Source organism: Microcoleus sp. T2B6, assembly GCF_036700475.1.
Taxonomy (GTDB): domain Bacteria; phylum Cyanobacteriota; class Cyanobacteriia; order Cyanobacteriales; family Microcoleaceae; genus Microcoleus.
In genome coordinates this window covers 1-57,671 of record NZ_JAUBOZ010000047.1, presented here as the reverse complement: position 1 = coordinate 57,671, position 57,671 = coordinate 1, and the positions used below count along the sequence as shown (strand labels likewise).

39 protein-coding genes (2 of these 39 only partly in view) are annotated in these 57,671 nt (G+C 45.8%); 20 read left to right on the top strand and 19 right to left on the bottom strand.

What is annotated here, in order from left to right:
* On the bottom strand, positions 1–3 hold the 5' end (the start) of the coding sequence (locus QUA00_RS20370; protein WP_333410940.1) for an ATP-binding protein. 1,158 nt of this gene lie to the left of the window's left edge; the window shows 3 of its 1,161 coding nt (coding positions 1–3); its start codon is at positions 1–3; the stop codon falls past the left edge of the window.
* Positions 1–371, bottom strand: partial view of a response regulator gene (locus QUA00_RS20365; RefSeq protein WP_333410939.1) — the 5' portion only. It extends 1 nt beyond the left edge of the window; 371 of the gene's 372 nt are visible here — the first part of the coding sequence; it begins with the start codon at positions 369–371; its stop codon straddles the left edge of the window (only 2 of its three bases are visible, at positions 1–2). Before QUA00_RS20365 ends, QUA00_RS20370 begins: the two co-directional genes overlap by 4 nt.
* 638 nt (positions 372–1,009) lie before the next feature.
* The gene (locus QUA00_RS20360; protein WP_333140279.1) at positions 1,010–2,473 is read right to left on the bottom strand and encodes an ATPase domain-containing protein; all 1,464 of its coding nucleotides are present in this window, start codon (positions 2,471–2,473) and stop codon (positions 1,010–1,012) included.
* Between the two features lie 97 nt (positions 2,474–2,570).
* On the opposite strand from QUA00_RS20360, the gene QUA00_RS20355 reads away from it, so the two are divergent.
* The 3 genes from QUA00_RS20355 to QUA00_RS20345 all read left to right on the top strand — a co-directional run bounded on the left by QUA00_RS20355 (position 2,571) and on the right by QUA00_RS20345 (position 6,014).
* On the top strand, positions 2,571–4,007 hold the full coding sequence (locus QUA00_RS20355) for an FAD-binding oxidoreductase (RefSeq protein ID WP_333410938.1): 1,437 nt from the start codon (positions 2,571–2,573) through the stop codon (positions 4,005–4,007).
* A gap of 312 nt (positions 4,008–4,319) precedes the next feature.
* Entirely contained in the window at positions 4,320–5,729 is a 1,410-nt protein-coding gene (locus QUA00_RS20350; protein ID WP_333410937.1) for a heterodisulfide reductase-related iron-sulfur binding cluster, read from the top strand.
* Positions 5,730–5,819: 90 nt separating this feature from the next.
* Positions 5,820–6,014, top strand: a complete 195-nt coding sequence (locus QUA00_RS20345; protein WP_333140285.1) for a hypothetical protein — start codon at positions 5,820–5,822, stop codon at positions 6,012–6,014.
* A gap of 113 nt (positions 6,015–6,127) precedes the next feature.
* On the opposite strand, the gene QUA00_RS20340 is transcribed toward QUA00_RS20345, so the two are convergent.
* The gene (locus QUA00_RS20340) at positions 6,128–8,371 is read right to left on the bottom strand and encodes a beta-propeller domain-containing protein (protein WP_333410941.1); all 2,244 of its coding nucleotides are present in this window, start codon (positions 8,369–8,371) and stop codon (positions 6,128–6,130) included.
* 151 nt (positions 8,372–8,522) lie between these two features.
* Positions 8,523–8,657 carry a hypothetical protein gene (locus tag QUA00_RS20335; RefSeq protein WP_333107793.1) on the bottom strand — a complete coding sequence of 45 codons (135 nt, stop codon included), beginning with the start codon at positions 8,655–8,657 and terminating at the stop codon, positions 8,523–8,525.
* Between the two features lie 396 nt (positions 8,658–9,053).
* Between QUA00_RS20335 and QUA00_RS20330 the strand changes: the two genes are divergently transcribed.
* Positions 9,054–9,578, top strand: coding sequence for a phycobiliprotein lyase (locus QUA00_RS20330; RefSeq protein ID WP_333305235.1), 525 nt, complete (start codon positions 9,054–9,056; stop codon positions 9,576–9,578).
* A 239-nt stretch (positions 9,579–9,817) separates the two neighbouring features.
* Positions 9,818–11,092 (top strand): RNA-guided endonuclease IscB, encoded by a 1,275-nt coding sequence (gene iscB / locus QUA00_RS20325; RefSeq protein WP_333107803.1) that lies wholly within the window; start codon positions 9,818–9,820, stop codon positions 11,090–11,092.
* Between the two features lie 233 nt (positions 11,093–11,325).
* Here iscB and QUA00_RS20320 read toward each other — a convergent pair whose 3' ends face one another.
* The 5 genes from QUA00_RS20320 to QUA00_RS20300 all read right to left on the bottom strand — a co-directional run bounded on the left by QUA00_RS20320 (position 11,326) and on the right by QUA00_RS20300 (position 17,479).
* Entirely contained in the window at positions 11,326–11,997 is a 672-nt protein-coding gene (locus QUA00_RS20320) for a hypothetical protein (RefSeq protein WP_333410936.1), read from the bottom strand.
* Positions 11,994–12,278 (bottom strand): hypothetical protein, encoded by a 285-nt coding sequence (locus tag QUA00_RS20315; RefSeq protein ID WP_333410935.1) that lies wholly within the window; start codon positions 12,276–12,278, stop codon positions 11,994–11,996. Before QUA00_RS20315 ends, QUA00_RS20320 begins: the two co-directional genes overlap by 4 nt.
* 32 nt (positions 12,279–12,310) lie before the next feature.
* Entirely contained in the window at positions 12,311–14,839 is a 2,529-nt protein-coding gene (locus QUA00_RS20310; protein ID WP_333410934.1) for a DUF3769 domain-containing protein, read from the bottom strand.
* A gap of 444 nt (positions 14,840–15,283) precedes the next feature.
* Positions 15,284–15,400 (bottom strand): photosystem II reaction center protein I, encoded by a 117-nt coding sequence (locus QUA00_RS20305; RefSeq protein ID WP_039887172.1) that lies wholly within the window; start codon positions 15,398–15,400, stop codon positions 15,284–15,286.
* A gap of 78 nt (positions 15,401–15,478) precedes the next feature.
* Positions 15,479–17,479: a hypothetical protein gene (locus tag QUA00_RS20300; protein ID WP_333410933.1), complete on the bottom strand. Its 2,001-nt coding sequence runs from the start codon at positions 17,477–17,479 to the stop codon at positions 15,479–15,481.
* A gap of 182 nt (positions 17,480–17,661) precedes the next feature.
* Between QUA00_RS20300 and QUA00_RS20295 the strand changes: the two genes are divergently transcribed.
* Positions 17,662–21,456: an alpha-mannosidase gene (locus QUA00_RS20295; RefSeq protein ID WP_333410932.1), complete on the top strand. Its 3,795-nt coding sequence runs from the start codon at positions 17,662–17,664 to the stop codon at positions 21,454–21,456.
* 134 nt (positions 21,457–21,590) lie between these two features.
* On the opposite strand, the gene QUA00_RS20290 is transcribed toward QUA00_RS20295, so the two are convergent.
* The gene (locus tag QUA00_RS20290; protein WP_333140295.1) at positions 21,591–22,178 is read right to left on the bottom strand and encodes a cytochrome b; all 588 of its coding nucleotides are present in this window, start codon (positions 22,176–22,178) and stop codon (positions 21,591–21,593) included.
* Between the two features lie 289 nt (positions 22,179–22,467).
* Positions 22,468–22,638, bottom strand: coding sequence for a hypothetical protein (locus QUA00_RS20285; RefSeq protein ID WP_333105595.1), 171 nt, complete (start codon positions 22,636–22,638; stop codon positions 22,468–22,470).
* 319 nt (positions 22,639–22,957) lie between these two features.
* Here QUA00_RS20285 and QUA00_RS20280 point away from each other — a divergent pair, with 319 nt between their 5' ends.
* Positions 22,958–26,911, top strand: coding sequence for a PAS domain S-box protein (locus tag QUA00_RS20280; protein WP_333410931.1), 3,954 nt, complete (start codon positions 22,958–22,960; stop codon positions 26,909–26,911).
* Positions 26,912–27,346: 435 nt separating this feature from the next.
* Here the strand turns inward: QUA00_RS20280 and QUA00_RS20275 are convergent, their stop codons facing one another.
* Positions 27,347–31,798, bottom strand: a complete 4,452-nt coding sequence (locus tag QUA00_RS20275; RefSeq protein ID WP_333410930.1) for a tetratricopeptide repeat protein — start codon at positions 31,796–31,798, stop codon at positions 27,347–27,349.
* A gap of 214 nt (positions 31,799–32,012) precedes the next feature.
* On the opposite strand from QUA00_RS20275, the gene rpiA reads away from it, so the two are divergent.
* From rpiA to QUA00_RS20260, 3 genes are all read left to right on the top strand, one after another.
* Positions 32,013–32,729: a ribose-5-phosphate isomerase RpiA gene (rpiA, locus tag QUA00_RS20270; protein ID WP_333140306.1), complete on the top strand. Its 717-nt coding sequence runs from the start codon at positions 32,013–32,015 to the stop codon at positions 32,727–32,729.
* A 353-nt stretch (positions 32,730–33,082) separates the two neighbouring features.
* A complete protein-coding gene (locus QUA00_RS20265) occupies positions 33,083–34,288 on the top strand; it encodes an aldo/keto reductase (RefSeq protein WP_333410929.1) in 1,206 nt (401 codons plus the stop codon).
* A 216-nt stretch (positions 34,289–34,504) separates the two neighbouring features.
* Complete coding sequence (locus QUA00_RS20260) at positions 34,505–35,260, top strand: Fe-Mn family superoxide dismutase (protein WP_333140310.1); 756 nt, start codon at positions 34,505–34,507, stop codon at positions 35,258–35,260.
* 266 nt (positions 35,261–35,526) lie between these two features.
* Here QUA00_RS20260 and rsmG read toward each other — a convergent pair whose 3' ends face one another.
* Together rsmG and QUA00_RS20250 are read right to left on the bottom strand one after the other, a co-directional pair.
* The gene (rsmG, locus tag QUA00_RS20255; RefSeq protein WP_333410928.1) at positions 35,527–36,270 is read right to left on the bottom strand and encodes a 16S rRNA (guanine(527)-N(7))-methyltransferase RsmG; all 744 of its coding nucleotides are present in this window, start codon (positions 36,268–36,270) and stop codon (positions 35,527–35,529) included.
* A 194-nt stretch (positions 36,271–36,464) separates the two neighbouring features.
* A complete protein-coding gene (locus QUA00_RS20250) occupies positions 36,465–37,130 on the bottom strand; it encodes an energy-coupling factor ABC transporter ATP-binding protein (protein ID WP_333245338.1) in 666 nt (221 codons plus the stop codon).
* 444 nt (positions 37,131–37,574) lie between these two features.
* On the opposite strand from QUA00_RS20250, the gene QUA00_RS20245 reads away from it, so the two are divergent.
* The 3 genes from QUA00_RS20245 (at position 37,575) to QUA00_RS20235 (ending at position 39,798) form a co-directional block, all read left to right on the top strand.
* Positions 37,575–38,591 carry a Sll0314/Alr1548 family TPR repeat-containing protein gene (locus QUA00_RS20245; protein ID WP_333410927.1) on the top strand — a complete coding sequence of 339 codons (1,017 nt, stop codon included), beginning with the start codon at positions 37,575–37,577 and terminating at the stop codon, positions 38,589–38,591.
* A gap of 128 nt (positions 38,592–38,719) precedes the next feature.
* Positions 38,720–39,172, top strand: a complete 453-nt coding sequence (locus tag QUA00_RS20240) for a DUF3531 family protein (protein ID WP_190659407.1) — start codon at positions 38,720–38,722, stop codon at positions 39,170–39,172.
* A gap of 179 nt (positions 39,173–39,351) precedes the next feature.
* A complete protein-coding gene (locus QUA00_RS20235; protein ID WP_333410926.1) occupies positions 39,352–39,798 on the top strand; it encodes an NUDIX hydrolase in 447 nt (148 codons plus the stop codon).
* 150 nt (positions 39,799–39,948) lie between these two features.
* On the opposite strand, the gene QUA00_RS20230 is transcribed toward QUA00_RS20235, so the two are convergent.
* Both QUA00_RS20230 and ychF read right to left on the bottom strand, forming a co-directional pair.
* Positions 39,949–40,314, bottom strand: a complete 366-nt coding sequence (locus tag QUA00_RS20230) for a phage holin family protein (protein WP_333288002.1) — start codon at positions 40,312–40,314, stop codon at positions 39,949–39,951.
* A gap of 27 nt (positions 40,315–40,341) precedes the next feature.
* Complete coding sequence (gene ychF, locus QUA00_RS20225) at positions 40,342–41,433, bottom strand: redox-regulated ATPase YchF (protein WP_333410925.1); 1,092 nt, start codon at positions 41,431–41,433, stop codon at positions 40,342–40,344.
* Between the two features lie 121 nt (positions 41,434–41,554).
* Between ychF and QUA00_RS20220 the strand changes: the two genes are divergently transcribed.
* Positions 41,555–41,911, top strand: coding sequence for a hypothetical protein (locus tag QUA00_RS20220; protein WP_333410924.1), 357 nt, complete (start codon positions 41,555–41,557; stop codon positions 41,909–41,911).
* Positions 41,912–42,044: 133 nt separating this feature from the next.
* On the opposite strand, the gene QUA00_RS20215 is transcribed toward QUA00_RS20220, so the two are convergent.
* Positions 42,045–42,293: a gamma-aminobutyric acid A receptor, epsilon-like protein gene (locus QUA00_RS20215; RefSeq protein WP_332979482.1), complete on the bottom strand. Its 249-nt coding sequence runs from the start codon at positions 42,291–42,293 to the stop codon at positions 42,045–42,047.
* A 579-nt stretch (positions 42,294–42,872) separates the two neighbouring features.
* Between QUA00_RS20215 and QUA00_RS20210 the strand changes: the two genes are divergently transcribed.
* The 5 genes from QUA00_RS20210 to QUA00_RS20190 all read left to right on the top strand — a co-directional run bounded on the left by QUA00_RS20210 (position 42,873) and on the right by QUA00_RS20190 (position 55,936).
* Positions 42,873–43,931, top strand: a complete 1,059-nt coding sequence (locus QUA00_RS20210) for a C39 family peptidase (RefSeq protein ID WP_333410923.1) — start codon at positions 42,873–42,875, stop codon at positions 43,929–43,931.
* A 103-nt stretch (positions 43,932–44,034) separates the two neighbouring features.
* Positions 44,035–47,976 (top strand): caspase family protein, encoded by a 3,942-nt coding sequence (locus QUA00_RS20205; protein WP_333410922.1) that lies wholly within the window; start codon positions 44,035–44,037, stop codon positions 47,974–47,976.
* Positions 47,977–48,230: 254 nt separating this feature from the next.
* Positions 48,231–52,724 carry an nSTAND1 domain-containing NTPase gene (locus tag QUA00_RS20200; protein ID WP_333410921.1) on the top strand — a complete coding sequence of 1,498 codons (4,494 nt, stop codon included), beginning with the start codon at positions 48,231–48,233 and terminating at the stop codon, positions 52,722–52,724.
* Positions 52,725–52,779: 55 nt separating this feature from the next.
* Entirely contained in the window at positions 52,780–53,970 is a 1,191-nt protein-coding gene (locus QUA00_RS20195; protein ID WP_333410920.1) for a WD40 repeat domain-containing protein, read from the top strand.
* 352 nt (positions 53,971–54,322) lie between these two features.
* Positions 54,323–55,936 (top strand): penicillin-insensitive murein endopeptidase, encoded by a 1,614-nt coding sequence (locus QUA00_RS20190; protein ID WP_333410919.1) that lies wholly within the window; start codon positions 54,323–54,325, stop codon positions 55,934–55,936.
* Between the two features lie 73 nt (positions 55,937–56,009).
* Here the strand turns inward: QUA00_RS20190 and QUA00_RS20185 are convergent, their stop codons facing one another.
* Positions 56,010–56,144, bottom strand: coding sequence for a hypothetical protein (locus tag QUA00_RS20185; RefSeq protein WP_333410918.1), 135 nt, complete (start codon positions 56,142–56,144; stop codon positions 56,010–56,012).
* Positions 56,145–56,377: 233 nt separating this feature from the next.
* On the opposite strand from QUA00_RS20185, the gene QUA00_RS20180 reads away from it, so the two are divergent.
* A partial coding sequence (locus QUA00_RS20180) for an aminotransferase class I/II-fold pyridoxal phosphate-dependent enzyme (protein ID WP_333410917.1) occupies positions 56,378–57,671 on the top strand: 1,294 nt, incomplete at its 3' end.

Here is a 57,671-nt window from a genome sequence, read left to right as displayed (position 1 = left end):
CACGCACGTTCTCCTAGCAAGCTGTGAACAATGGATAGCAAATCTCTAACGATCAAAGGTTTTACCAACATATTCCGAGCCCCGTGGCAGAGGCTTTCGTGCTGAATAGCAGCGCTTTGTTTGGGCGAGAGTATCAGAAAAGGGATTTGGTTATTTCGCAGTTGTTCGCAGCAGTCCCAAATCCGGCGATCGAAACCAGAAATATCTACTAAAGCCATCCCGATCCTAGCAGGCTGACTGATAGCTTGTGCAACATCTTCAAAGTTATAAGCCGCGATCATCTGGTATCCTTCTTTATTGAGAAATTGTGCTAATAGTTCCAAGTTTCGCTGATTGCGGTCTACGGCTAAAATTATTGAGTTGCCAGTCATTTATCAGCTTCCTGTGAATACGGGTTATACCATTTTAGATTTTAGATTTTAGATTTTAGATTTTACAATGGCGAGTGATACCAATTTAATGTGAAGTTACACATATCTCGATCCCCCTAAATCCCCCTGGTTGTTGGGGAGTAGGGGTTGACTTTGAGAAGAATCTTGTCCCCCCTTAGTAGGGGCGGTGCGACCCCTACTCCCCGTGCCCGCCCTCTTGGCTAGGGGGGATCGGATTCTATGCAACCTCATAAAAAATTGGGAGTGAGTGATTATATATGGGTTGGGAGGTGGTCTAAAGTTGGATTCTTTTTTTATCTGGTATTAGCTTACTTTTCGGGGAACTATTACATAGGTTTTCAGTTGAGTGAAGTACAGATGATCTGACACAGGACACGGCCGCGTGCCCTGTGCCCCTACTGTATTTCATAGAATTGAAAACTACATTACGATAAAAGTCGAAAAATACACAAATTTACCAATATATTTAAGTTTTCCAGGACTTAGGCTAGTGGTAAGGTGCGCGGTGCGCGCACTACTGCTAGTGGTGAGGTGCGCGACGCGCCCCCTACTCATTAGTAGATTCACGACTGCAAAATTAGCTGCACTTGCCCAGCAACAGCACGACAAGCGCCGATTCAATCTTCATCCGCTTCCCCATCAATCCACACCGGCGCCGAACTCAAAATACCGCGCAGCCCCCGTATCGGTTTGCTGACTTTGATGCCGTAGCGAGTAATCTCGAGTTCTCGCAGAGTTCTCTCGAAATTGCTGACTCGTTTTTTAATTACTCCGATCGCCTTGCGGATTTCTGTCCTATTATGCAGTTGGCGTTCCAGATAGCGTATAAACAGAAGATTATCCGCCAAATAGCTAATTCCGATCTCGGTCAGCCGAAAATCTCCGCTAATGGCTTCTACCTCATTAATCAAGATAACGGTGACTCCCATATTCTTCAGATACTTGCACAAAGCGTGCAAATTGTTCACCAAATCTTGTCCCTGCATCGAAAGCTGATAGCCAGAAATACTGTCAATCATCACAATCCGCGTCTTTTCCTGCTCAACCTCCTGCCGTACCATACAGGCAAACTGATCCGGCGAGTACAGCAAAGGTTCCACAGGTATCACCGAAAGACTTCCTTGCCCCATCATCGCCCCAACCGGGATGTTAATTGATTCGCAGCGCTGCAGCAGAGTAGAACTTGACTCCTCAAAAATGTAAACTACAGATCGCTCCCCCCTTCCTGCAGCTTCCTTCATAAACTGAATCCCCACCGTCGTTTTACCAACGCCGCTAGGCCCGCTAATCACCGTCACAGTCCCCCGTTCCAGTCCCCCGTGCAGCAGTTCGTCAATTTCTGGAACCCCAGAAGAAATTGCTTCAGCAACAAAATCCTGTTGAAAGTTGTCCGGCAGCAGTCGCGGGAATACCTCCATACCAGCCTGAGTCAGGCGCAGCGAATGGCGGCCGCTGCGGAAATTGGAGCCTCGCAGCTTGGTGACAGTCAGGGCGCGTCCTTCAGGGCGCAGTTCTAAATAAATTACCCCGTCGCTGATGAATTGCAAATCGTCATCGGGAGCACTTGAAGTGCCTTCGGAGGTAAACACCACCGTCGCCCCCCCTTCCACCAAAAACCGAAGAAAAGACAAAACTTGCTTGCGAAACTGAAACTCATCCGCAGCTAAGTAGCGAAATTGAGTGATTGCGTCCAAAAACACCCGTTGTGGCTTGACAGCTTCGACTCGCTCGATAATCTTTTGTGTAGTCGGTTCTCGCTCCACCTCGGAGGGGGAGAAAATGTCATAAGTTTGAACTTGGGTAAAAAATTCTGAGGATGGGCTCAAATCGAGGAAGGCCATCGCTTCCATATCAAAACCGAGACTTGTGGCATTGGCCCGCAATTGTGCTTCCGGTTCTCCTAAAGTAATAAACAGGGGCGTTTCTCCCAGAGCCACACCTGCTGCCAAAAAGTGAAAGCCCAGTGTAGTCTTGCCAGTACCGGGGCCGCCGCGCACCAGATAAGAGCGTTGAGAAATTAGGCCACCGCCAATCACTTCGTTGAGACCGGTAATTCCCAGAGAAATTCGGTTTTGAGACATTTGTTTCTTCATGTTTTGAATATCGGGCCCGTATTAATATTTAATGGTTTTAGGCAGTGTTTTGATAATTTTTTTTACCGGGCGTCTGATAACCTTCATGAAATCTTTTTCTACCGAAAATTACGTAAGCATACAAGAATTAGAAAGTATTGTCGGGACTGCTGGCATCTGTCGCTGGCAAGATACAGAGCCATTTTGGCAAGAACGGGTAGAAAAAGCAGTTGCCCCCGACACGAAAATAGATTGTACTGTTTACCCCAATACTCAGGAAGAACTGGCGGCTGTCATTGCTTGGGCACAGCAACATGGCTGTGCAGTCTTGCCTTGTGGCAGCGGCAGCAAACTTGATTGGGGCGGTTTAGTTAAATTAGACTCCGATCCCCCCCGGCCCAGGGCGGGCACGGGGGCACCGCCCCTACAAAGGGGGGAGCAAGATGTTGTCAAAGTGGGTCTTTTTAAGGGGGATTTAAGGGTATCTCCTGATGCAGCGGGGCTTGTGGCTGTCAGCACTTCGCGCCTCAATCGGCTTGTACAACACGCTGTGGGCGATTTAACCGTGACTGCAGAAGCGGGGATGAAGTTTGCGGATTTGCAACAAATTTTAGCTGCGGCAGGTCAATTTTTGCCGATCGATCCAGCATATCCGCAAGAGGCAACTTTGGGCGGCATTGTCGCTACTGCTGATGCGGGTTCCTTGCGGCATCGCTATCGGGGGGTGAGAGATTTGCTATTGGGAATTACCTTTGTGCGATCGGACGGTAAAATTGCCGTAGCCGGAGGTCGAGTTGTTAAAAATGTCGCCGGTTACGACTTGATGAAACTGTTTACTGGTGCTTACGGCACATTGGGCGTCATAAGTCAAGTAACTTTCCGAGTTTATCCGCTGCCTGAATCATCGGGAACCGTAGTGCTGACAGGGGAAATTAATGCTTTGTCCCAAACGGCTCAAATCTTATTATCCTCTGCTTTGACACCAACAGCCGTTGATTTGCTGTCACCTGAATTAGTGGCAAAATTAGGCTTAGGAAAGGGCACGGGATTAATCGTCAGATTTCAAAGTATCGCCCCAAGTGTTAAACAACAATCAGCCCGCTTGCTGGAAGTTGGCGAAAAATTGGGTTTGCAAGGCACTAGCTGCTGCGAAAATGATGAGAATCAGTTATGGCAAAGATTGCCAGAAACAATGTGGGATTCTGGCACAAAGTCGGCAATTATTTGCAAAATAGGAATTAGACCGTCGGAAGCTGTAACGGCAATTAACACATTGCCGATACAGAACGCTTGGATTCATGCAGGCAGCGGTTTGGGGGTTTTGCGCTTTGAGACTGCGACTGCAGACACGTTGTTGCAGGTACGCAGAGGGTGCGAAGCTAAAGGCGGTTTTCTGACTGTTTTAGCAGCGCCGACCGACCTCAAGCAACAGTTAGATGTTTGGGGCTATACTGGAAGTGCGATCGATTTAATGCGCCGGATTAAACAGCAGTTTGACCCGGAAAATCTTTTGAGTCCCGATCGTTTTATAAGCGGTATTTAGTTTAAAGTTTGTAGTCAGGAGTTCGGTCTTTCTTGAATCTAGGTCTAATTCATTTGTGAACCAGATTTGTTTTTTAATGAACCGCGAAGGCGCGAAGACCGCGAAGGAAGAGAAAAGAAGAGAAGTTTTGGTTGGGACGTTTAGGACATTCTTAATTGCACTTTATCCATGCGGTCGATTGCTTCTGACTTCTCTCCTAGATAACTAAACTTTTTTTCTTATTCCTTCTTTCTTCTTCCGACTTCCATCGGACTGACATCCGTTACATCCGTTACATCCGTTACATAATCCGTTGCCGAACTTCTTCTATATATGCAAACTTCCGAAAAATCTCAATTTCCCAGCGACGATTTAAGACCTGCCAAAGAAAGCAATTTTCTAGCACAAAATCCCCACTTAGAAACCCTCGACATCCCAGGTTTCGACGCCAACAATCCGCCAGACCCGAAATTAATCGATACTTGCGTACACTGCGGCTTTTGTTTGTCAACTTGTCCGAGTTATCGCGTACTCGGCAAAGAAATGGATTCCCCCAGAGGCCGCATTTATTTAATGGATGCAATTAACGAAGGCGACGCACCTTTAAACGAAGCAACCTCACAGCATTTCGATACTTGTTTGGGCTGTTTGGCCTGCGTTACAACTTGCCCGTCTGGAGTTCAATACGACAAGTTAATTTCCGCAACTCGCCACCAAGTTACTAGAAATCAGGAACGCACTTTTTCCGACAATGTAATTCGCACTCTGATTTTTAATCTCTTCCCTTATCCTCACAGATTGCGACCTTTGCTTGTACCCCTGTTTATTTATCAAAAATTAGGACTGCCAAAACTTGTCCGCAAAACAGGTTTGCTGAAAAAAGTATTTCCCCGCTTGGCGGCGATGGAATCAATTTTGCCGAAAGTTACTGTTGATTCTTTCCGGGATAATTTACCAGAGGTAATTCCCGCACAAGGGGAGAAACGCTATCGAGTCGGCGTGATTTTAGGCTGCGTGCAGCGGCTGTTATTTTCGCCAGTTAATGAAGCTACGGTGCGAGTTTTGACGGCTAACGGTTGCGAGGTTGTGGTTCCTAAAAGTCAGGGATGCTGTGCTGCTTTGCCGGAACACCAAGGGCAAGCCCAACAGGCGAAAGCTTTGGCGAGACAAATGATTGATAGCTTTGAAAATACTGGCGTTGATTTTGTGATTATCAACGCTGCTGGGTGCGGCCACACTTTGAAAGAATACGGTCACATTTTAGCAGATGACCCTGAGTATCGGGAGAAAGCTGAGAATTTTGCTGCTAATGTTAAGGACGTGCAAGAGTTTTTGGCAAGTGCGGGAATTACGGCGAAACTTAATCCTTTGATTGACGGAGATTTGACAATTGTTTATCAAGATGCTTGTCATTTGTTGCACGGGCAAAAGATTAGTTTGCAGCCGCGTCAGTTGCTACAACAAATTCCGGGGGTGAAGTTAAAAGAACCTGTGGATGCGGCTTTGTGCTGCGGGAGTGCGGGGGTTTACAATATGCTTCAGCCGGAGATTGCTGATGAATTGGGAGTGCAAAAGGTGGAGAATTTGCTGAATACTGGGGCGGAGTTGATTGCTTCTTCTAATCCGGGTTGTTCTTTGCAAATTAAGAAGCATTTGGAGTTGCAGGGAAAAACAGTTACTTTAATGCACCCTATTGAGCTTTTGGATTATTCGATTCGCGGGGTGAATTTGCAGAGAAAGTAGTTTTCTAGGGCGGGCGGTGTCTGCCCTATTTTCGATGCGCTCTTTGGTGAATGAGATTTTTTTTAATGAATTGCAGGAATTCGCTTTGATTTGTCGGGTGAAGAGTTGCAAATTTATCGCCCTGACGGGGAACCTTTTACAAGTTATGAGGAGGTTTCTCGCAGCTTGGAACAAGCCGAACAGCGGGCAGAACAAGCCGAACAGCGGGCAGAACAAGCCGAACAGCGGGCTGCTGTACTGGCAGAAAGACTGCGAGCGATGGGAATTGACCCCGAACAATTGTAAACTAGATTGGGGAAAAGACCGATCGCACTTTTAAATTTTAGCAAAAGTGCGATCGGCATAATGACTAATGAATCATGACTAATAACTCATGACTAATGACTGATCACTAATGACTATTTCCCCTCTTCTAACCTCAAAAAGTGGACCTGTCCCGAAGCTTCCGCCACTACGATTGTCACCCCATCAGGTGCAATAGCGCAAGCTTTCAAAGCACTATCTCCCGTGAAACTAGCAACAACTTTTCGACTCAACAAATCCCAAACTTTCAGAGTATTGTCATCCGAAACAGAAATCGCTTTATTACCCCTAGTCGCCACGGATGTTATCGTATCGGCATGACCAGCTAGAGTAAAAATTTCCTTTCTACTTGGCAAATTCCACACTTTCAAAGTTGTTTCTCGCCCCCCAGAAATTGCACATTTTCCATCTTCTGTAACTGCCACAGCATTCACCCAACTCTCATGACCTTTGAGAGTGAAAAGTTGATTTTTAACTCCTACATTCCACAAATGAGCAAAAATATTCTTTTCTTTCCCCAAACTCCAAACTTTGAGAGTGTTGTCGCTGGAAGCAGAAATTACCCGATTGTCGTCAGGAGTAACTGCAACAGATTTTATCCCGTCTTCATGACCTGTAAAAGTAAAAAGTTCCTCTCCTGTTTCCAAACTCCAAACTTTTATAGTTTTGTCTGTCGAACCCGAAATCGCCATCGTTCCGTCCGCAGTCACTGCCACAGAATTCACCCAGTCTGTATGACCCGTGAAAGTAAAGATTTCCTTTCCGGTTTCTAGATTCCAAACTTTCACAGTTTTGTCGCCAGAACCCGAAACTACTCGCTTGCTATCCGCTGTTATTGCGATCGCTTTTACCCAATCTTGATGTCCCCGAATTGTAAAAATTTCCTGTCCGTTTTTGAGATTCCATACTTTAAGGCTGTTGTCTCCAGAACCGGAAATCGCTTTAGTACCGTCCGCCGTTACTGCTACAGCATTTACCCAGTCATCGTGACGTGCAAATGATAAATTTTCTTTGCCTATTTCTAAGTGCCAAACTTTGAGAGTTTTGTCAGAGGAACCAGAAACTATCCGCTTGCCGTCGGGGGTAACAGCCACAGCATTAACTGGGGCAATGTGATTGGTAAAAGTGGAAAGTTCTTCTTTTGTTTCGAGATTCCAAACTTTTAGCGTTTTGTCGCCGGAAGCCGAAATTACCCGTTTGCCGTCAGGACTGACTGCTACAGCTTGAACAAAACTACCGTGTTTTCCTAAAGTGAAAAGTTGCTTTTGTTCGGGCAAACTCCAGACTTGAACAGTTCCGTCGTAACTGCCAGAAATTATTTTTTCGCCGTCGGGAGTAACTGCTACACTTTTTACCCAGTCTTCATGACCCGTAAGAGTAAAAAGTTCTTTTCCGGTTTCTAGGTTCCAGACTTTAATGCTGTTGTCTCCCGACCCAGAAATTAACCGTTTGCTATCAGGAGTTACTGCTACCGACTGGACAAAACTGCTGTGACCTTTGAAGTTGAAAATTACTTCCCTGCTTGTCAAATCCCAAACTTTAATACTGCCATCCCAAGAACCTGAAATTACTCGCTTGCCGTCGAGAGTTACTGCTACTGCTTCTACGGCAAAAGTATCGCCGGCAAAAGTAAATATTTCTTGTCCAGTTTCTAAATCCCAAATTTTAATAGTATTGTCCCAAGAACCGGAAATTACTTTAGTGCCATCGGGCGTGACAGCTACAGCATTGACGTAGGTAAGATGACCTTTGAGGGTGGAAAGTTCTTCTCCTGTTTCTAAGTGCCAAATTTTGAGAGTGTGGTCGGAGGACGCAGAAATTGCCCGCTTGCCGTCGGGGGTGATTGCTACACCTTGTACCCAGTCTGTATGTCCGGTGAGGGTACGCAACAATCTCCCGCCGGGAGGGGTAAAGCTGGGCGTTAGCGGTCGCAGCCAGGGGGTTGTTTGGTGTTTGGCCTGTGCTAGCAGGGCTTGAATGTCTGGACTTTCAAAGCACATCAAGCGGGCTATTAGTTGGGTGGCTAGTTGGGTTTTATCTGTGGCTAGAATGTGGGCAGACAGCCGAATTGCTTCTTGGATTAATTTGAGTTGGTGGGCTTTTTGGTCTGAGGTAATAATATCGGGACTTGTTGCTAAATCGTAATCTTCTATTAGCGCCTGTACTCCCGATGCTGACAGCTTGGATTCAATAAAATTGTAATCTGTTAGTAAGCTGTATAATTTTTCGCAGTCTGAAGTCGCTGCTAGCTGACTTGGCAGGATTCCCAGGTAGTGCGTCTGTTCTGCGGGCTGCATTTTATCCAGCCCTTGTGTAAACTCGGTCATAAATTTACGGATGTGTTTTTTAAATGTATGCGATCGCTAGCTGTACCCTACCGAAAAGCCGATCGAGAATCTTTTCTCTTGACTTAGCATGACATATTTGAATGCTATGTGCTACGGGCTTGCTATCCTCGGTTTGGTGATGGTTCGATGAATTGCTTGTTTTTTAGTCGGAGTCTGCTTGGAGAATTTTCAAGCAGTGCCATGATAATAAATCGCCGCCAATATAATTAAACTCAGCAACGCCCAATTTACCGCTCGATCGACAAAAGCTCACATATATCGTTGCTTTTCTTAACATAGCTGGTATTTGGGCCAGGATGGTCGATCGATAAACACTCTCAAAGCTAAAAATTTTCAGGTATTTAAAGTGCGAAAAAAACTTTTTCTAACGAAATATAATGGCGGATGCTCTAATTTTCTGTCAAGTCGGCCGCATCAGCGAGGCAGATGTCCCCCTGGTTGGGTTTCGTACCTCAACGGCATCTGCAATCTGTTTCACCTAAAGCTCTCAGAAAGCTTTGCAGGTGCGCCCCCTTCCTCTAAAATATAGAAAAGGACTTGCACTCTTAAACCGGGTTTCTAGACAAAATCATGGGTTTGGTCGCTAGTACGCAGGAAGAAACCGGGTTTCTGACTCCATAGCGCGCAAGTCACGATCGCAAATAAAGCAGTATTGACTTTAGAGACAAATTTCATGGATGTTATCGAGTTTTTCGAGTTAAGTGCAGGTAAATGGTTTTCTCAGCGTACCGTACACAATCTCAATTCTGGGGAATTGCAGGCGGGTAAATCCGACCTCAAAATAGAAATACTGACAGCTAGCGATGCAGCAGTCGTCAAACTTTGCCAACAACACTCGATTAACCCGGCTTCAACTAAGCTAACTAGCGTTCGGATTAGTTGGGACGGTATTCCCGATCGCGACCAAGCTAAACAAATCGGTTCTACAATACTAGCGATCGTACCAAATCCCGACAATCCAAGCGTTGGCAAAGTGTTGCAAGACAAGGGTAACAGCCGCTACGTGATGGGCGACGACGTGCTGACATTGATTACAGAATCAGACACCCTCCATGCCGAAGAAAGGCTGTGGTATCTCATGCCCAATTTGCGGCTGCGGACTAGCGTTGTTAAGCAAGCTAACGGTACGGAACAAGCATCTTTTTGTTCGGAAATTCGGATGGGAGTAAGTGCCCCAAGTCATGAACCCCATGCCTAAAGGCAGGGGCTTGTAGACTGCCCGACTAACGCAAGCGGGATGCGAGCCACAACATGACCAGCCCAAGACTTTCGAGGTCTACGTTTTCGAGGTCATGATACCTACAAATGCGTCGCTAGTTTGTAGCACTATCGTTGGTTGTTAAACATCTGTAATGGGTTAAGGAAGTGCAGCCAGCAGAACAAGCCTTGAAAACATTGGCGAAGCGAACATTACGAGAAATCAGAGGAGACGCAAAAATGTCTAACTTTGCCTTTGTAATTGATAACAATCTCAAACCTTTATCACCCTGCAAACCAGGAATGGCAAGGTCATTACTGAAAGCAGGCAAGGCAGCGGTATTTCGCCGCTATCCCTTTACAATTGTTTTGAAAAAAGCAGTTGAGACGAATCCTGAACTCTTAGAACTGAAATTAGATCCGGGATCTAAAATTACGGGAATCGCAGTCAAACAGGGCAACAAGATTATCTTCGGAGCCGAACTGCAACACAGGGGGCAGCAAATTAAAGATGCACTTCTCTCTCGCCACCAACTCAGGCGAGGAAGGCGAAATCGCAAAACTCGATATCGTCAAGCGCGGTTTCTCAATCGCACTCGTCCGGATGGTTGGCTAGCTCCATCGGGGCAGCATCGAGTTGAAACAACACTTACATGGGTACGCAAGTTAATTCGATTTGCGCCCATTGCTAGCATTGCTCAAGAGTTAGTGCGGTTCGATACCCAACTAATGCAAAACCCTGAAATCTCAGGCGTATTGTATCAGCAGGGAGAATTGCAGGGTTACGAAGTCCGGCAGTATCTCTTGGACAAATGGAATCGGCAGTGCGCTTATTGCTCGGCTGAAAATGTACCTTTTGAGGTTGAGCACATTCAACCCAAATCAAAAGGTGGCTCGGACAGGGTTTCTAATTTAACGATTGCCTGCCACGATTGCAATCAAAAGAAAGGCAATCAAGATGTTCGGGTATTCCTGGCAGCTAAGCCCGACCTGCTAAATCGTATTCTCAAACAGGCAAAACAGCCTCTTAAAGATGCAGCAGCGGTCAACTCAACCAGGTGGGCATTGTTTAATGCACTTAAAAAGACGGGATTGCCCGTCACTACTGGCACGGGCGGGCAAACTAAGTTCAATCGCCATCGGTTAGGATTAGCTAAATCGCACTGGCTTGATGCTGCGTGTGTGGGCAGCGTTGACACGCTTGAAGTCTTAACATCAAAGCCACTGTTGATCGCAGCAAAAGGTCACGGAACACGACAGATGTGCGGCACAAATCAGTACGGGTTTCCCATGCGGCACAAGTCCAGAGTGCAAATCCATAAAGGGTTTCAGACTGGCGATCTTGTCAGTGCAAACGTTACCGCAGGCAAGAAAATCGGCTCTTACACCGGGCGTGTTTTGTGCCGTGCTTCAGGTAGTTTTGATATCGTAACGAAGGCTGGGAGGGTAGCAGGTGTTAGCCATAAATATTGCAAAGCAATTCACAAAAAAGATGGCTATAGCTATGGATTTTGAAGGAAGAAAGCTTCAGGCGACGGTCGTCGCTGCCACTTTCCTCCCCATGTCTAAAGCCAGGGGCTTCTGGCTCGTTTTCTGGTGAAAAGTGAAAAATAACTATCTATAGCGGTTCTCAAGCGTTGTGAGGTATGGGGGCGAGTCTTATGCCCACGGACGCCACGGAGGCCACGGAGGCCACGGAGGCCGCGAGAGCACCTCATGTTACTGAGAAAGGCTATAGTTCCCAAAGTTTACAGTCTATTTCTGCTTTCTCCCTTCTTTCTTCTGCCTTCTCTGGCAATGGCTTTTAACTTGGTATGAAAATCAGTGTGTTTGACAACTGGGAAGGATTTTGCCACAGGTTTGTCAGCTAATTTTTGCTCGGCTTCGGCTCGATCGGCGAGGGCGGTAATAGCCACATCTTCATATACTACAAATTCTGTATTTTCTTTTGTGCGATCGTCGGCTGCGGGCAATTTTCCTATTCCCGGGGCGTCTGTGTTGGGGACTTCTGCATGAAGCGCCACATCAAGTTGCGCCTCTGACGGCAATCGCAAATCTAACTCGGCGACACCAACTTGCGATTCCTGGTTGGAGAAAAGTATATCCTCCTGCGACATTTGAACACCAATTTCCCCGGTTAAATTTTGAGGAAAATTGTTGCATACCAAGCGTTCAAACTCGCGATTGAAATGATAGAGAGGTTCACCTATCCGGTGCCACATACTCAATAGCTGTCCCACAGAAACAGCCTTGTAGCGGCCTTGATAAAGCGCTTCAACCACTGCTAAACGCAGCCAATAGCCGGGATACTTGGTTAGCCATTCACCCGCCAATTTCTCGGCTTTTTTGCCACCTAGGTCAAAACCGTAGTGAACCAGCAGAGCCGCTGCTTGTGCAGATATTGCGGTCACTTCTGTCATGTGTTGACTGTTTTCTGTTGACTGTTGACTGTTGACTGTTGACTGTTGAGTGTTTTCTGTTGACTGTTGACTGTTTTCTGTTGTCTGTTGACTGTTGACTGTTGACTGTTGACTGTTGAGTGTTTTCTGTTGACTGTTGAGTGTTTTCTGTTGTCTGTTGACTGTTGACTGTTGTCTGTTTTCTGTTGTCTGTTTTCTGTTGTCTGTGGACTGTTTTCTGTTGGCGGTTGACTGTTTTCTGTTGGTTCCAAATTCCCAATGACCAATGCCCAATGCCCCATGCCCAATGCCCCATGCCCAATTCCCAATTGAATTAATCGGATAAACGAACGCCTCCTTCTACAGTTCGCGCGTCCCCGGAAAAAGGTTGGGGAGTCCCATTCCAGTTGAAGTCGCTAATTCTAAAAGTCAGGCTGCCGACTTGACGCTCAGGGTTAAAACGCAAAATGATTGCGTAGCTGCGGCGGCTGTATTCTAAGGTGTAATTCGTACTGATTGTTTCCGCACTTTCTAAATTAATAGCACTTTGAAATCCCACTCGAAAGCCTCCGTAAACTTGCTGGACAAGCCCAAAAGACAGGACTCTCAAATCTACTAAGCGATCGAATAAAAACGGCGAGATACCGTCGCGCCCCACCTGGGTATAAGTCACGTTAAACCCAGTGTAATCGAGGAAAGGGCGGGAGAAATGACCGAACTGTCCTTGAATGCCGACGCTGCCAGCGAGGGAATTTTGTCTGTCGCCACTGCTGTAGTAAGTACCAACTCCCCGGAGTCCCAGGGCCAGTTGCAAGAAAGGAACCACTGGCGTCCGCGTATACCTCAAGCCCTGGGTGGGAGTGCGGGGCAGCGGTTGACCCTCCCACAGGTTAAAGCCGCGGCTCAAGGCGAAGCTAACTTGGGAACGGCCCAGATCGATGCGGTTGTTTTCCCGCACTGGTTCGAGCAAGTCTGGTCGATCGGTGTCAGCATTGATAAATTGATACCCAGCTTGGTAGCTGAGATTGAGGCCGGTGCGTCCGAGTGGGATGACTGGGGAGGTGAGGACTGCTCCGAGGCTGCTCTGCACGGTTTGATAGCCCAGAGAACCGTTAAACAGTCGATCGCGATAACTGTATTCTGCAGCCAGAGAGTGAGTGCCGATCAACTGTCGCAGGCGCAAATTGCCCCGAAAGCTGTTTTCCGGCAAATTCGGGAAATCTTCCAAACTCAGAAATATTGCCGATCCGTCCAGGCTGGTGCGCCGGCCGAGACTAGCGCGTAACCTCGCTTTGAGCCCGTAGCTATCGGGAGAAAACGGATTACCGCCGTGCTTTTCCACCACCCGCTGCAGGTAAATTTGGGGCGTCAGAGTCAGCCGCACCGGCCCGTTTTGCAACACCTCAAAACCGCACTCGGCATACAAACCGCCGCGTTCGCCTCCGTCGTAACCAAAGGTCAAACACGGGCCGTTTTGCTGCCTGCTGTCAAAGACTTGCCTGCGGGGATACACGGGTATTTTCACCCGGTTGTCGAACACCAAGCGGGGTTTAGTTGTGACTAATTCCTCTGCCGTGGGCGAAATCCTTCTAATCGTCGCCCTCCGGGCCCTGTATTCAAATTCCGGCGGGGAAAACGGGTCGTTAGTAAGCCGAATGTTGGTTGCTACCCTCGCGCCGTCTGGCAGCAGTTCGATGCGTTCTGCTTCAAAGCGGATGCGGTTGACGGCACCAGTAACTTGGGGGGCTGCTAGCTGTCCGCCGCCGCCGATAGTCACTGTAGCAGCGCCGGGGGATTTGACTCCGCGTAGGGGCTGCTGGCTGGTAATTCGATCGCTCAGCGGCTGTTCGAGAATCGTCCCAGCACTAATATCTGTCGGCAGTGTGGGCGTCAATTCGCTACCTGCTGCGGGCAGGAATATTTCGCCGCGTGCTTGTTCGACTGCACCGCTGTTGAGGCCGAGATTGAACTCCATCTGCTGGCCGCGCACTACTTGTTGGCCGCGGGTATAGGCGACATTGCCGGATGCTACCACTTGGCGGGTGACTAAGTTGACGATCGCTCGATCGGCATCAATCACAGTTTGCCGGAACCGCACAACGACATTACCAACCGCCGTGACAATTTGCTGCTTATCGTCGAATTCTTGGCTGTCGGCCTTAACTTCGATAGTATCGGCCGGAGTCACCGGAAAAGGCACCGTCCGCCCAGAAGGGGCGGTGCGGACTCCCGGCGCGGCTGGTTTAGGTTTCGGTGTCGGCGCAGGGGGGGTTCTGGGTGCGGGGGCGGTTGCTGGTGCGGGAATCTCGAACTCCTGTTGCCCGCTGGGTGCTGGTTCTAGCGCGGGTTCTGGAACGGGAATCTCCGCAGGTTGGGGAGAGTTATCTTCTAACTGCCGGCCTTGGGCCTGATACCAACTTTCCTGCTTTCCGGCAATATTTCTCTCCTGTTTTCTCTGCGCCTCTGCGGTTCGTTCCCGATTCCGAATGGCAATGGCATTTTCTACCGAACCCAATTGGTAAGCTGTAAACGAGGAATCTTTCGGAGTTTCTGCTGTTTCGGGTCCTCCCACAGGGGCCTGACGCTGAAATCCCAGAACTGCGTCGCCGCTTTCGACTTCCGCTAGGGGGTCGGCGATTTCTGGAGGCTGGTCGGTGGCTGGGGTGGTGCCGAGGAGTGTGGCTGCGGGTTCTGCTGGGGCTGGTGTGGGTTCTGGCTCAACGATATCTGGGCTTGGTTCCGGTATTTCTGCGGGGTTGCTGCGGGTGTCTCCATCGCCGGCCGCCACAGTGAGGGCAACTTTTTTTGGCTTTGCGATGTAGATGATGGCAGAGGGTTCTGGCGGCGGTACCGGATAGGGCATAGTTACAACAGGTAAGTCATCCGATTTTAGATTTTAGATTTTAGATTTTAGATTTTATAGGGTGCAAATTATTGAAAATTTTGCATCTAATAAGGCCATTGTTTAAAAATTAATCTGACATCTAAAATTGGCTGTGGCTTTGGCGCGCCAAAATCTGGCTGCTTTCAGAAGTTGCTTTCGCCACAAGATAACCTCGCTGCTGGTGCGAGGTCAATCGATTTTAGATTTTAGATTTTAGATTTTAGATTGGAAGCATTGACCCCACGGAGCAATTCGGGGGGCAAGTTTCATCGGATACAGGTTTTTTATTTCTCCACGGATGAATCCGGGGGCTTGTATCCTGGATGCTTTCGGTCAAGTTTTGTTCAACTAATTTTTGCGGGTTTGTCGGCTGTTGCAGGGGCTGCGGTGACGCGCCCCTACTCTGCGGTCGAGATAACTTGTTTATTCCATGTCTCTGCGGTTGGGGTTCCGGGCTGGGTCATTGGACAAAAATCCAAATATGAACAGGGAAACAAAAAATAAAACAACTACATTAACTACGATTTTGAGGGTTAGCACTGTGGGAGTCTCCAAAGATGGCATAATACTGAGCTGATTTGCTGCTGTTGCCGCAACTTTTTTATCATAAGCTAAAGATTAGTCAATTTTCTCTTTGCTTTTGAGGATTTTTGGCAAGTTGATTTTTGCCCAATTCCAGAGTTGCTCGGCGATGTTTTCTAACCGCAGCATGACTCGATCGAGCCATTCGAGCACTTGTTCTAGGGGGTGCTTAATGTATCCCATCGATTCTGCTTTTGTTTCTAAGTATTCGCCTTCCGGTTGGACGCCTGCGCTGTGATTTTTTGGTTCGGCTGCGGGGGGGGTTGTGGGGGTTGCGGGGGTGTATCTGCGGGTTGGCGCGGTGATTGCTGCTGGGGATTGGTTGTTTTGTCGGGTGTTCGGGTTTGTGTTTTTTGGCACTTGGGTTTCCGGCGCGCGCCCTGGGGTTGATTCTGCTGCGAGTGCAGGGCTATTTTTTTGAGTAACTGCTAAATCAGATAAATCAGATGCTGTTTGGGGTTGACTTTTTGGGCTTTGTGTCAGCAAGCTCTGTTTTAGCTGCCCGAGCAGGCGGTGAAGTGCTTCGGGGTAAGGGGAGATTGAGACTGCGGTCGATAGACCTTCTGGCAATTCTCCTACTTCTGCAATTTTCTGCTTGACTTTTGGACTAGATTGTGATACCAGAGTTTGAACTACTGCATCGGGTTCGGAACTTCCTTCGATTAAATGCTCCGGTGCAGCTTCCCCGAATAAGTCTTGCCACTTCAGCCACGGTCGATCGACCTCTGGGCTTTTTTGCGTGTTTTTTTCCTCTTGAATCTGTTGTAAATAATACTTAATTGACAGGGATTTCTCCGTATTATCACTTGCGGCTGTTTCTTTGCCTAGGAGGTGGTCTACTGACGACCAAATAATTCCTTCGATGTTTCGCGCGTATTTTTCCAGGATTTCGCGGGCGGAAAAATCTAAATTGCCGTCTGTGCCGGATGTATTAATTTTTACTCCGGGGATTTCTGTTGGTGCGGCGGTTGTTTTTAGCGCTGGCGGTAGGGTTAATTCCTCGATGTTGACGGCTGCGCGATCGAGTAATGTAACAAAGGATAGAGGATTGCTGACTAGACGATCGAACTTGCTGTTAAAATTAGTTTCTAGTTTTGGGGTATTGTGGTCGATCAAATTCGATGCAGCAATTGACTGCAGTGCGGTTTTTGCTTCGATCTGGGCGCGGGCTTTTTGGACTAGGATGGCATTGCGGTCGATCGATTTTTTAACTGCGAGGATTGATTCTCCAAACTGATTTCTTTTGAGAGCAACCGGACTCGTCTGAAGCCAGGCCATCAATTCCCAAAAACGACGCATCGGCGGCAACTGCGCTTTTTTGGCTGCCGACTCCAAACCGAGATTAAATTTTAATTCTTTTTGGGTAATTTCCCGCCGTTCGGGCCCGCTGTTGGCAATTTCCCAAGTTATGCGACCTTCGAGCATTTCCTGCTGTTCGGGTGTCAAAATATCTAATATCTGATTTTCTCTTCCGACCAATACTAAAGTGCGGGCTGGGATAAAACTGGCAATTCCCTCAACTTTCGGTTGGGGTTTTAATTGAGTTTTAGCAAGCGGGTGTTCTAAGACGGAAGTTGTTTGATGCTTTGCGGTTTGTCCGCTAAAATTGATGGCCGGATGTAAATTGTTAGCAGTATTTCCCTGATTTATTAACAGCGGGAAGCTGGCTAAAGTTTTCGCGGTTTGCGACGAGTTTAGTAAATTTTCGGCGAGGTGCAAAATTTCGGCGATCGAACTTTCCTCGGAAGTTTCGCCCTGATACCAATTTTGTTGCCCATCGGGATTTTCGTCACCGCCAAATTCTTCTTGTAGTTCCGGTAAATCTACTTTTTGACTTGATTCCCGCAACTGTCGGCCCAGCAGTCGGGAACTTTGCACCAGCAAATAAGCTGGATAAAGCAGAATTTGGGTAGCCGTGAGAGTTGCTTCTTTAATTTGACGCCAAGTTCGATCGCAATTGTCAGCGACTTGGCGGGACTGTTTCGATATAAAATTTAATAGTCGGCTTTGGTATGGGCCGTAGTAACCGTTGGACATAAGTTTAATTATTGAATTCAGATTTTTGATTCGCGCCGGAATTGCTGAATATTGCTGTAAAATCAAAGCGAGATCTTAATCGCAGCTTCAAACCCTCTGAAACCTTTATTTCTTCGCGTCCTTTGCGTCGGGGCGGTTCAATCTGATTTTTGATTAATACACAATTCCTATTTTAGCGAAATATGAGCGCTTCTGTGTCACCTGCCAGCAACAATATTTCTGCCACTGTCGAAAAGTTGCGCCGCCTCAGTCAAGTGGAGGTTCAGTCTGGTTGGAGGTACTGCGATTCTGACTCGGCTGTCTCTTCGGTAAATATTTGTAACAGCCCTGTTGCCGAACTTAACGGGAAAGGACATATTGCTTGGCCGTCTGGGAAGCAAGTTTTGTATTTGGGCCAGCAATTTGTAATTCCTGACAATTTGCAGGGCTATCCTGTGGTTGGTTTGCGGTTGCTGCTGGGCTTGACTTGGTGGGCAGAAGATGCTCAAATTTTTGTCAATGGCGAGTTAGCCGGACAGGGAGATTTATTTGATTTTGCCGATCGAGTTTTGTTGAGTGCTTCGGCTAATCCAGGAGAGGAATTTTTAGTAATTTTGCGGTTGGTAAGTCCGGGTCACGATAACGGTGCTTTAGTGCGATCGATTTGTTTGTATGAAGCTGCTGACTCTTCTTGTTTCGATCCGGGTTTTGTGGCTGCCGAATTAGAGATTTTGCAAAATTCGCTTAGTCGAAATTTAGAAATTGAAAATTCCCAATACCTACCCACCGAAATCATAGCAAATCGCCCCAGGTTTGTCAAGGGGGAAATGCTGAAATCTGAGATTGATTTGGCGATGGGTTTGATTGATTGGTCGGCGGTGGGCGATCGCGAAAAGTTCGATCGCTCGCTGTCTGTTTTGCGGCACAATTTACTGGGATATCTTCGAGCTTTTTTGGGGGATTTAGATGAGGGAACCGCAGAGGGCGCAGAGGCCGCAGAGGGAGGAAGAAGGGAGGAAGTTTCGGAGGTTGGAGAAAATAGCGAGGCTACATCTATATATATAGGAGAAAGTGGTGAACTGACATCTTTTTTGGGGGATTTAGATGAGGGAACCGCAGAGGCCGCAGAGGGCGCAGAGGGAGGAAGAAGGGATGAGGTTTTTGATGTGGGAGAAAATAGCAATCCGACATCTATATATATAGGAGAAAGTGGTGAGCTGACATCTATATATACAGGTAAAATCTATTTGGTGGGTCACGCTCATTTAGACTTGGCTTGGCTGTGGCCTGTCCCGGAAACTTGGGAAGCGGCCAAGCGAACTTTTGAGTCGGTATTGAAATTGCAATCGGAGTTTCCCGATTTGATTTTCTGTCATTCTACTCCGGCGCTTTATGCTTGGATGGAAGAACATCGGCCGGACTTATTTGCTGCGGTTAAAAAACAGGTGGCCGTCGGACGTTGGGAAGTTGTCGGCGGGATGTGGGTAGAACCGGATTTAAACTTGATTTCCGCTGAGTCAATGGTGCGGCAAGTTTTTTACGGACAGCTTTATGCAAAAGAAAAATTTGGGGAATTGATGCGGGTGGCTTGGCTACCGGATACTTTCGGTTTTGGGTGGCAATTACCTCAGATTTTGCGGCAAGGTGGAGTTGATTATTTTGTGACGCAAAAGTTGCGGTGGAATGATTCAACGGAATTTCCGCACGGTGCGTTTTGGTGGGAAGGGTTGGACGGTACTAAAATATTTAGTATGATGTCTCCTCCCATTGGTGAAGGCATAGAATCTGTGAAAATGGCAAGTTATGCTTTTGACTGGCAAGTTAAGACTGGTTTGCAAGATGCTCTTTGGTTGCCTGGGGTTGGCGACCACGGCGGTGGCCCGACTCGTGATATGTTGGAGGTGGCGAAACGCTGGAAAATGTCGCCTTTTTTCCCGAAGTTGGAGTTTGCGAAAGCGGTTGATTATTTGTCTTTGATTGAGAGTCAGTTTTTGCCGGAAGTTGCGACAACTACGCCAGAAAGTGATGTTCCCGAATCGGACAATCAGGAGATTTTGCGGGCGCTAGAATTGTCAAACTTGTCGGCAATTTCCGCAACTAAGCCCGAAAGCGATGTTTCTGAATCGGATAATCAGGAGAATTTGCGGGCGCTAGAATTGTCCAACTTGTCGGCAATTTCGGATGCAAATCCTCCCATCTCACAACTCAAAACTCTTCCCGTTTGGAAAGACGAACTTTATTTAGAATTCCACCGGGGTTGCTACACGACTCGCGCCGACCAAAAACGCCAAAACCGCCGCTGCGAAGAATTGCTCTACCAAGCGGAGTTGCTGTCTTCGCTGGCCACTATTTGTACTGGTGCGGTTTATCCGAAATCTGAGTTAGAATCTGCTTGGAAACAAATTTTGTTTAACCAGTTTCACGATATTTTGCCCGGTTCTGCGATCGCCCAAGTTTATGCGGATGCTAATCTAGCTTTTGCTGAGGTCGATCGCACTTGTCGCGAAATCCTGCTAAAATCTTTGGATGCCATCTCGGCTCAAATTTCTCTCCCTTCCCCTCCTGGGCCCGACGCTCAACCAATTTTGATTTTCAATACTCTCAATTGGTCGCGCTCTGAGGTTGTCGCTGTACCGCTTCCCGATGCCGCTGATTCAGCTTGGCAAATTTACGATTTTTCGCGACGGCGACTGGCTTCGCAGATTGTCAGGGGCGATCGACCGCAATCGCACTCTACACTGTTATTTTGGGCAAATAATATCCCCGCCGTTGGCTACCAGGTGTTTTGGCTGTGTCGCGAAGACGCTCAAACTGTGGATAATGCGTCCGCGAGTCCAGAAACTGAAAAAAAGACAGAGTTATCGAAACTTACATACGGTATAGCACAAAAAAACACACCTTGTCAAGAAACGCATTTTGCAACCGCAGAAATGGTGTTAGAAAATGAATTTATTCGGGCAACAGTAGACGGCAAAACCGGGGATTTATCCAGCATTTGGGATAAAGTAAATAACCGAGAAGTCCTGAATGCAGCCGGTGGCAATCAACTGCAAGCATTTCAAGACAGCGGCCAATATTGGGATGCTTGGAACATTGACCCAAATTATGAAAAACATCAACTACCAGCGCCGATACTCAAAGATATTTGTTGGGTAGAGGAGGGGGAATTACGGCAGAGTTTGCGCGTAGTCCGACAAATTGGCAAGTCGGAGTTTTGCCAAGATTATATAGTAGAAGTAGGTTCGCCGCTGCTAAAAATCAAGACAGTGACAGATTGGCAAGAAAAGCACGTTTTAGTAAAAGCAGCCTTTGGGTTAAATGTAGAAGCAGATTTTGTAACTTGCGAAATTCCCGGCGGTGCGATTCAGCGCACAACCAAGCCGCAAACACCCGCCGAAAAAGCTAAATGGGAAGTGCCGATTTTGCGCTGGACTGATATCAGCAATGACGGTTTTGGAGTGAGTTTGCTCAATGATTGCAAATACGGTTGCGACCTTCAACCAAATCAAATTCGGCTGACATTGCTTCGGGGTTCGACTTGGCCGGATGAACAAGCAGATGTAGGAGTTTCGGAATTTACTTGTGCAGTGTATCCCCACAGCGGAAATTGGCAGGATGCCGACACAGTTCGACAGGGGTACGAGTTGAATTTACCGCTGCTAGTAAAGGTGTTACCCAAGTTAGAGGAAAATGGCCACAAGACTCTGCCGACAGTTGGCAAGTTTTTGGATTTGTCCGCCGAAAATTTAGTGTTGATGGCTTTCAAACAATCGGAAGACGATTCTAATGTGTGGATTTTGCGGTGTTACGAGTGTCATGGTGAAGAGGCGAAGTTGGAATTAAAGAGCGATTTGGGTTTAGCCATTAGTCACCCCGTCGATTTATTAGAACAACCCATAAATTTGCCCCAGAAGTTAGATGATGGGACAAGTTTCACAATATCACCGTGGAAAATAGCGAGTTTTGCAGTCAATTTATCATTACCAATTCAGATATAGCGGTTCTCAAGCGTGGTGAGGTATGCCCTATGCCCTATGCCCTATGCCCTATGCCCTATGCCCTATGCCCTATGCCCTATGCCCATGAGTACCTCCTATGAGAGCTCGAAAGGCTATAGTACCCCATCGCAAATTTATCCCACCTTTTGAGACTTTGGGAACTTAGTGCTAACAAAATTTGTCAACCTACGCCAATTAGCTCTCACAACTTTCTTCTGCTCTAAAATATGCAAAATTACGAACGCTAAAAATGTGTACGCCAGCCAAAAATGCAAACTCCTTCCCAGATCAACCATTGCGGAATTCTGCGGAAACACATCCGGCAAAACAATGCCGAAAAATTTCACATTGTTACTTTTGAAAGAGTTAGAAAAAAAGAAACCACTAACCGGAACTAGCCACATAAAAACGTACAAACTTGCGTGCAGAGCAAAATTTTTGTACCATTCCTTTGTAAACTTTGGCAGGCGTTTCGTATATTTTTTCCACCATACCCGGAGGAGAGTTAAAATCCGCCAAGTCAGCAAAGCCATTGTCAGCACGGCTACGGATTTGTGAAAATCGTACAGGGGGCCTCGAATAAACAATTCTCTCGGCAATTGAGCCATAAACGTACCGGTAATAAACAGCACTAAATAGCAAGCTGACATTACCCAGTGTAAGGACATCAGTTGTTTGAACGCAGAATTAAGTCTGGGTTTCGCAGCGGGTTGGATACTCACTTTTTCTTACCTCCTTAGCGTTTGCTGCACAAGATTAAGTATAAACTATAGGACTAAAGCTCGTGGCCGATTGTGCATTATAAGATTTACTTAACTTAAGTATTATAAATATTTATTAAACAGTCTAATTAATTAGATTCACGATCGTCAATCGATTTTAGATTTTAGATTTTAGATTTTAGAGGCGACCCCACGGATAAATGCTCTTTCTTGAGAATTTTCGATTTTCGATTTTGGATTGATTCCACGGATAAATCACGTGGCGGATACCACATGAAGAAATTCTTGGTCATTCCCAACACAAAACATCGTACTGGGGTCGATCGCCTCCCAAGCAGTTTTCAGGTCGAGTATCCCCAAAGCCACCGCACTCATCTGACCCGATAATTGCAACCGCCGCCCGGTTCATCCGCAGCCCCGGCAAATATCCCAAACCGAATCCGAAGTAGGTCAGTCCCAATACTAGGTATTTGAGTGTTATCGTATATACTTAAAATCAGTGATTGCCGATTTTTTTATTGTCTAGGATGCTAAAAGTACAGACCGGGTAATTGCAGCTAAACCTGCGGGTATTGCAACTAGCGGGAAATATCGCCGACAGACGGTCTACCAACTACAAACAAACACAGTGGTTGCATTGGGAAGCGAAAATCAGGGTGCTGGACAAGTGGTAATTTTGTTACAAGTTGTAACTTTTTTCAAACAACAGGTTTAATTTAGTTTCACAAAAAAGTTAAATTCCAGAAAGTAAAATTAATTACAGTCGAGTTAAGCTAAAAGTGTTTGCTAAAAAAAGTAATTCAAGCAACCCCGAAACCAACTATTCTCACTTGCTCGACACCGACGGCGACTTCGCGACAGCCAAACTTTCGTGCAGCCAACAAGTCGAACAAGATTGGTATGGAACTCTCTACGAGAATTTTCCGGGCATTTACTTCGTTCTAGACGCTTTGGGAAGAGTTTTTTCGCTCAATCAATTCGGCGCGTCTCGCCTTGCCTACAAATCGCAGGAATTAATTTGTCATTCAATTTTTAACATATTTTACTGCCAAGAGCAAGGCAAAATGCAGGCAGAATTTGCCGGATTGGCCCAGCCGGAAAACGGTACGCCCACTCCAAAAATTGCCTATTGGGAAGGCTGCTTGACTTGCAAAGACGGCAAGATTATTAGAGTAAAAGCAACCGCGCGCCCAATGCCGACGGTAGATTGGAAAATAGAGGAAAATACTAATGGTCGTTCAATGGCGAATTTCCAACGGCCGGCTATACTGTTAGTTTGCGAAGAAATTAAGGCTGCTTCGCAGTCACCCAGGTCGCCCAACCAGAGAGCAAATTGGCGCAGTCCAACTTTAGCGATCGCAAAATTAGCCAAAAGTCAACTTAAAGAACGCCACAATATAGAAGGCTTCATCCGGGAAGTAACAGAAACCGCTGTTAGTATTGTCAACTGCGATCGAGCCAGTATTTGGCTGTATGGCGAAGACAAAACGCAGCTTCACTGCATCGACCTTTACGAACAAAATACTAAACTCCATTCCGTACAAATCATCATCACAGCAGCCGACTGTCCGGCATATTTTCAAGCTTTAAAATCTGCCAGTGCGATCGCAACAGTGGCAGCAGAAAATGACCCGAGAACGCGAGAACTTGTCAGTCTTTATTTGCTCGATCGGGGTACGACTTCCCTGTTAAGCGTACCGATTGTGCTAGCAGGTCAAAGGTTGGGAATAGTCAGCGCCGAACGCCAGGGTTCCGACGGTGATTGGACGGAAGAAGAACACGAATTTACGCAAATATTAGCAGATTTTGTATCCTCCAGTTTGTCAGCTAGCGAAAAGTTAAAATTAGAAGCAATGCGACACGAACAGCAGCAAAACTTGCTGGCCCAATACTACGATCAACTAGAAGAAAGAGTAGAAAGACGCACGGCTGAACTCAAAAAAGCTAACCAAAAACTGCAAAAAGAAATAATTAAAAGAAAACAAGCAGAAGCCGAACTACGCCTGCAGCAACAAGAACAGCAAATTATTTTTGATTCCGTGCCGGCGATGATTTGGCTCAAAGATACCGAAAGTCGCCTGCTGCGAATTAATCAAGCCGCCGCTGCATCAAGAGGTTTGCCTGCTGCTCAATTAGAAGGTAAATCTTTTTATGAAATATATCCTGACGAAGCAGAGCAATATTATTTAGAAGATTTGGAAGTAATCAATTCTGGCGTTCCCAAACAGGGGCAAGTCGAACTATTACCAACAGCATCGGGTCAAAAATGCTGGGTGCGGACAGATAAAATACCTTACCGCGATGAAACAGGTAAAGTCGCTGGCGTAATCGTGTTTGCAGTAGATATTACTGATTTAATTAGAGTCGAAAAAGAACTGCGAGAATATCGCGATCGCCTCGCACAAAAAGTCGAGAAACGTACTGCTATGTACAGGCAAGCCATGACCGCTTTGTACTCGGCAAATACGCAATTGCAACAGTTAATTAACAACAGCTATTCGGTCGGCGAAAATGGCAGCAGCCAGCCAGCAGCGCGCTTGCTCGAATGCGAAGCTTATTTTGAAGCAGTTGCCGTGGCTGACCGCGACACAATTTTGAGCGTCAGCAGCAATTTTGCCCAACTTTTCGGTTACGAACCTGCGGAAATGGCGGGAATGAGCTTGCTGGAACTACTGTCGCCCAAATCATACAAACAGGCGTCGCAAATGATTTCAGCAGCCAGCAATACAGTCTGTGAAACTATTTTTCTCAAGCGAGATGGAACTGCTTTTCCTGCTGACGTTCGCAGCAAATTCGTATTTTGGGAAGGTCGTTTAGTACAGGTGAAAGCAGTCCGAGACCTCACGGAACGCAAATTGACCGCAGCAGAATTAGAGCGATCGCGGTCTCTGCTGCACGCTACCTTAGAAGCAACTGCAGACGGCATTCTCGCCGTTACTACCGCCGGAGAAATGATTAGTTATAACGAAAAGTTAGTCCAAATGTGGGGAATTTATGAAGAAGTTAGAAACTCAATGGATAGAACTGTGCGGCTGGCATTCCTCACTAAGCAAGTTAAAGATCCGAGGGCTTTTTTGCAGAGAGTTAAAGAATTTTATAGTGATGCGGAGTCGGAAGGTTGCGATATTCTAGAATTTAAAGACGGCCGCACTTTTGAGCGCTATACGCAGCCAATTAGAGTCGGACAAAATATTATTGGCAGGGTGTGGCGCTTCCGCGATATTACCTCTCGCGAAAAGGTGACGGCTATGTTGGGAGATTCTCAAAGGCGCTTTCGGGCAATTTTTGATTCTTCTTTCCAATTTGTCAGCTTATTGAAACCGGACGGTACTCTGCTGGAAGCTAACCAAACTTCTCTGGATTTTGCGGGAATTAAGCTACGGGATGTTGCCAATAAACCGTTTTGGCTGTTGCCTTGGTGGGGAGATTCTCAGGAAGTTCGCCAACAGTTGCAAGAGGCGATTTCTCGATCGGCAAAAGGTGAATTTGTCCGCTATGAAGTGGAAGTTCAAGGTGTAAATCGGACGGCAACTGTTGATTTTTCTCTCAAACCGGTCGCGGATGAAACTGGCAAAATAGTCTTGTTGCTGCCGGAAGGCCGGGACATTACTCAAAGTAAGCAAGCCCAAGTCGCGCTGCGGCAACAAATAGAACGGGAACGCCTGATCGCACAGATTCAATCGCGCATCCGTTCTTCTCTGGATCTCCAAGATATTCTCAACACTACAGTAGCGGAAGTGCGGGAGTTTTTGGCAACCGATCGCGTGCTGGTTTTCCGCTTCCGACCCGACTGGAACGGAGATGTGGTGGTGGAGTCGGTTGCAGAAGGATGGATGCCACTCAAGGGGATGGGAATTGAGGATTGCTGTTTTGCCAATACTTACATCGGACAGTATTTAAAGGGCCGCATTCGCGCCATAGAGGATATTCATGCTTCTAATTTGAGCGAGTGTCATCTTAATTTTTTGGAGACTTGTCAGGTGAAGGCTAATTTGGTAGTGCCCATTGTCCAACAGGGAATAGAACCTAGGGAAGGTAACAGTTCTTGTCAAGTGCCGAAGTTGTGGGGTTTGCTGATTGCCCACCACTGTTCGTCACCCCGCCAGTGGCAGCAGTTTGATGTGGATTTGCTGAGTCAGTTGGGGACTCAAGTGGCGATCGCGATCGAACAATCTTTACTTTACCAGCAGTTAGCTGCGGCCAACCAGCGGTTGGACGGGTTGGCGAATTTGGACAGTCTGACTCAACTAGCTAACCGCCGCCGTTTTGACGAGGTGATCAATCGAGAATGGGAACAGTCGAGCTCTTGGGAACCGCTATCTTTGATTCTGTGCGACATTGACTGTTTTAAACTTTACAACGACAATTACGGCCACCAAGCCGGGGATGCTTGTTTGCAGCAAGTGGCGCGGGCGATCGGGGATGCTTGCACAAACGCACCCGCAGAACGCCTTTATTTGGCTGCTAGGTACGGCGGCGAGGAATTTGGGGTAATTTTGCCAAATACGGATATCGTGGCTGCACAGGCTGTTGCTGAGGGAATCCGCAGCCGCGTCAAAGCCTTGGCTATTCCCCACATCAAGTCTGTTGTCAGCGATAGTGTGACTCTCAGCTTGGGGGTGGCGACGATTTCTGAAGGTCAAAATTCCCCGAAAATGTTGATTGAAGCTGCAGATAAGGCACTGTATCGGGCTAAGTCTGGCGGGCGCGATCGAGTCGCTATTAGTGATTAGTGAGTAGTCAGGTTATTTTAGATTTTAGATTTGGGAATTACTGATGAAGCTGCTGGTTGGGAGCTTGTCTACAGTTGCATTCTTGTTTGAAACTGGTATTACTAAAAAAGTGATCGCCCTAACTGGCATAAAGTTAGTGCGATCGCGGTACTATGAATCAGCTATTTATCTATCAGACTCGGCGCGGATTTTTTACGCATTTTCACGGCTTTTTTTACAAAACTTTACGGTGAGTAGCGTACAAATATCCAAAAACCACGTTTCTCTACCTGATCTCTCTTTTTTTATTGAACCGCAGAGGGCACAGAGGGCACAGAGCAAGAGAAGGGAGAAAGAAGGGAGTTCACACACTGATGAGGGATTGCCATAGCAGCAATTCGCAATCCCCTGTTTGGCCGATGCCCGATGCCCGATGCCCAATTCCCAATTCCCCCCCTATTTAGCTAACAGTTTTTGAAACACCTTATACATATCCTCAGCCAACTTTTTAGGATTCCACAAAGGTGCGAGATGCTCTGGCTGCTTAGATTTTACTAAATGCTCTTTCACCGCATTTCTGAAACCAGCATCGCGACCAAACTTAACTCCCCACTGCGTGTATTCCTCCCAACTCCACGCCGCACCAACATCAAGATTTGCACTTTTCAGAAAAGCGTAGCCCATGCGCGAAAGATATTGGTCGCCGGATCGAGTTACCACTGGCAAATTCGCCCACAAAGCCTCTAAATTGTGAGTCCCGCCGTTGTAAGGATAGGAATCTAAAAGCACGTCGGCTACATAATAAATAGCCCGGTGTTCTTCCTCACTTCTGGTTTGCCCTATAAACTTAATCCGACCAAAATCTACTCCCTGAATTTCGCATTCTTGGCGGTAAGTGCTGTGAATAACGTCGGGGTCGCCTTGACCTTTGCGGATTAACACACTATCTGGTACTTCCTTCAGAATTGTAACTTGAGCTCGTACCATTTCTGGATTGGTTTTTCTCCCTGGCGCAACGCACAGATAAGTCATTTGATCTAAGCCAATTCCCAGAGCGTTTCTAATCGCCTCTCGATTCACAGGAATGCTTTGCAGTGCGCCAATTGCTACCGAACCGGCAGGCAATCTTACTAACTGTTCTAAGTAATTTTTTTCAACACCAGGGGGGTGAGTGTGTTCGTCGCACAGAAAGTAGTGGTTATCTGAAATGTAGGGTGCGTCAAATCCCAGCCAAGAAACGCAAATTCCCGCAGGATATTGATACAGCACTTCGACATTTGTTGGGACTGTCATCGAGTCTAAGTCTATCAAAACATCCAAGTTGTCTTGCGCTACTTCGGCGAAGATTTCACCGCCATCAGCAAAGCCGTTTGGATATTTTTTAGGCCAGTAAAACTTGCCCGCCATGTCTTCAAACCGCTGCGTAACCTCATCTCGGTGGAGTTTCCCGGTGACGTAAAGGTGAACGTGGGGGGTGATGTGGCTTAATTCGCGAATTAAAGCTTCGCTGCACCAGCCTACTGAGTGGCGGCGGAAGTGTTTGGAAAGGAAGCCTATTTTTAAAGGACGCTGTTCTTTTGTTTGGTATTTTGCTAGGTTGCTTCTGTTAATTTCCTGGCGCTTAGGAACGGCTTTTTGGTAGTATTCTTTGGCAATGAGTCTGTAGAAACTGGCATTTTTTTCGCGGTTGTCTCGCAGGTGAGAAACTGCAAACAGGAAGATTTCGTAGAGCAGTTTTAGTTCGATTCCGCTAAAGGTTTCGACCTTTTCGTAGCATAGTTTTTCAATTTCTTCGAGTTTCTGAATTGCCTGTTTGCTGACACCTGATTGCAGGTAGGAAAAGACGTAGGCTGTAGCTGACATGACTGGGGCATTTTCGCCGCAGTTTTCGCAGTATTTGTCGGCTACGCTGCGGGCTCCGGCGAGGTTGGTAGAATGGCTTAGCAAGTCGCACAGTTGTTGGTAGGCTTCGCTAAATTTGGGGTTGCATTCGATCGCCTTTTCAAAATTGGCGATCGCCTCCAACGGCTTATCTTGTTTTTGAATGTGTCCCATCCGGCAGTAAACCTCTGCCCAATTCGGTTTTAATGCCAAAGCTTGCTGATAGCTGGCTAGAGCTTCTTCGAGCCGCCCCTGCATGGAAAAACAATTGCCGAGGTTAGCGTGAACTTCCGGCCAGTCTGGCTTAACTTTCAGAGTGTTTTGATAATTAGTAATCGCTTCATCGTACTTGTTTTGCTGTAAAAAAGAGTTGGCTATATTGAAGTGCAAAACTTCTAAATGTGGCTTTAAAGCTACAGCTTTCTGATAGTAAGCGATGGCGGAGTCGAGATTTCCTTGTTGCGATCGCGCGCTGCCGATGTTACCGTAAGCTTCGGCCCAATCCGGTTTAATGGCGAGCGCTTTTTCGTAGCATTCGATGGCTTCGTCGCGCTTTCCTTGGCCCAAAAGTCGATTACCTAAGTTAAAGTGGAAGTCTGCACCGACTAGCTGCGGGTTGAGTTCGGAGGTTCTTTTAAAACAGGCGATCGCTGCTTCGATGTTGCCGTGTTGGTGATATACTTTCCCTAAATTCCAGTGAGCTCCCGCTAAATCGGGACTCAGGGCAATGGCTTGCTGGTAATGGGCGATCGCTTCTTCCAAACGCCCCATTTTGAAATACATACTGCCGATATTGGCGCGAACTTCCGCAAAATTTGGCTGCAATTCTAGGGCTTGAGAATACGATCGAATTGCAGCTTCTGTTTTGCCTCCTGCTTGCAAGGCATTGCCTAAAGTGACGTAAGCGTAGATGAAATCCGGTCGAATTTTTAGCGCCTGCTGACAAGCTGCGATCGCCTCTTTAATTTTACCTTGAACTAAAAACTTTTCGGCGAGTTTATTGTACGGTTCTACTTCTTCAAAATTGGCAACTTGTCCGCTATCTGGAACATTGAGCGAGGTAACTTCTTCGGAAAGTTCAGCGGGGTTGGTAAACGGAGTATTTAAAGTCTCAGTGGTGGGCGCTGCCGGCAAATTGATACTCGAAGGCTGCAAGCCGTAGCCTTCATCTTTGTTGACAGATACTGGTTGCGCTTCCCCTGATTCTGTTTCTAATTCGATAAAGTTGCTGTCAGTAGCGGTCAGCTCTTTTTGTGCGATTAAACTCGATAATTTCTCCGCAGCGGTGGCATCTCCCGGTTGCAGTTGCAGCACTTTTTGATAGCAAGTAATTGCTGCATCTAACTTTTCTTGCTGCTGCAAAACGCTGCCCAGCATCATATTGACCGAAGACAATTGAGGATTAATTACCAGAGCTTTTTGGTAATAACTGGCAGCCTCTTCCAATTGCCCTAACTTGTAATACATACTGCCGAGATTCGCGCTGGCTTCAGCAAATTCCGGCTGAATTTTTAAAGCTTGCAAGTAAGCTTGAATGGCCATTTCCAGTTTGTTTTGACTGTGCAGGGCATTGCCCATTGTCAAGTAAGCAGGAGCAAAAGTGGGTTGAAATTGAAGAGCGACATTACAAGAGGCGATCGCCTTTTCAAATTCTCCTTGCAAAACATAAACTTCCGCCAACTTTTTATGAACTTCTGCATCTCCTGGATTAAACTCTAAAGCTTTCTGATAATTCTCGATAGCGCCACCGAGATCACCCTGATCTTTCCGCCAATTTCCCTTTTGAAAATAATCTCTCACTGCCTCTAAACCTACTAAAGAATTCCCGATCATTTGCTCTGCCACTCTTACAGGTTTTACACTAATACTATTCAGCCATTCTACCCACTTTCGGGAACGCACAGACCAAGTACACCCTTGATTTATATATTCTACCTGCTGTCTTAAATGATTTTCAGCAGTGGCGCAGCCCGCACCCGTGCCCTCATTTAAAACTCCGACTATCGCCTCTAAAAACCGCCTTGTATATCCCTCCCAATCTGGGTTGCCCGCCCGCTTCCAATTAGTTATCGATGCAAAATTTTCCACCCCTGACATTGAAACTAGACGGGCAAATCCAGCAGTTGTTTCCGGCAAAGCTGCCAATTCACTCGTCACAATCCGGCAACCGCAGGCCATCGCCTCCATCACGGCAATAGATGAGGTTTCCAAATAGGTATTCGGGTAAGCTAAAACCGCCACTGAACGCAGTTGCCGGACGAGTTCGGGTTGCGGTACGGAACCGACGTACTCCACGCCTTCTGTTTCCTGACACTGGCGGTAAAGTTGACCGAAAAAAAGCTGGTTATCATTGTCGTCTATTTGGTGTACTTTCATGCTTGAAAATACTTTTAATCTGGTTCCGGGGACAGCTTGACGAATTTCGGGAAAGACTTTTAACAAAATATCGAGTCCGCGAAATGGAGTGCTGGTGTAAGCTAGAATGGGTGGCCGAGATTTATGAGAGAGGATAGAAATATTATCGGCGAAAATGTTAGCAAAACAAGGTGCGATCGCATTTCTTAAAACACAACTGCGATTGGAGTCAATCCCAAAGCGCCGATGAAATTGCTCGCGTTGCCAGTCGCTGACAAATACAAAGGCATCGCAAGCATTGATTTCTCGCTGATTATTGAAATCTTGGAGGAATACAAAGCCCGGTTCGTTATGAATCCACAAAATTAACTTAGTTCGATGCCCCAAAAGCGGCTTGATTTCCAGCGCTTTCCCAACTATATTGACTATAACTAAAAAGTCGAGCGATCGCAGCAATTCTAAATTAGATTTGTCCCCCACCCTGCGCCTGCAATCAACGCCGCGCCACATCCCAGACTCGGAAGTATTGTTGAGCAAAAATACCTCGTTTCCCTGTGCAGCCAACGCCTCAGCTAAGTAACAAATAGCCGACTGAGTGCCGCCCAAAGGTTCGCGGTAAGGAGTTTCAATATTGTAATCCCAACTGTAGGTATCGAGAAATCCGATTTTCATTGTGGCAATTATCCACCGATTTGTGAACTAGATTTTTTTTATTTAACCGCAGAGGACGCAGAGGGCGCAGAGAAAAAAGAGAGAAGTTCCCACTTGAAATAATTTGCGAGTTCCCTCTCTTCTTCTTCTTCCTCTCTGCGTTCTCTGCGCTCTCTGCGGTTAAATAAATCCATAATAAATGGTATAATCTTAAAACTATTAAGGAGTACCGAACATGACCACAGAACAAGATCCCGTAAAATTGATGAAACAGCAAGTCGGCTTTGCTGCAGCCGATCGCGTAAAATCTGGTATGATTGTCGGACTCGGCACCGGGTCAACTACAGCTTATACTATTCAAGCGTTGGGCGATCGCATAAAATCCGGTCAACTCAAAGACATCAAAGGAGTTCCGACATCTTTTCAATCAGAAGTGTTAGCCAAACAGTACGGAGTACCCCTGACAACACTAGATGAAATTGACAGAATTGATGTGGCTATTGACGGCGCTGATGAAGTAGATCCCCACCTCAACTTAATTAAAGGTGGCGGCGCAGCCCACACCCGCGAAAAAGTAGTCGATTACCTCGCCACTCAATTTATTGTAGTAGTTGACAGTTCCAAAATCGTAGATAAATTGGGTTCGACTTTTCGCGTCCCCATCGAAGTTATACCGATGGCATTAACACCAGTGATGCGCGCCATTGAAAAATTGGGTGGCCAACCCGAACTCCGCATGGGTGTGAAAAAAGCAGGCCCCGTAATTACCGATCAAGGTAATATGGTAATAGATGTCAAATTTGATGACATTGCCAACCCCGGAGAAATGGAAAAAAGCTTGAATAACATTCCCGGTGTGTTAGAAAATGGTTTGTTTGTAGACTGTACCGATTTGGTTTTAGTCGGGGAAATCCAAGACGGAAAACCCGTAGTACGGGAGATTTCTAAATAGTCAAAACTGCCCACTGGCGGTCAAAAACTCTTTGTGGAACAGGCATCTTGCCTGTTCAGGAGAATGCTGCAATATGGGAGTTAAGCTGTAGGGCATCTAAATTGTATTTTTAGGGCGGGCTTTCTGGTCCAACCCCTACTCCCCACAAGACTTTTCTTAAATTTGACTATACAATTTAAATGCACTTGGGCTTACCTTGACTTTGATTGTCAAAATTCAGGGGTTTAAACTCCTGTATGACGGAGGAATATTTTTAGGGTGGTTTATAAATCTCCATCCTAAAAACCACGCGATTCATCTGTCAACTGTCAACTGTCAACTGTCAACTGTCAACTGTCAACTGTCAACTGTTTATGATGCAATATCGCAGATTCGGTCGCACAGAATTATCCATGCCCGTCTTTTCCTGCGGTGGCATGAGATATCAGTATAAATGGCAAGACGTGCCAGCCAATGAAATTCCCTCAGACAATCAACAAAATCTAGAAGCGACGATTAGCTACTCGATTGAATGTGGCATAAATCACATAGAAACAGCTCGCGGTTACGGCACTTCCGAAATGCAACTGGGGTGGATTTTCCCGAAATTTCCCCGCGAAAAGTTGATAGTGCAAACGAAAGTTAGCCCCAAACCAAACTCGCAAGACTTCCGCGAAGACTTTGATAAATCCTTAGCTTATTTGCAACTAGAATACGTGGATTTACTGTCGCTGCACGGCATTAATACGTGGGAATTGCTAGAGGATTCTATGCGTCCGGGCGGCTGCATGGATGTGGCGAGAAAGTTGCAAGCAGAAGGGAAAGTTAGGTTTATTGGTTTTTCCACTCACGGCCCGACGGATGTGATTGTCAAAACAATTGAAACTAATCAATTTGATTATCTTAACTTGCACTGGTACTACATCAATCAAAGTAATTGGCCAGCTATTGAAGCTGCTAAACGTCACGATATGGGCGTTTTTATTATCAGTCCTTCCGACAAAGGCGGTCAACTTTACAGCCCGCCGCAAAAATTGGTAGACTTGTGTTCTCCGTTGAGTCCGATGGTGTTTAATGATTTGTTTTGTTTGTCGCATCCGCAAGTACACACTTTGAGTTTGGGCGCAGCAAAACCTGAAGATTTTAACGAGCATCTGAAAGCTGTAGAATTGTTAGATAGAGCTGATGAAATTTTGCCTCCGATATTAGAAAAATTAGAAAAAGCAGCAATTGATAAATTAGGAGAAGATTGGTTTAAGACTTGGCACGTCGGTTTACCAACTATCGAAAATACTCCCGGAGGTATTAATATTTATGTGATTCTGTGGCTGTGGAATTTGGCGCAGGCTTACGATACGATCGACTATTGCAAGATGCGCTACAACCTTTTAGGTAATGCGGGCCACTGGTTCCCCGGCCAAAAAGCCGTAGCTTGCGGGGCGGAACGCCATCGCCTCGATGAATTAGACTTGCGCCGCTGCCTAGCCCACAGTCCCCACGCTGCTAAAATTCCCGGTATTCTCCAAGCAGCCGATCGGCTTTTTGGAGGCGAAGCCATCCAGCGTTTGTCCCAAGAATAATCGCAAAAAAACCCGGTTTCGACAGAGAAACCGGGTTGGTTAGCCGGAGCACGCGAGATTTACTTACGCACACACCATTAGCGTAGACTTGAGAAACTCTCACAACCATCGCCCATCCGTCTCATCCATTCGGGCGATACAACTTTTTTTCTCAACTCACTCCCATTTTGCTTCAATCTGAGATAAAACAGTTAATAATTCACTTAGGTACTTTTTATGACTCTCAAACGCCGAGATTTCTTGTATTTGCTGACTGCCAGCGTCGGAGCTATTACCGGAGGTGCTTGCCAAGCATCAGGGAATAATTTAACGCAACCAAGTCCAACTGCAGAAAGCCCAAAAATAGCCCAAACTCCGGGGCCTTTTACACTGCCACCTCTGCCCTACGAATACAATGCTTTAGAACCGCACATCGATGCGCGGACAATGCAATTTCACCACGACAAACACCACGCCGCTTACATTAAAAACCTCAACGAGGCTATCAGCAAATACCCGCAACTAAAAAACGTGAGTGCGGAAAATATGCTGCGAGACTTGAGTAAAGTGCCGGAAGATATTCGCACGGCTGTTCGCAATAACGGCGGCGCACACTTAAATCACAATATGTATTGGAAAATCATGAGTCCCAATGGTGGTGGCGAACCCACAGGGGAAATTGCCACAGCAATTAAGCAAACTTTCGGCAGTTTTGACGCTTTTAAAGAAAAATTCAATGATGCAGGTACAAAGCGTTTTGGCAGTGGTTGGGTTTGGCTAGTCCGCACAAAAGCCGGCAAACTTGAGATTGCAACTACTCCCAATCAAGACACTCCTTTCATGCAGGGAAATTATCCAATTATGGGCAACGATGTTTGGGAACACGCTTATTATCTCAAGTACCAAAACTTGCGCGGCGACTATTTGAAAGCCTGGTGGAATGTGGTTAATTGGGCGGAAATTAACCAGCGCTACGAAAAGGCGATCGGGTAGTTTTCAATTAGATGAAATAAAGCAGACGGCGCCGTGCCCTTCTTCGTGTCAACTTAAGACTGAAACCCCTGAGAAATCTCGCTTTTAGCCCAGTCTCGATCCCCCTAAATCCCCCTTAACAAGGGGAGTAGGGGTTGACTTTGAGAATATTTCTTGTCCCCCCCTTATTAAGGGGGGTTAGGGGGGATCGGGACCTAATCGGTAGACGGTATACTAATACTACTTTTGACATTAAGTTGACACTAACGGGCTGTGCCGTGTCCCTACTAGCGCAGGGGAAGCTCGAACTGCTGTACAACTTTCCGCAAGTAAACGCAGTGCCGCGCACCCTGACTCGTCGGCGTTGTGAATGCTTCTACTGACTCAACTGTGCCACCCAAATGCTCGATCGCCCTTTGCAACTCCGTCTCTTCCTCCACCGTCCAATTTCCACGGTAAAGTACAGCCAAACCGCCATTTTTCAGCAGAGGCAGCGCGCATTTAGCGCAGAGAGGAGCGGCTCCCACTGCTCGGAGAACGGCTAAATCGTAAGCTTGTTTGTGCTGTGGCGCTCTGGCAATTTCATCGGCTCTGCCCAACAAAGTCGCCGCATTTTCTATCCCTAAAGACGGCACAACTGTTTCCAAAAAAGTAATTTTTTTGCGTGTAGAATCGAGCAAAGTAACTGATAGTTGCGGCAGGGCGATCGCAATTGGCAGACCAGGAAAACCCCCTCCTGTCCCGATATCGATCGCTTTCTGCACCGACTCGGCGGCCAATTCTGGATTTTCCGCCGAATTGTGATTAGCTGGCAGCAGTCTCGCAATTCCCCGCAGAGAATCCCACAAATGTTTTTCCCAAAACTCCATCGGCTCAGTAATTCGAGTTAAATTCAAGGAGCGATTTCCCTCGACAATTAACTCGTAAAGCCGCTGAAATTGTTGTTGCTGCGACTCATCCGGCTGCCAATTCAGCGTTTTTTGCCACAACTCGTTCATCTGGGGCAACACAGACATTTTAATCTCATTCATCAGATTCTATTTCCACTCTTTTCTTTGAGTCCGCGCAGGCGGACTTTGTTTGTGTAGTCGCGAATTTTATTCGCCGATAATTTCTTCAGTCCGCGCAGGCGGACTTTGTTTGTGTAGACGCGAATTTTATTCGCTGCCAATTGATTTAGACGCGAATTCTATTCGCCGGGAAACCATTGGAAACGCCATAAAAATCAAACGCAACTTGTTTCCTTAGCTTCTAATTTAGCCCGATCGACCTCCTGCAAATCCCCGTGGTTTAGAGTCCAAAATTTATCGGCTACACTCAACAAATCGCTAGCATCGTGAGTAACAATCAACAAAGTCCAGTGACTTTTCAACTTACTCAACAAGCTTACCAACTGCCGCCGCATCGACCAATCCAAACCCGCCGTCGGTTCGTCCAAAAGTAGCAAATGCGGCTGCCGAATTAGCTGCACCGCCAGGGCTACCCTGCGCTGTTGTCCGCCGCTTAAAGCGTGGGGGGAAGCGCGCAGCGGCAAATGTCCGAGCCCCACTTCTGCCATTGCTGAGTTAATTTGTTCTTGTCCCAATTCAGGATGCCCCAACCGCAATTCTTCTAAAATTGTGCCTCCGCAAAAATGCCTTTCTGGAAACTGGAATACTAACCCTCCTAACTGTTGCAAGTGTTCTGGTGTTAATTCTTGTTCCCGCCAACGGATGTCGCCGCTAGTTTTTTCGGCTAAACCTGCTAATATTTCTAATAGCGTACTTTTGCCTGAACCGCTGCGACCCACAATCAGCCCCATTTGCTGCGATGGCAGTTCTAAGTTAATATTTTTCAGAATAGGATTCGGACAGGCGGTAGGATGATATACTAAGTTTTTTAGATAAAGCATTAACGGCAGTTGTTAGTTGGCAGTTGGTAGTTGGCAGTTGGTAGTTGGCAGTTGGTAGTTGGCAGTTGTTAACACTCAACAGTCTACAGTTAACACTCAGAAAAATAGTTATTGTTGGATCGGGGAACTTCGGGTTGTGCTATTGATAGTTAAGGCTGTTTTTGGTTGGGGCCGCTAGCCCACAATTATTTTACATAAATCTTAACAAAAATTTTCTTTTTTTTTCAGGATTGGTGTTTGCTTTTTGAGTTTTTTGATGGTATATTTTAATAATGGAAATCTGTGCGTCTATATACTGAAAGTCACACTCCCATTATTAAAATATACCGCAACAGCTAGAAAAAATCAAGCAAATTTCACTCTTTTTTTGACCGCGGCCCGATAGTCTGAGAATTTAACTCTCTTGTTTCTAGTTTACAGTATATTCCATTGAGAGAATTGACGATGACGAAAAACCCTTTAGCATCGGTGGGCAAGCAAATGTTAAGTTCTAAACAGACAGTGCGGGCGATCGCCTGTGCAGGAGCGATCGCCCTCAGCATCTGCATTAACTCAGCAGTAGCGGGCGATCCCTTTCGCAGCAGCAACCCGCAGGCGATCGGGCCCAACACCGAAACCGCTTTCAAAACAATGTTTCAGCAAGGAAACTACAAACAAGCAAAAACTCAAGTTCAACAAGCACTATCAGCCGAACCAAACGAGCCGCTAGCCTATGCGATGGCCGCATCCCTATCCTACATCGAAAAAGACTTCAACTCGATGAATTCCTACGCGCAAAAAACCCGCGAAGTCGGCGAAAACTTGACTAAAACTAATCCCTTGCGCGGCAATATTTACACAGCAGCCGGTCACTTTCTAGAAGGGGCGAACATTATAGCCAAAGAAGGAACAGCCAAAGGCGCACCCCAAGCTTTGAGTAAATTGCGAGTAGTATTTCAATACCTAGAGGCCGCCGACAAAATAGCGCCCAACGACCCAGAACTAAACCTGATCAAAGGCTACATGGACTTAATGCTAGCCACAAACCTGCCCTTTTCCAACCCCAACGAAGCAATTCAAAGACTCGAACAAAAAGCCTCTCCCCGCTACTTAGCTTATCGCGGCATGGCAGTAGGCTATCGAGACTTGAAAAAGTACGATCGCGCTTTAGAGTTTGCCAACAAATCCCTAGCAGAAACGCCCAACAATCCAGAAGTTCTCTATCTAAAAGCACAAATCTTGTTTTCCCAATCCCAGGGAAAAGACAGCAACAAAACCTTACTTGAGGAAGCCCGCAAAAACTTCGAGGCAGCCTTAGCAAAACCCGACCAACTGCCGCGCAGTTTAGTAGCCGAAATCTTCTTTCAGCAGTGCAGAACCCGGAACCGTCTCGACAGCAAATCTCGCGACTGCGACCCGATGCGCGATAAAATCAGAGATGCAGATGGAGTCTGGGGGCCGGCGGCCTTACCACCACTATAAAAAGAGTCAGAGGGAAAGTCAGAAGTCAGGAGTCAGGAGGAAACTTTTCCCTGTCTCCCTATCTCCCACTTTTCCTCTCTCCTGCAATCCAATTCCTGCAATTCCATTCCCTTTCTTTGATAAAATTGATGCAAGTAGAGTTTCGCGAGTTTAACCCCTTTGACCTCTGGATTTGGCTGAAGTTCAGCAACGTGCCTTCAAACGGTGAAAAACAGTATGTTGAAGAAGTGTTTGACTCTTGGTTTTTCTTGGGAAAACTGGGAGGATTTAATGCGGAAAATTTGCAAGTTCAAGATGAAGGCTTAGACATCAGTGATATGAATTACGATGTTAATCTAGCCGACCAAAGCATGATGGCTTTGATGCACAATATGGGAGAAATGGAGTATCAAGGTTCTTGGGCTCGCTGCTGGTTTGATTTAGGTACTAGCGATGCAATTGGGCTCGACGTTTTGATTAATGTTTTCCAGCAACTCAGTAAAGAATTCGTAACGATTGAAAAACTAATTATCGGCGGTGAAAATATAGACTGGCCAATTGAAAATAGGAGGAGCAGAGAGGGTTTTGCTGCTGATAATTAGTCATTAGTGATTACTCATTAGGGGCGGATTCTACTCGTTACTAGGCTCTGCCTGGTAACACATATCCGGAGGCTCTGCCTCCTATGAAAGCTGCTCCGAAAGCGAGGCAGAGCCTCTGGACATTGATTCCTAGGCAGAGCCTAGGAACCAGTTAACTGATAACTAATGACTGATGACTAATGACTGATGGCTATATTATGCAAGGTAAAATTCGGGTCATTGTTTTAGGATTGATTCGATCTGGCGATCGCATCTTCGTGTCCGAATGCGAAGATCCGGTAAAACAAGAAACATTCTACCGCGCTTTGGGCGGTGGCATAGAATTTGGAGAACACAGCATCGACGCTTTGCGAAGAGAGTTTCAAGAAGAAATTCAAGCCGAGTTAACAAATATCAAATATTTGGCTTGTTTGGAAAACTTCTTTGTTTATAATGGCAAAGCCGGACATGAATTAATACAACTATACCAGTGCGATTTTGTCGCTTCCAAATTTTATGAATTGGAGAGTCTGGATTTTGCAGACGGAGATGGGGAACATACTGCATTTTGGATGCCGATCGATCGCTTTCGATCGGGCGAATTGCGCCTAGTTCCCGACAAATTTATCGACTACTGTGAAGGCTAATAACTCAACCCATACCAAAAAATAAATACCTGATATGGGGGAATTAAACCTAAAATATTTGCCGTCGGGGCGGGTTTCACCTGAAATATTGGCGATAACTAACAGGATGAATAAACCCGCCCCTTCCTTCCGCCCGCGCGTTACCTTTATCTACCGTACATTTGGCAGCTTATCCAACACGTCATAGAGAAGAGAGTTAATAAAACCGAGGGCGATCGCCCCAAGCATTGCACTCCAAATTCCCCACCGCAACCGAAATCCTTCGACTAGCCAAGCCGCCAATCCAAACATAGCAGCGTTGATAACAATCGCAAACAAGCTATAAGTTGGCAACGCAAAGGGTTCAACATTTCCAACAAAAATAGGCCGCACAAAAGCATTCAGCAATCCAAAAACCGCCGCCGAAATCATCGCTTTTCCAAAACTGTCAATATCTACCCCGATGGGCAGCTTGGAAATTATAAAAAAGCTCACTGAAGTAACCAGCCAAGCAATTGCCAGCGAAAAGATGTCGATTTTCATGCGGCCATCTCCTTAAAAAAGCTAAACATTAAATCGGAACAACAGCACATCCCCCTCTTGTACAACATACTCTTTTCCTTCACTGCGAACTAAGCCTTTTTCCTTAGCCGCATTCATCGCGCCCGTAGCAACCAAATCTTCATATGCTACAGTTTCGGCCCGGATGAAACCCCGTTCAAAATCCGAGTGAATAACCCCTGCAGCTTGCGGTGCTAACATTCCCGCGATAATTGTCCAAGCGCGAGTTTCCTTCGGGCCGCTAGTAAAATAAGTCCGCAAACCCAATAATTCATAAGTAGCTCGAATCAGAGATTTCAAGCCACCTTCTTTTACCCCCAGAGATTCTAGGAAATCCGTTCGTTCTTCCTCGGATAACTCCACCAATTCTGACTCAACTTGCGCCGAAACTATGACAACCTTAGCCTTTTCTGCTTCTGCTACTTCCCGCACTTGTTCGACATAGTTATTTCCCGTTGCTAAATCGTCATCAGACACGTTAGCAGCATAGATAATTGGTTTGTTGGTCAGTAATTCCAAACCTTTAACTAATTCAGCTTCTTCCTCTGTGAAATTGTACTGCCGCGCTGGTTTCCCCGCATTCAAAACGGCGACTAATTTTTCGAGTACATCCACTTCGGCCTGAGCTTCCTTATTGTTGCGGGCTAGCTTGCGAGTGCGATCGAGCCTGCGTTCAATTTGAGCTAAGTCTGCTAGAATTAATTCGAGATTGATAATGTCAATATCTCGCTGGGGATCGACAGAACCCGCAACGTGAATAATATCGTCATTGTCAAAACAGCGGACAACGTGGACGATCGCATCCACAGCCCGGATGTGAGACAAAAACTGATTTCCCAGTCCTTCTCCCTGACTCGCCCCCTTTACTAAACCCGCAATATCCACAAATTCCATCCGCGTCGGCACAGTTTGCGCGGAATTGCAAATATTGCTCAGCACCTTCAACCGTTCGTCTGGCACTGCCACGATACCCGTATTTGGCTCGATCGTACAGAAAGGAAAATTAGCAGCAGTCGCCTTGGCATTAGCAACCAGAGCATTAAACAAAGTAGATTTGCCAACATTAGGCAGTCCGACAATTCCGGCAGTAAGCATAGCTATTTAGAAACATATCACTGTTTCAAAATATCATAAGTATCAGCAATATATCTGACGTGTGTGTTCTAACTTCCACAGCTAAGCTTGAATAAATATCTAACTTGAGGTAGATGGCTAAATGCTTAACAACTTGTTAAGCAAAGTAACGATCGCTGTGGGGCTGTCGCTGCCCCTGTTAGCGCTGACAGCAGCTAGCGTTTTCGCTCAGATGGTCAAAGTTTCGGTGGTTAACAACAGCGGCAAGACGATGACAGCCGTCTATATGTCTCCTCCCGATAAGGATACTTGGGGAGAAAACGAGCTAGAGGCCCCGATTCCCGATCGGGAAAAGGCAGGTTTTGAGTGGGATCGAGCTGACTACGAGGGTTCGGAGGCGGGCTGTGTTTTTGATGTCCTGGCCGAATACGAGGACGGCAAATCGACTCCTTTGTCTGCTGTTGACCTTTGTAAAGAGACTGCGCTCAACTTCAATTAATCGATAATCTACGCAAAAACCGAGTTTTTTCAAGTCTGATATTCCACAAAAAGATTGGGGACTTGGGAGAAAGCCGGTTTTTGCGATCGGCCTGACAAACAATCTTAAATTTCGCGATCGACTAAAACATAATTTACACCGGTTCAGGGATTGTCTGAGGAATAGGTTCCGGCACTGTTTGAGGAATTGGAGAGGGTACAGTTTCCGGCACCGGTTCGGGAATTGGCTGGGGAATTGGCGCAGGTACCGGTTCCGGTACAAGGCCGGGAATCGGTTCGGGAACTGGGCCCGGCACTGGTGGCGATGCGGGTATAGTCGGGAGCCCCGGTTCGGTACTGGGAATCTGCGGGCCTGGAAATGGACTAGGGTTGGGAAAAATCACGGCAATTCTATTAATAACTCGATACAATCAGCGTAGATAAAAAACTCAAAATACGACATCTATCTAAATAGTGAAAATTTATTAAAGTTGATATTTTGTACCATTTTTTATCGGCTTTTTGGAGTAGACACAAGCAACCGGGTTTATTGGTATTTTATTTTTTAGGCTGACCGAAAGCAATTTGGTCACAGCCCCCCGGTACAAGCCGTGAACCCTTGAAAAAAGCGTAGCGTACTCATCACGTGCGATCGCTACAGCCCGTGGGAGCAATTCTTTAATCTAAAATCTCAAATCTCAAATCGCCCAATCGATCGCCCTCCGAAAAGCCTTGCCAGCCTGTGGTTTTGCACGACACCTAGCCAAAAGTACAGGTTCTGTCCTGTACTTACGGCCAGTGGCGAGCTGGCCTTTTGGCTAATTTAAGACTCAACTAAAAGCTAGGAACTTTTTGGGAATTATTCTCTTACGATTGAACCTACGCTGTCACAGATTTTTAGGATTAAGCAAAAAGTTTCTCCCAATCCAAATCTGTTTCGGTCTATGCAACAATGAACGCCTAGGCACAAAGGGGCATAAAGGATGCATCTCCAAGATTTTGTCGAGACAAATATCAAATACGATGTCAGCAAAATAGTAGCCGATCGAGAGTTAAGCTTAGAAATCCAAGAGCTTCTGATCGCTCAAGGGCTACTCTCTCCCACAGTAGAAGATATCTTTGGCCCTGTTTCTATTGCTGTTTTAAAACGCTTCCAAAAACTAAATCGCTGCTATGAACCAGGATTTTTGGGAAAACGAACAGCTACCGAACTCCTCGAAGTTGATAAAGTAGCAACGCGAGGAGCGGAAGGGGTTCCCTCAATTCAGGTTAAAATTATCCAAGATACTCTCCTTAAAAATAAACCGTTGCAATCCGATGCTTTATTGCCGGCAGAAAAACACAATCTCAAAGTCGGCGTCACCCTCAGAGTTGCATCATTTGAAGTTGAGCGCGGTCATTTAAAAATCACCTTAGCTGATACTCCTGTTGAGAATACTTGGACTGGATATATTTTTGGAGAACACGCCGAAGTTTTTGAAGGCACTACCAGAATTTATCCAAAACGCGATGAAGTTAAATTGCCGGTTCCTTACAAATCTCAGAGAGATAATGAAATGAACCCTGATGGTTCTTGCAATGTTACTTCAATAGCGATGTGTTTGGAGTATCTAAAGATTCCTCGTCGGCACAGTGAGGGGCAGTTTGAGGATGAGCTTTACAACTATGCCTTAGATCAAGGATTAAGCCGGCATAGTGGTTACGATCTAGCTCAAATTGTGCGCGACTATGGAGCGAAAGATAACTACAGTGAAACGGCCACCATTGAACAAGTTACAGATTGGTTAGCGAGTGGAAACCCAGCAGTTGTACATGGCTATTTTACTTATCCAGAAGGTCACATCGTTGTCTTCGTTGGCTATGACAGCACAGGCTTCATTGTTCACGATCCTTATGGGGAATGGTTCGCCGATGGATACGATCGCAATGAGCCAGACGGAAACGATGAAAAGGGTAAGTTCCTGCATTACTCCTACGGAATGATTAAAGATACCTGTATCCCCGATGGAAGGTTTTGGGTACATTTTATTTCCCGCTCGTGAGAGTTGGTGTCATTTTTCCATTTCCTAGAATCGTTAATAGCTAGAAAATATTAGCTATTAACGATTAAAACCAATTTAAACACTTTAATTAAACAAGGCAGTTATGGCAAAAAAAATTTACGCGCTGTTAGTTGGTATTGACAACTATTCTCCCGCATCTAATCCTCTCGTCCCTCCCTTAAAAGGTTGTGTTAACGATATTAAAGCTATAGAAGCTTATCTGCGAGAGCGAATTACTCAAGATAGCGAATGGAAACTGATAGAGCCTACAGACCAACCTTGGATACTGCTCAATCAAGATGCCACTCGTCAGGCAATTATCAGCGGTTTCCAGCAGCATTTGTGCAACGCTGACAGCGAAGATGTTGTCTTATTTTACTATTCCGGTCATGGCGCTCAAGAGAAATCACCAGAGGAATTTTGGGAATTAGAGGCAGACCGCTTAGATGAAACTTTAGTGTGCTATGACAGCCGTGCAGAAAATGGTCGGGACTTAGCTGATAAAGAACTAGCCTACCTCATATCCAAAATAGCCCTAAAAGAACCCCGCATTGTTGTCATTCTTGACTGCTGCCACTCCGGTTCGGGCACCAGAGACTTACCCGCAGAAACAACAGTGCGCCGCGCCTTAGTAGACTCGCGAGAGCGACCCCTAAGCACGTTTATTTTTGCCGAAGACGCACCAGCAATCCAGGAAATATTAAGCACTTCTAAAGAATCAGAAAAAAAGACAACAGGTGTCATTTTGCCCAAGGGAAAACACATTTTGTTTTCGGCCTGTAGAGACTACGAACTGGCGAAAGAATACAAAACTGAGGATGGAGAAACTAGAGGAGCTTTCTCTTACTTTTTGCTGCAAACACTACAGCGAACCAATGGCAACATAACCTATCGAGATTTAGCGAGAAATATGAATGCTCTCGTGACTGGCAAAGTCAAAGAACAGTCGCCGCAAGTAGAAGCAACCGACAGGCAGGATTTAGACCAACCTTTCTTGGGCGGTGCTATTAAAGAACGGCCTCACTACTTCACCTTAACTCACAGTCAAAACCTTCGGAATTGGGTAATTGATGGAGGGTCTATTCACGGAATTCCTAAACCCTCTAATGGGGGAGATACTCGATTAGCATTTTTCCCCTATGGCAGCAGTCCCGAAAAGTTGCGCCAACTTTCAGAAGCTTTAGGCGAAGCACGAGTAACTCAGGTATTGCCACAACGCAGCCAAGTAGAAATTATTAACGGTCAAGACAGCTTATCAGAAACTGAGAGCTATTGGGCCGTGGTGACAAGTTTGCCGTTGCCAGCGTTGAAAATTTACATTAAGGGCGATGAAAGTGAAGTCCAAGGCATCAAAAATCTGCAAGAAGCACTGTCAAAAGCAGCAATTGGCAACAAACCTTCCTTGTATGTGCAGCAGGTAAATGAAGCTAAAGATGCAGATTACCATCTGTTAGTCAGTCAGGGTCAGTATTGGATTTTACAGCCTGATAATAACCGGCCTTTAGTTGCTCCGATCCCCGAAGAACCAAATCAGTCGGGATACACAGATGAAATTGCTTTACAGGTGATTTATCGTTTAGAACATATTGCCCGTTGGAATAACATTTTACAACTCTCCACTCCTGCGACTAGCCGCATTAAAACCGACGAAGTGGAAATGGAAATAATTCTGCTTTGCGGTCAGCAAGAATCTTCGCCAGGGGATAGAGACGGAAACATCTCCTCATCTGAGATGCGTGTCGATTACGCCTATGACAATGGGGAGTGGCAAGCGCCAAACATCCAAATAAGGCTGACTAATAAAAGTGACAAGAAGTTGTTTTGTAATGTAATCGTTCTTTCCGAAAGTTTTGCCGTAGACACTCCATTTTTTGACAGAGATAGCAGCATATTGCTCCCCGCCAACAATTCAGAAAATCCCTCTAGTATTACCAGCTTTGATGATATTATATTTCAAGTGCCAGACGCATATTTTGAACAAGGCATTACTGAATATAAGGATATTCTCAAGCTAATTGTATGTACCACAGAATTTGATGCTAGCTTGCTAAAACAAGATGGACTAGCGCCGCCTAAACTGACTCGTTCTCTTGGAGAAACAGAGGGAACTCTGAATACCTTGATGGCACAACTTAATACTCGCGAAGCCGTGAGAGCAAAAGGAAATTATGATGATTGGATGACAAAGGAAGTCACGATTACAATTGTCCGACCTCAAGATGCTCAACCAATTAAGGCTAATCGCAGCACTGCCTTACAACAGGGTGCCGTCGAAGTTCAAGCTCATCCAACTTTAAAAGCGAAAGTGAATCTCACCACTGTACCGCAAGCGAGTCGAGATTTAGGGAATTTGATTTTACCTGCGATTTTGCGGCAACAAAATCGCGTGAGTGAATCTTTCCAATTTACAACCAGCCGAGGCACTGATCCAGGGTTAAGTGCTTTGGAGTTAAGTGATGTAGAAGATTATGAAGCGGTGACACCAACAACCCCTCTCAACTTGTTGGTCAATCAAGAATTAGCGGAAAATGAGCATATATTACCTTTTGCTTATGATGGGGAATTTTTCTTGCCATTAGGAAGAGGGGCGAGAACAGAAGATGGCAAAACAGAGATTACGCTGGAACGCTTACCCAAACCAACAGTTAGCAGTCGCAGCCTTCACGGGTCCATCAGAATTTTCTTTGAAAAAGTCGCCCATCAAAAATTGGGAAGACCTTATGAATATCCTATTTTAGCTGTAGCAGAGGTCAGCGAAAAAGGTGATGTCAGCTACGAAAAAAATCCAGAGCAAGTTAAAGCTAGAGTTGCCAAAGCCCAGCGAATCATTCTCTACATTCACGGGATTATAGGGGACACGCAAAGTATGGTTCCTAGTGTCAGACAGACGTTAGTAGAAGTGGACGGACAACAGCGACAGATTGCAGAAATTTATGACTTAGTTTTGACTTTTGACTACGAGAATATCCAAACAACCATAGAGGAAAATAGCCGCTTGTTAGGTCAAAGATTGCAAGCAGTTGGTTTGGGAGGAAATCACGGCAAGCAGTTGGATATTGTGGCTCACTCGATGGGGGGTTTGGTTTCTCGCTGGTTTATCGAGCGAGAAGGTGGGAATCAGGTTGTCCAGCACTTGGTGATGTTAGGGACACCTAATGGGGGTTCTCCTTGGCCTACAGTACAGGATTGGGTTTTCACAGCGCTTGGGATAGGGTTGAATCAACTTTCAAAAATTATTTGGCCGACCAAAATAGTTGCTCAATTACTGGAGTTTTTAGAAGCAAATGATTACTCGCTAGAGCAAATGCGACCGGATTCTCCTTTTCTGAAAAAACTTGCCGAAAATCCCGACCCCGGGGTTCCCTACACAATTATTGCGGGCGATCGCTCAATTGTTTCAAAAGCTCTAGAATTTCAACCAGACAAGGAATCCAATCCCTTACAGCGGTTATTGAGCAACCTTTTTGGTAAAACTAAAGACAGAGTTGTAGAATTGGCATTTTTCAGTCAACCTAATGATATTGCCGTTGCTTTAACGAGCATCAAAAATGTCAGTGCTAATCGCTCTCCTGCGCCCAAAATCCTATTACCGGATACTGCGTGCGACCATCTTAGCTACTTTACACATCAGGCTGGGTTAGATGCTCTGGCAGCGGCTCTTTTCCCAAGTCCTAATGGCAATACTCAGTTATTAGTAAAGCCTTTGGTGGCGGCAATAGTAGAGGATGAGCCAGAGAGTATGAATTCTCAGCCTGTGGTTAAAAATACAGTTAACCCTTTACCTGTTGCACAACAGCTTGCCAAAACTCCCGTAGAAAGTTCCTCTCCAGCCTCGAACAGTCTCACCAGTTCACATCCAGTTGGCTCGGATACGCTAAACGTTCAAACACAAAATAATTCCAAGATAACAGGTTTAGGAATTGGGCTAGTTGGGTTTTTAATCGCAGCCGCTATTGGCTTAATTGGTCTCTGGCCTCGTTCTCCCGTGCAACAACCAGTGAATCAAAAATCAACGAGTCAATCGATTTTAGATTTTAGATTTTAGATTTTAGATTTTAGAATTGAAGCATTGACCCCACGGATAAATTCGGGGGGCAAGTTTCATCGGATACAGGTTTTTTATTTCTGGGTCCTGAGTCTGCGAAGGGATGAATCCGGGGGCTTGTATGCTGGATGCTTTCGGTCAGTCAAAGGAACAGGCACTCTATCAGTTTAAAAGAACTAGCAATTAGTTTTTGGTTGACAATTAGGCCCGCATTAAACTGAAATTTGAAATAAATTAGTCGGGGCAATTAAACAATGTCGGAGATTAAACGCAGTCTGGCAGTGGTGATTGGTATCGATCGCTATTTTAACAACATTCCCCCCTTGCAAACAGCAGCCAATGATGCTCAACAACTTGCCCATCTGATCGAGGAAAAGTATCAATACCAAGTTTTGTTACTGTTAGATACAGATGCCACTCTGTCTAATATCAGCGAGCTCTTGGCAGGCTTTGCCGAGAAAATACTGGTTTTTCCCGATGGCAATAAAGTGCAAGTTGCAGCGGACGATCGCATTTTGTTCTACTTTGCCGGACATGGCATCGCCTTAGATGGACTCGACAATGCAGAAGGCCCGGCTGGCTTTTTGATTCCTCAAGATGGTGAACGAGATGATAGCGACACTTGGCTGTCGATGCAGCGATTGCACGATAGCTTAATCCAACTGCCATGCCGCCATTCGTTAATTATCCTGGATTGCTGCTTTGCTGGGACTTTTCGCTGGGCGGCAGTTCATCGGGAGGCAGTGCGATCGCAAAAAGTATATCGCGAACGGTACGCTCGCTACACATCAGGCTGCGCCCAGCAAGTCATTACCTCAGCAGCGCATGATGAAAAAGCCGCCGACTCCCTGTATCGGTTTGGACAGCGAAGCGAAAGTTCCAATCACTCTCCCTTTGCAGAACTTTTACTCAAGGCGCTTGAGGGAGAAGCAGACCTTACCAAAGATGGCGTGATTACCGCAACCGAACTCTATGCCTATTTACAATCAGAATTCGGCAAAATAGCAGCTAAACAAACCCCTGGTTTTGCACAGTTAAAACACCATGATAAGGGCGAATATATTTTTATTCTTCCTGGTTTTGACATTAATCAATTGCCCCCCGCCCCCAAACTCAATGAAAACACCAATCCCTACAAAGGATTACAATCATTTGAAGAAGCAGATAGCGACAAATTCTTTGGGCGACAGGATTTAACTGAAAAATTAGTTGAATTCGTCACAGAACATCCCTTAACTGTGGTTCTAGGCGCATCAGGTTCAGGGAAATCTAGCTTAGTCAAAGCTGGATTACTTCCCCAATTGAAAAAAACTCAACCCAACTGCCGCATCCTCTCTCCTATTCGTCCGGGTGAGTCTCCTTTCAGTGCTTTAAACTCTGCCCTAGAAAACGAAAATTTACCAGAATCACTTATCTCTAACGAGTTGGTTTCTGACAAAGACTTACCAGAAGCCAGCACTAGCTCTACCACTTTGGAAAAAGGACAAACTTTGCAAAGCTTGTTATACAAACTCAGTGCATGGAAAAACTTTAATTCACACACAAAATTGCTGTTAGTCATTGACCAATTTGAAGAATTAGTGACTCTCAGCCAAGATAGCCAAGAACAAGAATTATTTTTAAACTGGTTAGAAAAATCCTTAGAAACTCTCCCTGATTGCTTGCGAATCGTCATAACTTTACGTTCAGATTTTGAACCTCAATTTAGAGATACAGCATTAAAGCCCTATTGGAAAAAATCACGATTTGTTGTTCCCGCCATGACACGGGAAGAATTACGCCAAGCGATTGTCGATCCTGCTGCTGCTAAGGTAATGTATTTTGAACCGGCCACGTTGGTAGACCAATTAATTGATGAAGTCGCACAAATGCCCGGAGCACTACCTTTACTTTCTTTCACCCTGAGCGAACTTTATTTTAACTATATTAAAAACGTCAGAGAAGGGAAAAGAAATAATCGGGCAATTACTCAAGAAGACTATGAAGAATTGGGCGGAGTTACACGCAGTCTCACCCAAAGAGCAGACGCGGAATATGACGAATTACTTAAAAGCGATCGTGCTTATGCAAAAACCATCCGCCACATCATGCTGCGAATGGTAGCTGTAGGCGGTGGTGAATTAGCTCGCCGGCGGGTATTAGATGAAGAATTAATTTATCCCGAACCGGAAAATCAACGAGTCCAAACAGCCCTTGAGCAATTTTGTGCCGCACGTCTATTAGTAAAAGGGCGAGATACCGAAGGCAAAAGCTATGTTGAACCGGCTCATGATGTCTTGATGCGAGGATGGCAAAAGCTAATAGTATGGGAACGAGAACATCAGGAAAATTTAATTGTGCAACGGCGGCTAACCCCAGCAGCTATCGAGTGGAAAAGCAAACAAAAATCACTTAGTTTTCAAGAAAAAATAGAACCACTTGTTAATTTTATAGACAGCAGCCTCCTCTCTTTTCAAAACGTTTTTGACCAGGTTAATGCAACTTTGATTAAAGTCTGGAAGCGCCAACCCAGCATCCAAAAACGCCGCCAAGAAAAACAAGAAGAATTTCTCTGGGATACCAACCCTTATCTGAACGTATTAGACGAACATCTCAAATACGATAAAAATTGGTTTAACGAAGTAGAGGCAGAATTTTTACAGCGCAGCCTCCGACGCCGGCGTAACAACCTGCGGCGAAAAATTAGCCTGATTGCTACAGCCTTTGCTGTGACATTAGGATTTCTCTTTTATCAATGGAATCAAAATCAACAAGCCCAAAGCAGAAGCTTAGCGCTATCGGCTGAACAACTTTTTAGCTCCGATAGAGAATTAGATGCTTTGATAGAAGCTTTAAAAGCCAGAAAAATAATGAAACAGGCAGTTTGGGTTTCTTCAAACACGCAGGAGGAGGTTGTGTCAGCCCTGCAATCCGTTATTTATCGCATCAGAGAATCCAATGGCTTGAAAGGTCACAAAGCTCCTATTTATAACATCAGTTTTAGTCCTGACAATCAAATCATTGCCTCTGCTAGTGCAGACAATACGATTAAACTTTGGAAATTAGATGGGACTTTACTCAGGATTCTTTCGGGACATACCAACGAAGTTTATAGCATTAGTTTTAGCCCGGATGGAGAAATTATTGCCTCGGCTAGTGCGGACAGGACGATTAAAATTTGGAAATCCGATGGCACTTTGATTAATACTCTTTCTCAGCATAAAGGGGAGGTTATTAATGTGAGTTTTAGGCGGGATGGTCAGATGTTTGCTTCGGGTGGCACTGATGGAACAATTAAGCTTTGGAAACGCGATGGCACTTTGTTGAAAAACATTCAGGATAAAGGGCCGGTTAGTAGTGTTAGTTTTGGTCGAGACGGACAGACTATTGCTTCTGGCAGTGCGGATGGAACGGTCAAGCTTTGGAAACTCGATGGCAGTTTACTGAAAAGTTTTTCTGGTCATAAAGCGCCGGTTATGAGTGTTAGTTTTAGCCCGGATGGTGAGGTTATCGCTTCATCAAGTCAAGACAAGACGGTAAAAATCTGGAAACCCGATGGCACTTTAGTTAAAACTTTTGAGCATAATACTCATATTTTCAAGGTTAGTTTTAGCCCCGATAATCAGTTACTGGTCTCATCCAGTGCTGACAATATTGTTAAAGTTTGGAAACGCGATGGTACTTTACTGAATACTTTAACTGGACGGAGCCCTTCTTTTAGCCCCGACGGTCAAACTCTTGCCTTTGCCGGCATTGATAATAGCATTGAACTGTGGAAGTTTAATAATAGCTTACGTAAAACTTTGACGGGGCAAACGGATATTGTTTTGGGGGTCAGTTTTAGCCCCAAAGGGGACACAGTGGCTTCGGGAAGTGCTAATAGCTTGGCTCAAGTTTGGAAACGAGATGCTTCTTTATTTAAAACGCTTTCTGGGCATCAAGCACCAGTTTCTAGCGTTAGTTTTAGCCCCGACGGTCAAACGATCGCCTCTGGTAGTTTGGATAGCAAAGTAAAACTTTGGAAACAAGATGGCACGTTGCTGAATACGCTTTCTGGTCATAAAGCTCAAGTTGTGAGCGTTAGTTTTAGCCCTGATGGTCAAACGATCGCCTCTGGAAGTTATGACACCACAGTGAATCTTTGGAAGCCAGATGGTACCTTGCTCAATACTCTTTCTAAACATAGCGGTTCAGTTAAGAGTCTTAGTTTTAGTCCTGACAGTAAAACTATTGCTTCAGCAAGCCTTGATAAGACCGTCAAACTGTGGAAAATGGATGGAACTTTGCTAAATACTATGAAGCATGAGGCTCAGGTTTATGGCGTTAGTTTCAGCCCAAATGGTGAGACTCTTGCCTCGGCTAGCAATGATGGCACGCTTAAAGTTTGGAAAACAGATGGCACTTTGCTCAAAAGGTGGACGGGGCATAGGGTGGCAGCTAATAGTATCAGTTTTAGCCCGGATGGCAAAATATTAGCTTCGACGGGTGACGATAAGACGCTGAAATTCTGGAAACCGGATGGCACTTGGATCGCTACTCTGCCGGGGCATACTGCGGCGGTTCGCAGTCTTAGTTTCAGCCCTGATGGTAAGACTTTGGCATCGGGTAGCGATGATACGACGATGATTTTGTGGAATTTAGAGGGATTAGAACTCGATGCTTTATTAAAGCATGGTTGCTTTTGGATGCGCGATTATTTCAATAATCCTAATGTCAATCTTAGTACAGAAGACCGCCAGGTGTGCGATCGCATAAATCGCGGCTCTTAGATGGTCAAAGTAGAAGCCTCTAAATATTATTCAGGGTTAAGGGAGGAAATCAGCTATGGAGTTTAAGGCGATATTTCGCAAAGAAAAATACCACAATTTTTTCATAAAATTGACTGGTTTTGGTAGTTTAGCATTGATATTAGCGTATTGCTTGACAGGGTGGCAGTGGCGAGCGGGAGAAAAATGGACAATTAAGATGCGTAGTATTGATGCAAATTTACTTTTTAATCAAAAAACCAGATTGGCGTCTTACAGAATTATTCAAGTTCAGGATGTGGCACAGATTCAGCAGATCGATCCCTCGGCAGAGCAACAGCGTTCTGTTTGGAGTGTCGCTTTTAGCCCCGATGGTAAAACCCTCGCTGCTGGGACTTTCGACCAAAGTATCAAATTTTGGGATGTGGCTAAGGGAACAGTTATTAAAACTTTCAGAGGCGCTCAAAAAGGAGCTTTGAGTATTGCTTTTAGTTCTGATGGCAAAACCCTTGCTTCTGCAAGTTTTGACAACTCGATCGAACTCTGGGATGTGGCTACTGGTAAATCTATTGACAGGTTAACGGGTCATAAAAATTGGGTTTTGAAGATTGCTTTTAGTCCTGATGGTAAAACCCTTGCTTCTGCCAGTAGCGACAAAACTATCAAACTCTGGGATTTGGCTACTGGTAAACTCATTCACACCTTGACCGGTCATCAGAGTTGGGTTGAGAGTTTTACCTTTAGTCCCGATGGTAAAACTCTTGCTTCTGGGAGTAGCGACAAAACTATTAAACTTTGGGATGTGGTTACGGGTAAACTGATTCGCGCTTTGACAGATGGCAAGAATTGTGTTTTGAGTATTGCTTTTAGTCCTAATGGTAAAACTCTGGCTGTTGGCAGTTTTGACAACAAAATCATACTGTGGGATCTGGCTGCAGGTCAAATTTTTGCAAGCTTGAGGGGTCATCACCAAGGGGTTTTGAGTATCGCCTTTAGTCCTGATGGCAAAACTCTCGCTTCTGGGAGTTTTGACAACACGATCGGACTCTGGGATATGGCGACGGGTAAACGGATTCAAACTTTGATCGGCCATCAGGACTGGGTTGAGAGTGTCGCCTTTAGCCCTGACGGTAAAATGCTGGCTTCTGGAAGCTGGGATCGGACGATCGCACTCTGGGATGTTGCGGAGGGTAAGCCTGTTCGCACTTTGGCCGATCGCAATTATCAGCCTGTGGGGAAAATCGCTGCTTTTTGGGCGATCGAACTATAGCAATTCTCAAGGATTCGTGAAATGGGTCAATCGATTTTAGATTTTAGATTTTAGATTTTAGAGGCGACCCCACGGATAAATGCGGGGGCAATAAGTGATTTTCGATTTTCGATTTTGGATTGATTCCACGGATAAATCACTTGGCGGGTACCACCTTTGAAATTCCTGGTCAGGTATTTGGACGATCGACAAAGCTGAATTTAGTTTTCGGGGATATAGTGGTTGCGATCGGCTGTTACTCAGGAGTCATTATGTTAACCATTCCGTTACCTTGCCATTGGCATTGGCGAAGATCGCCTTCCTAAAAAGCGATCTTGCAACAGAAAAACACACTCTAAAAAGGAAATTAACAATGGTATTAGAAATCTATCGCAACTTACGCTCTAAAACTTTGCAACATAACCATACCCACTGCACGGCACATATTGGTTTCACAGCAGAAGAACTTGAGCAGTTCAGTTGGGGAACGCGTGGTCTTTTTGAACAAATGCCTGCCAGTGGAGTTGGCTATGAATGTTACGGAATCCCTGACAAGTGCTATGGTCACTCAAACGTCCTTCAGGCTCTCCAATACATCTGTACCGAGTGGGCCAAACTCTATCCCAATGGGCCTCGGATTGGCATTGGAAATATTAGTCTTCCAGACGGAGGGCCGATGCCACCCCATAGCACTCATCAACACGGACTCGATGTTGATATTGCGCCTGTTGCTAACACTGATGAAGAAATTACTCTCACCTATTACGATAGTAAATACTCTCGCCAACGCACTCAAGAATTGGTATATTTATTCTACAATAATCCAATTTTGGGTATTCGGACAATTCTATTCAACGATCCAGAAATTACACAGGTAGCGCCTTGCGCGGGACATGACGATCACCTTCATGTGAGTTTCCTTTCCCCTGGAATTGATTCAGCTCCATACAGCAGCGACGAAGACGGGGATTTGCGTCTGGTGATACCTCCGATGCAGGGAGAACGAGTCCGCAAACTTCAAGAAGATTTAGCCAACGTTGGCATTTCAGTTACAACAGATGGTATCTTTGGCAGCGAAACTGATGCCGCAATCCGAAAATTTCAGGCTGAACAAGGCTTGCAGGTTGATGGAATTGCGGGATTTGTAACGCAAACTAAACTGACACAATTAATTTCTGGACAGTCTCGTGCTGTTTCCAGCGAACCATCCGGCCTGAAACTCCAAGACGTGATTGACCAAAAGCAATCGATCCCTTTTGATGATATTGACTCTGGAGTGTTAGTGGAAGATCAACTATTCTGTGCAGAAATTCAAACCATCTTACGCGCTAATCATCTTTTAGAGGTAGTTGATGGGATTTACGGCACTCAAACGCAAGAAGCCTTAAGAAGTTTTAAAGCCAGCCGTAAACTTGATGGCGGGGATGTGTTAGGGGCAACAACCGCTAAAGCTTTACTCGATGCCAAGCAGGGTGCTGGAAAGTTACCTGATTGGAAAGGCGGTGATAAAAATGCGACGGTTGAGGCAATTGTTAAAGAAGCTCATCGCCAAGGGATTACGTCTCAAGCTCAAATTGCTTACATTCTCGCAACCGTTGAACATGAAACAGCAGACAGTTTCCAACCCGTGCGAGAATCTTATTATTTGGGCGAACCAGAAGGGGAAAATGACCGCAAAACCCTACCCTACTATCCCTACTATGGACGGGGCTATGTGCAACTGACCCATGATTACAATTATCGGAAATATTCAGATGTGTTAGGGCTAGATTTAGTGAATGATCCGGATCTTGTCATGAATCCTGATATCGCACTCTTTATCCTAGTTGATGGGATGAAATGGGGTGCATTTACGGGGATGAAACTGGATGACTGTATTTCTGGCAACAATACGGATTTCTTGAGTGCCCGTAAAATTATCAATGGTACTGACCAGGCAGAACAGATTCAAACTTATGCCATGAACTGGCAAACCCAATTAGGGTAGAACTTGTGGCGATCGCGACTCAATAATCTACCTTGAATTAAAGCTTAACTTTGATAGCTTTTGGGTCAATCGGTTAAAGCGTCTTGGTAGTTTGTGACAGTAGTGCGCGATCGTCCAAAACTTCCTCACCACAGTAAGCTGAAAAATAGCCGCAGACTGTGGTAGGATTTTGTGCGGTAACTGAAACCACAGCCCCTAGACAAACCATAAGTCAAGCAGTAGCCAGGATTTTCAACTGTTTGGGTTTCATACTTAAGCAGTCGATGTTAAGTCATTTTAGAGAAGTTTGAAATTGAGACGGTGTTGCTTGTGGGCGATTGCAAGGAAAAAGGAAGAAGTCGATGCGATCGCGGAATTGCCAGCAATGGTTTCAGCAATTAATAACGTCCAGTGAAACCTCGGCGGTTGCTATAATTCCCAATAATCAAATCAGGATTAAGCGTGTCACCAGCAAACTATCAAGAACAAACGCCTCTATTAGATGCCTTGCGCGATCGCACAAATCACCCACACGCCCCATTCTACGCCCCCGGACACAAAGGCGGACAAGGGATCTCTCAACCCCTAATTGACTTATTCGGTGCGGCAGTATTTAGATCGGATTTGCCGGAATTGCCGGAGTTAGATAATCTCTTTAACCCAGAAGGTGCAATTGCCGAAGCTCAATACTTGGCTGCCGCAGCATTTGGAGCCCAATCAACTCGGTTTTTGGCTAACGGTTCGACTTGCGGAATAATCGCCGCCATCTTAGCAACTTGCGGCCCAGGAGATAAAATTATCCTACCTCGAAATATCCACTCATCGGCAATTGCTGGTTTAATTTTATCCGGCGCAATTCCAATTTTTGTCAATCCAGAGTACAACCAGGATTGGGATATTGCCAACAGCATCACCCCAGAAGCCACAGCCTCCGCATTAGAACAACATCCCGACGCCAAAGCAGTAATGATAGTTTACCCAACCTATCATGGCGTCTGCGGGGATTTGCGGGCGATCGCCCAAATTACCCATCAATACAACATACCGTTATTAGTAGACGAAGCCCACGGCGCGCACTTTAACTTTCATCCAAACTTGCCAGAACCAGCACTATCAGTCGGCGCCGATTTAACAGTACAATCAATCCACAAAACCCTCGGTGCAATGACACAAGCATCGATGCTGCACGTCAAGGGCGATCGCATAGATATCCAAAAATTAAATAGAGCATTGCAGTTAGTACAATCTACCAGTCCGAGTTACTTATTATTAGCATCCCTAGACGCAGCCCGCCAACAAATGGCACTCCACGGCAAAGAGTTAATGGCGCAAACTTTACAGCTAGCAGAAAAAGCGCGATCGCGCATCCGTCTAATTCCTGGCTTATCAGTTTTAGAACCATTAAATACACCGGGCTTTGCAGCATTAGACCGAACCAGGCTAACAGTAAAAGTATCAGATTTAGGAATCACAGGATTTGCTGCAGATGAAATTCTGCACTCTCAACTCGGTGTCACCGCAGAACTTCCCATGCCCCAACATCTAACATTTATTATCAGCTTGGGCAATACAGAAACAGATATTGACAATTTAGTTAAAGCTTTTACGATTTTAGAAGGAAGAAGGAAGAAGGAAGAAGGAAGAAGGAAGAAGGAAGAAGGAAGAAGGAAGAAGGAAGAAGGAAGATTTGCCCAATCTCCCAATCTCCCAATCTCCCCCTCTCCCCCTCTCCCCCTCTCCCAATCTCCCCCTCTCC

Bases quoted from the DNA above. Each gene is read 5' to 3' on its own strand.
- QUA00_RS20360 (WP_333140279.1), bottom strand. From the start codon at position 2,473: ATGTCTCAAAACCGAATTTCTCTGGGAATTACCGGTCTCAACGAAGTG.
- QUA00_RS20355 (WP_333410938.1), top strand. From the start codon at position 2,571: ATGAAATCTTTTTCTACCGAAAATTACGTAAGCATACAAGAATTAGAA.
- QUA00_RS20350 (WP_333410937.1), top strand. From the start codon at position 4,320: ATGCAAACTTCCGAAAAATCTCAATTTCCCAGCGACGATTTAAGACCT.
- QUA00_RS20335 (WP_333107793.1), bottom strand. From the start codon at position 8,657: ATGTTAAGAAAAGCAACGATATATGTGAGCTTTTGTCGATCGAGCGGT.
- QUA00_RS20330 (WP_333305235.1), top strand. From the start codon at position 9,054: ATGGATGTTATCGAGTTTTTCGAGTTAAGTGCAGGTAAATGGTTTTCT.
- iscB (WP_333107803.1), top strand. From the start codon at position 9,818: ATGTCTAACTTTGCCTTTGTAATTGATAACAATCTCAAACCTTTATCA.
- QUA00_RS20320 (WP_333410936.1), bottom strand. From the start codon at position 11,997: ATGACAGAAGTGACCGCAATATCTGCACAAGCAGCGGCTCTGCTGGTT.
- QUA00_RS20315 (WP_333410935.1), bottom strand. From the start codon at position 12,278: ATGGGGCATTGGGCATTGGTCATTGGGAATTTGGAACCAACAGAAAAC.
- QUA00_RS20310 (WP_333410934.1), bottom strand. From the start codon at position 14,839: ATGCCCTATCCGGTACCGCCGCCAGAACCCTCTGCCATCATCTACATC.
- QUA00_RS20300 (WP_333410933.1), bottom strand. From the start codon at position 17,479: ATGTCCAACGGTTACTACGGCCCATACCAAAGCCGACTATTAAATTTT.
- QUA00_RS20295 (WP_333410932.1), top strand. From the start codon at position 17,662: ATGAGCGCTTCTGTGTCACCTGCCAGCAACAATATTTCTGCCACTGTC.
- QUA00_RS20275 (WP_333410930.1), bottom strand. From the start codon at position 31,798: ATGAAAATCGGATTTCTCGATACCTACAGTTGGGATTACAATATTGAA.
- rpiA (WP_333140306.1), top strand. From the start codon at position 32,013: ATGACCACAGAACAAGATCCCGTAAAATTGATGAAACAGCAAGTCGGC.
- QUA00_RS20265 (WP_333410929.1), top strand. From the start codon at position 33,083: ATGATGCAATATCGCAGATTCGGTCGCACAGAATTATCCATGCCCGTC.
- QUA00_RS20260 (WP_333140310.1), top strand. From the start codon at position 34,505: ATGACTCTCAAACGCCGAGATTTCTTGTATTTGCTGACTGCCAGCGTC.
- rsmG (WP_333410928.1), bottom strand. From the start codon at position 36,270: ATGAATGAGATTAAAATGTCTGTGTTGCCCCAGATGAACGAGTTGTGG.
- QUA00_RS20250 (WP_333245338.1), bottom strand. From the start codon at position 37,130: ATGCTTTATCTAAAAAACTTAGTATATCATCCTACCGCCTGTCCGAAT.
- QUA00_RS20245 (WP_333410927.1), top strand. From the start codon at position 37,575: ATGACGAAAAACCCTTTAGCATCGGTGGGCAAGCAAATGTTAAGTTCT.
- QUA00_RS20240 (WP_190659407.1), top strand. From the start codon at position 38,720: ATGCAAGTAGAGTTTCGCGAGTTTAACCCCTTTGACCTCTGGATTTGG.
- QUA00_RS20235 (WP_333410926.1), top strand. From the start codon at position 39,352: ATGACTGATGGCTATATTATGCAAGGTAAAATTCGGGTCATTGTTTTA.
- ychF (WP_333410925.1), bottom strand. From the start codon at position 41,433: ATGCTTACTGCCGGAATTGTCGGACTGCCTAATGTTGGCAAATCTACT.
- QUA00_RS20220 (WP_333410924.1), top strand. From the start codon at position 41,555: ATGCTTAACAACTTGTTAAGCAAAGTAACGATCGCTGTGGGGCTGTCG.
- QUA00_RS20210 (WP_333410923.1), top strand. From the start codon at position 42,873: ATGCATCTCCAAGATTTTGTCGAGACAAATATCAAATACGATGTCAGC.
- QUA00_RS20205 (WP_333410922.1), top strand. From the start codon at position 44,035: ATGGCAAAAAAAATTTACGCGCTGTTAGTTGGTATTGACAACTATTCT.
- QUA00_RS20200 (WP_333410921.1), top strand. From the start codon at position 48,231: ATGTCGGAGATTAAACGCAGTCTGGCAGTGGTGATTGGTATCGATCGC.
- QUA00_RS20195 (WP_333410920.1), top strand. From the start codon at position 52,780: ATGGAGTTTAAGGCGATATTTCGCAAAGAAAAATACCACAATTTTTTC.
- QUA00_RS20190 (WP_333410919.1), top strand. From the start codon at position 54,323: ATGGTATTAGAAATCTATCGCAACTTACGCTCTAAAACTTTGCAACAT.
- QUA00_RS20185 (WP_333410918.1), bottom strand. From the start codon at position 56,144: ATGGTTTGTCTAGGGGCTGTGGTTTCAGTTACCGCACAAAATCCTACC.